Source organism: Amycolatopsis sp. NPDC088138 (genome assembly GCF_044741685.1).
Taxonomy (GTDB): Bacteria; Actinomycetota; Actinomycetes; order Mycobacteriales; family Pseudonocardiaceae; genus Amycolatopsis.
On record NZ_JBIUTB010000004.1, the window covers coordinates 1,053,580 to 1,108,613 of the forward strand.

A 55,034-nucleotide genomic window follows, 5' to 3' on the forward strand; every position below is an offset into this window, starting at 1 on the left:
CGGGCTCGACCTGGTGGATTCGGTGATGGCTCGATGATCGCGGCGAAGGTCCGTCTGACCGCGGTCGATGCGACCCGGGGGATCGCGCTGCTCGGCGTCGTGGGGCAGCATCCGGAGGCCACCCGGGGCTGGTACGCCGACCGCGGTTTCCGGCCGCTGCGCTACGGCCACGACCTAGTTGGCCCGATGATCGCGGCCAAGGTCCGCCTGGCCGCCGTTGACGCGACCTGTGGGATCGCGCTGCTCGGCGTTGGGCCGCATCCGGAGGCCACCCGGGACGGGTACGCCGACGGCGGTCTCCTGCGCTACGGCCGCGACTCGGTGGACTCGGTGATGGCCCGATGACCGCCGCCACGCCCAAGGTCCGCCTGACCGCCGTTGACGCGACCCGCGGGATCGCCCTACTCGGCATGATGGCAGTGCACTCGCTGATCGAAGAAAGCTCGCCGGGCCATCCGTCCACGTCGTTCGCGATCTTCGGTGGCCGGGCGGCGGCGACGTTCGCTGTGCTGGCCGGGCTCGGGATCGCGTTCATGACCGGACGCCGCCGGGTGGCGCGGGTGGATTTCGGGCCCACCGCGGCGATGCTGGCCGTGCGCGGGCTCGCGATCGGCGTCATCGGCCTCGCGCTCGGGTACACCGACGCCGAGCTCGCCGTCGTCATCCTGCCGTACTACGCGGTGCTGTTCCTGCTCGCGATCCCGCTGGTGCTGCTGCCGAGCTGGGCGGTCGCCGGGGTGGGTGTCGCGGTGGTGGCCGGGGTCCCGCCGCTGACCCACTTTCTGCAACCGCGCCTGCCCGAGCCGACGTTGCTGAACAACGGTTTCGCTTACGCCGCAGAGCATCCCGTGCGGCTGCTGACCGAGCTGTCGCTGACGGGGGAGTACCCGGCGCTCGCGTGGACGGCCTATCTGTGCGCGGGGATCGTGATCGGGCGGCTGACGCTCAGCCGCGTCAAGGTGGCGGTCACGCTGCTGGTCACCGGGGTCACGATGGCCGTCGGCGCCGCGGCGGTGTCGTGGGTGCTGCTGAACCGCTTCGGTGGCCTGGCGGCGATCTGGGCCGCGCAGCCGGGCAGCGTCCTGACCGCGCCGGAGACCACCGAGCTGCTCAACCTGGGCGGCGACGGCACGACCCCGACGTCGACCCCCTGGTGGCTCGCGGTCGACGGCCCGCACACCGGCACCGCGCCCGACCTCGTCGGCACCACCGGCGCGGCGATGGCCCTGCTCGGCCTGCTGCTCCTGCTCGGCCGCCTGCGGGTGGCGAAGATCGTCTTCGCGCCGCTCGCGGCGGCCGGGAGCATGACGCTCACCTTCTACACCGCCCACATCATGTTCCTGAACTCCGACTACGACGTCTACACCTCCGGCGTCGGCTACGCGCTGCAGGTCGCCGGGGTCCTGGTGGTCGGCCTGGCTTGGCGCGCGACGGCCGGCAAGGGACCGCTGGAAGCCCTGGTCACGGCGTTGGCCACACGAGCGAAACGGTGGGTGGCGCCCGAGCCCCGGCTGCAGGTCGCGACGTGACGGTCTCGCGCCGGCTGGTCCTGACGGGCGCCGTGGCGGCCGGGCTGCTGGCCGCGTGCGGCGGGCCCGGCCCCGACACCCGGCCGCTGGCGCTGGTCTACCGCGGGAAGGCGTCGACCGGCGCCTGCTCGGACGCCGTCGCGGACCTGCTGCGCAGCCGCATGCGCGTCGAGTTCTGCGGACCGGACGAAAACACCCAGCTGACCACGCAGTCCCTGGCGACGGCGGCGGTGTACGCCCAGCCGGGCGGCGGCAGCCTCGACGACGCCTGGCGCGTGATGCGCCGCTACGCGGACGTGATCACGGGCTACGTCCGCGGCGGCGGGCGTTACCTCGGGTTCTGCCTGGGTGGTTACCTGGCGGGCGCGACCCCGGGGTTCAGTCTGCTGCCGGGCGACACCGAGCAGTACATCGCCACCTCGGGCGCGGAGGTGAGCTCGACCCGGGACACCGTGATCCCGGTCGACTGGCTGGGACAGCGCCGTCAGATGTACTTCCAGGACGGCCCGGACTTCGTCCTGCGTTCCGGCGCTTCCGTGACCGTGCTGGCGCGCTACACGAACGACAAGATCGCGGCTTTGGTTACCCCGTACGGAAAAGGCCGCGTCGGCGTGGTCGGCCCGCACCCGGAGGCACCGGAGTCGTGGTACCGCGACCTGCGCGTCACGAACCCGGACGGCGTGACGCCGGACCTCGGGCTCCAGCTGGTGGACCGGACGCTCAGCCCCTAGGCGCTGGGGTCAACGGCGGTTTTTGCGCCGGGTTGCGGTCTGAGCCTTGCGCTTCGTCTTTCTTTGATCTGACGTTTTCCCGCTTCCCGACGCCGGTTCGTGCTCGCGGCCCAAACGATTCAGCGCGCTGCTCCGCCAGCTTTTCAAGGTGTCCGGAAGAGACGACCGGGTGGTCAGCCACTTCATCGCGGCACGCGTGCTGGGGTCGTCGCTGCCCATGAACTCCTGCGCGAACCCGGGCTCCGTGAGTACGCGTTGCGCGATCTGAGTGTAGAAAGCATTTTTCGCGTACCGTTCCATGCCCTGCACGTTGCGTACACCTGGGCAGAACGCTGCGCCAGCGAACCATGCCGCACCGGCCATGACACCGCCGGAATCCTCGTTTTCTTCGGCTGTCAGGTTGCATATCAGGTCGGCGAGTTCCCGCTCCTCAACATCGGGGGGCACAGGAGGGTCGTTCTGCAGGAGCTCCTCGTAGGCCTGTCTGGCTTCGGTCCCATCGTGCAAGCTGTGTGAGCGCACAAGGTCCGTGGTCTCGAAGTGCAGGACGAATTCAGAACCTTGAAGCCCGGACCGCCTGCCGAACACTCTTTTGGTCTGCTTGAACCCGGCCAACACGACGACATCCGGCCGCCGCTGCCCTTTGCGAAATTCGTCGCCCAAGCGAGCATAGGGTGAAGAAACGAAAGGGCAGACCTGGGCCGCGTAGAGTCCGCACACCTCATGAACTGGCGCTTCGTTGGACACCCACGTGCGCAGCTTCAGTCGATCTTCGTGAAAGGAGACCTGCCACCGCGGTTCGTCGCCGAAAGGCAGTGCGCACACGGCGCACAGATCGAACGTGGCCAGAACCAGTTTGCGCTTCTCCGACAGAGAACCGAAGTCGACCTCGTCAGAACCCTGGCCGACCGTGGCGATGATCGGGTAGCCGCGTGGATCAATGCGCAGGTGTGCGAGCCGGGCCGGCTTGGGGACGGCTGCCGGGCCCTTTATCGCCGGGTTGCCTGCGGCGTCGATTTCCATGCGCTGATTCTGCCAGAACGGGACGATCCCCTTTGTTCAGCGAGGTGCCCAGAGCTGATCCGCGTCCCCGGCTTCGAGGCGTCCTCGGTAGACGTCGATCTTGTGGTCGATCAGCTGCAGGTTCTCCTGCAGCTCGGCCAGCTTCGCCAGCACCTCGGCCCGGTGGGCCTCCATCAGCTCCAGCCGGTCCTTCTCGTTGCCGCGCCCGGCGGCCACCAGCTCCGCGTACTCGCGGATCGTCCTGATGGGCATGCCCGTCGCGCGCAGGCGGGTGCAGACCGTGATCCAGTCCAGGTCCAGCTTGCGGTAGCGCCGGCGGCCGCCGGAGGTGCGGTCGACGCGGGTGACGACCAGGCCGGCCCGTTCGTAGTAGCGCAGCGTGTGCGCGCTGACGCCGGTGCGGCGGGCGGCGTCGGCGATCGTCAGCCCGGCCGCCGGGATGGGCACAGCGTTGACTTCGAGCACACTCTAAATCCTACCGTCGGAAACCATGAACGCTCCGACAGCCAACCGGGGGCTGGTGCTGGCGATCTGCTGCGTCAGCATCGTCCTCGTGGTGATGGACATCTCCATCGTCAACGTCGCCCTCCCGTCGATCCGCCGTGACCTGCACGCCTCCCTGGCCGGGCAGCAGTGGACGATCGACGCCTACACGCTGGTGCTGGCCGGGTTCCTCGTGCTCGCCGGGTCGACGGCCGACCGCTTCGGCCGCAAGCGGGTCTTCACCGTCGGGCTCACCGTCTTCGGCGCCGGGTCGCTGCTGTGCGGGCTGGCGCCGGGCATCGGGTGGCTGATCGCGGCGCGGGCGCTGCAGGCCGTCGGCGGCACGATGCTCAACCCGGTCGCGATGGCCATCGTCGCCACCACCTACCCCGCGCCGGCCGAACGGGCCCGCGCCATCGGCGTGTTCGGCGCCATGTCCGGGCTCGCCCTGGTGCTCGGGCCGATCCTCGGCGGCGTGCTCGTCGACGCCTTCGGCTGGCGCGCGGTCTTCTGGGTCAACGTCCCGATCGCCGCCGCCGCGATCGTGGCCACCACGCTGGCCGTGCCCGAGTCCCGCGCGCCGCGCGCCCGCCGGTTCGACCCCGTCGGCCAGGTCCTCGTGGTGCTCGTGCTCGGCTGCGTCGTGTCCGCGATCATCGCGTCGCGGGACCTCGGCTGGTCGTCGCCGGTGGTCCTCGGCCTGCTCGCGGTGGCCGCGCTCGGCGTCGCCGGGATCCTCGTCTACGAGCCGCGACGCGCCGACCCGCTGCTCGAACTGCGGCTGTTCCGCAGCGTGCCGTTCAGCGCGGCGATCGTGATGGCGGTCTTCGCCCTCTGCGGCTTCGGCGCGTTCCTGTTCGTGACGACGCAGTACCTCCAGGACGTCCGCGGCCTGTCGGCGCTGGACGCCGGGCTGTGCCTGCTCCCGGTCGGGGCGCTGGTCCTGGTGCTGTCCCCGGTCACCGGGCGGCTCGTCGGCACCCGCGGGCCGCGGCTGCCGCTGGTCGTCGCCGGGATCGCGCTCGCGCTGGGCGGCGCCGCGTCGGCGTGGCTCGGGCCGGCCACCCCGCTGCCCGTCGTGCTCGCGGTCTCCCTGCTGTTCGGCCTGTTCCTCGGCACGGTCAACCCGCCGATCACGAACACCGCGATGGCCGGGATGCCGGCGTCGATGGCGGGGGTGGCGGCGTCACTGGCCTCGACCGGGCGCCAGACCGGCACCACCCTGGGTGTCGCGATCGCCGGCGCGGTGCCCGGCGTGGGCTGGGTGGTGGCCGGTCTCGGCGCGGGTCTCGTTGTGTTGGCCCTGGTCAGCACGGGAACCGGCGCCGTGGCGCGCGCCGGGATAATCTCCGGGAAAAATCTCCCCGGAGAAATGTCGAACGCCGCGAGCGGCCGATCGACGCGGGGGTGAAGGCCGCTCATCGCGTCCGGGAGCGAACCGGACCACGGCCGGAGAACACCAGGGAGTCAGCCATGCGTTTCCTCATGATGCACCGCCTCGACGAGAGCGTCCCCGAGGCCTGGAACCCCAGCCCGGAGTTCATCGAGAAGATGGGCGGGTTCATCCAGGAGTCGGCGGAGAACGGCCGCCTGATCACGGCGGAGGGCGTCCACCCGTCGGAGAAGGGCGCGCTCGTCCGCAAGCCGCGCGGCGCGGCGATCCGCGTCACCGACGGCCCGTTCGCCGAGGCCAAGGAGGTCATCGGCGGGTTCGCGCTGATCAACGCCGAGGACCTGGCGGACGCCGTCGCGTTCGCGACGTCGTACGCCGAGCTGTTCGACGCCGAGATCGAGGTCGAGGTGCGCCAGGTCGTCGAGTTCGACGAGATCCCGGGCTGACGCCACGTCCGGCGGCGAGCGGTTCCGCCCGCCGCCGGACGGCAGTACTCTCCCCGGGACACCTGGGGAGGGCTCGATGTTCTTGGTCACCGGCGCGACCGGAAACGTCGGCGCCGAAGTGGTTTCGGCACTCGCGGGGGCGGGTGCCCCGGTCCGCGCGCTGGTGCGGCGGCCGGAAACCCCGCTCCCGGACGGCGCCGAAGCCGCCGTCGGCGATCTGAACGACCCGGGCAGCCTGGGCGACGCGCTGAAGGGCGTCGAAGCGATCTTCCTGCTTTCGGGCTACCCGGACGAGATCCTCGACCTCGCTCGCGACGCGGGCGTGCGCCGGATCGTGCTGCTGTCCGGCGGGTCGGCGGCGCTGGAAGACCTCGGCAACGCCGTCTCGGCGTACATGACGCGGTCCGAACGCGCGGTGCGGGCTTCGGGCCTGGCCTGGACGTTGCTGCGGCCGCGCGCCTTCTCGTCCAATGCCCTGCGCTGGCTGCCGCAGCTGCACGAGGGTGACACGATCCGCGCGCAGTTCCCGAACGTCCCGGTCGCGTGCGTCGACCCGTCCGACATCGCCGCCGTCGCCGTCAAGGCCCTCGAAGGCGGCCAAGACGGCGAGATCCTCGACCTGACCGGCCCGGCCGCGCTGCGGCCCGCCGACCAGGTCGCGGTGCTGGCCGGGGTCCTCGGCCGGGACCTGCGCTGCGTGGGGCTGACGAACGACGAGACGCGCGCCGAGCTCGAGGCGAGCATGCCGCGCGAGTACGTCGAGGCGTTCTGGAACTTCTACGTCGAGGGCACGCTCGACGAAGCGACGGTCCACCCGGCGGTCCCGGAAGTGACGGGCCGCCCGGCGCGGACGTTCGCCGACTGGGCCGCGGCGCACGCCGACGCGTTCCGTTGAGCCCGGGCCGCACGCGACCGGACCTGTCCGCCGTCCTGGGCATCGTGCTTTCCGTGCCCGTCGTCGCGAGCAGCCTGCTCGTGCTCGCCCTGATCGGGAAGCTCGCCTGGCCGCCGTACTTCTGGGTCCCGCCCGCCGGGTGGGTGGTGGCCGGGGCGATCACGTTCGTGCCCGCGTTCGAGCACTTCCTGCTGCCGCTGGTGTTCGGGATGCGCTCGCCGACCGCGCGGGAGCTGGCCCGGCTGACCCCCTGCTGGCAGGCGGTCTGCGCGGCCGCCGGTGTCGACGGCGGCCGGTACCGGTTGTGGGTCGAACGGTCCCACGAGCTGAACGCCTTCGCGGCCGGCGGCCGGACCGTCGCGGTGACGCGGACCGCCCTCGACCTGCCGCCGCCGAGCCTGGAGGCGATCCTGGCGCACGAGCTCGGCCACCACCTCGCCGGGCACACGCGGATCTCGCTGCTCATCTGGTGGCTGGAGCTCCCGGCCCGGATCCTGACCCGGCTCGTCCGGCTGCTCGCCCTGGTCGTGCCGTACGTCGGCCGCGCGTTCGCGGCCTTCGGGCGGGCGGTGGCCGTGCTCGTCACCGTGCTGCTGAGCCTGGGGATCCTCACCGCGCTCGCGTTCCTCGACCCGTGGCTGCTGCTGGCGCCGCTGCTCGGCCCGGTGCTCGCCTGGTCGAAACGGCTCGGTGAGTACCGGGCCGACCGGATGGCGGCGCGGCTGGGTTACGGCCCGGAGCTGATCGCCCTGCTGAAGGAGTGGATCACGCTGCACCGCGGTGACGAGCGGCGGTTGTGGGCCCGGCTGCTGGCCGGGCACCCGGCCCACATCGACCGGATCAAGCGGCTGAAGGATTTTTGACATGCGAAAATCTTCGGCGAGGTGTCCAAGGTGCCGTGAGCCGTTCGTAGTGGTGTCGTACGGCAACCGAGCACTACCTGACGGAGGAACACCATGAAGTACCTGATGCTGATCAACGCCTCGCTCGACGCCGACGGCGCGCCCACCGGCTGCAGCACCCCCGAGGACTGGATGCTGTTCGACAAGTCCATGAAGGACGCCGGGGTGCACGTCCACGGGAACTCGCTCGCCGACTTCACCACCGCCGCCGCGGTCCGCGTCGACGAGAGCGGCGAGCGGATCGTCACCGACGGCCCGTTCGCCGAGTCGCGGGAGGTGCTCGGCGGCTACTTCGTCGTCGACGTGCCGGACTTCGACGTCGCGCTCGAGTGGGCGGCGCGCTGTCCGGGGGCCCGCGACGGCGGCTCGATCGTCGTCCGGCCGCTCGCGTCCTACGGGGACTGACGATCGTGCCGGAGAGGGCGGGCGCGTCGGTCGAGGCGGTGTTCCGGGAGGAGCGCGGGCTGCTGCTGGCCGCGCTCGTCCGCCGGTTCGGCGACCTCGACCTGGCCGAAGAGGTGACGTCGGAGGCGATCGAGGCGGCGCTGACGCACTGGCCCGTCGACGGCGTGCCGCCGAAGCCGGGCGCCTGGCTGATGACGACGGCCCGGCGCAAGGCCGTCGACCGGCTGCGCCGCGACCAGGCCTACGCGGCCCGGCTCGCGGTGCTGCAGGTCGAGGCCGACCGCGCCGCGCCCGCCCCGTCGCCGGACGGCGAACTGCCGGACGAGCGGCTCCAGCTGTTCTTCACCTGCGCGCACCCGGCGCTGCCCGCGGAGGACCGCACGGCGCTGACCCTGCGCTGCCTCGCCGGGCTGACGACGCCGGAGGTGGCGCGCGCGTTCCTGGTGCCCAGCGCGACGATGGGCAAGCGGATCGTGCGGGCGAAGAACCGGATCCGCACGGCCCGGATCCCGTTCCGGGTGCCGGACGCCGCCGAGCTGCCCAGCCGGCTGCCGGGGGTGCTGCAGGTCGTCTACTCGATCTTCACCGAGGGGTACGCGGCCAGTTCGGGTCCGGATCTGCAGCGCCTGGACCTGGCGGAGGAGGCGATCCGGCTGGCCCGGATCCTGCGCCGGCTGCTGCCCGCGGAGCGCGAGGTCGCGGGCCTGCTGGCGCTGATGCTGCTGGTCCACGCCCGCCGCGACGCCCGGACCGGCCACGACGGCGACCTCGTCCTGCTGGACGACCAGGACCGCGCCCGCTGGGACCGCACGATGATCGAGGAGGGAGCCGCTCTGGTTCTGGTCGCGCTCACGGGCGGTCCGCCCGGCCTCTACGGCGTCCAGGCGGCGATCGCGGCCCTGCACGACGAGGCGCCGGACGTGGCGGGCACGGACTGGCCGCAGATCGTCGGACTGTACGACGTCCTGCGCGGCCTGGCCCCGTCCCCGGTGGTGGAGCTGAACCGCGCGGTCGCGGTGGCCATGCGCGACGGCCCGGCCGCGGGCCTGGCTCTCCTCGACGCCCTGTCCGACGAACCCCGCCTGCAGTCCTACGCCCCGTTCCCGGCGGCGCGAGGCGAGCTGCTCAGCCGCCTGGGCCGGCTCCCGGAAGCCGCTGCGGCCTACCAAGACGCCTTGGCCCTCGCGGGTACCGAACCGGAGCGCGCCCACTTACGCCGCCGTCTCGCCGAGCGTTCAAAGCCGTGAGGGGCACCTTCATGGACTTAAGAGCCATGAAGGTGCCCCTCACGACATCAGGCCAGGGCGCGTGGGGCGGTGGCAGCCGGGGGCAAGGCCGCGTCACCTCACCGAAAGCCGTGAATGGCCCATTGAGGGACTTAGAGTCCCTCAATGGGCCATTCACGGCTTGCAAGCCGAGCGAAGCCGGACGGACTGTCGGTGGTCCCCGGTAAGCTGGATACCGGGGGCCGGAGGGCTAAGCCGGGGTGCGCAGGGCCGTGACGGCCGGGGCGAACATCGTCGCCTTGATCGCGCCCAGGGTGCCCGGGTCCTTGCCCGCCAAAGCCGCGACGCGGTCCGAAGCCACCTTCACCAGGTCGGCCTCCGGCGCGGTTTCGTCTACCAAGCCCAAAGCGAGCGCGTCCGCGCCGCCGAAGCGGCGTCCCGTGGTCATGGAAGCGATCGCCGCCGACGGCGTCAGCTTGCCCTGGATCAGCGCTGCCATCCCCGGTGTGAACGGGATGTTGATGTCGGCCTCCGGGAAGCAGAAATAGCCCCGGTCGGTGCGCATCACGCGGAAGTCGTGCGCCATGGCGAGCATCGCGCCGGCGCCGAACGCGTGGCCGTTGACCGCGGCGACCGTCGGTACCGGCAGGGTCAGGATCCGGGCGAACAGCTCCTGGACCTCCGCGACGTACTTGCCCGCCTGGTCGCCGTTGGCCATGAGCCAGTCGAGGTCGAGGCCGTTCGAGTAGAACCTGCCGCTGCCGGTGGTCACCAGCGCGCCGGTCACACCGTCCAAAAAGGAGTGCACGCGCTGCAGCCAGTCGAGCGAGAAGCGGTTTTCGTCATCGCCGAGGTCCAGCACGGAAACGGGGTCGGTCACGGGTGGTCCTTCTCTCGAGGGGGCACGGTCAGCACGGCCCGCACCGCGGCGGCGAGCCTCTCCCGTACCAGTGGATCGGTGATGTCCCGCCGGAAGAACGCGGTCGGTAGGTCGACGACGCAGGTGGTGATCACCTCGACGGCCAGGCCGTCACCGCGGTCCCACACCAGGCGCGCGAGCCGCACGAGCAGCGCGATCAGGCGTTTGTCCAGCGCGTGCAGGGCGTCCGCCAGTTCGCCGGGCAGCTCGGGCCCGAACAGCCGGTCCGCCTTGACCCGCAGCAGCATCCGGGCGCCGTCGGGACGCACCGAAACGAACACCGCGGGCGTGTCGGCCGCCGCGACGACCGCTTCCACCGGAGAGGAAGCCTGGTCCACGCGCGAAGTCTGGAGGTCGAGGAACGCGGTCGCCGCACGCAGCCAGACCTGGGCCAGCAGCGCGCTGAGCGAGCCGAACGCGTGGTAGATCGTCCCGTTCGGCACCCCCGCGGCCGCGGCGAGGCCGCGCACGGTGACATCCGACGACGACGCGACGAGCCGCTCGGCGACGTCGAGCAGCGCGTCGAGGTCGTGGACGCGGGGGCGGGGCATGCCGCGACGGTAACAGAACGCGTGCTCCAAAACCATCGCGGTAGGCTGCGCCGGTGGAGATCTGGGTCAACCCGGCGTGCGCGAAGTGCCGGTCAGCGGTGTCGATGCTCGACGAAGCCGGCGCGGAGTACACCGTCCGCCGCTACCTCGACGACCCGCCGACGGCGAAGGAGCTGAAGGCCGTGCTGAAGCGGCTCGGCCTGGAGCCGTGGGACATCACGCGCACCGCCGAGCCGATCGCGAAGGAACTCGGCCTCAAGACGTGGGGCCGCACCGGCGCCGACCGCGCGCGCTGGATCGAGGCCCTGGCCGAGCACCCGAAGCTGATCCAGCGGCCGATCATCACCGCGGACGACGGCACCACCGTCGTCGCCCGCACTCCCGAAGCGGTGCAGTCGGTCCTCTAGGGGATCGAGTCGGTCTTCGCCAGCAGCGGCACGTCGAGCGGCACCGTCTCCGGGTACTTGATCCCGGCGCCGGTGTTGAGCACGACGACGTCTTCGTCGCCTTCGAGCCAGCCGGATTCGCGAAGGTGCCGCAACGCGGCGAAACACGCTCCCCCTTCGGGACAGACGAACGTGCCTTCACGCTCGGTGAGTTCCCGTTGCGCGGCAAGGAGTTCCTCGTCGGTGACGGCGACCGCGGTGCCGCCGGTCTCGTAGACGGCGTCCAGCACGAGGAAGTCACCGAGCGCCTTGGGCACGGTGATGCCGAAGGCGACGGTCCGCGCGTCCGGGAACGGCACGCTCTCCCGGGCACCGCGTGCGAACGCTTCGACGATCGGGGCACACCCGGTGGCCTGGACGGCGACGAGCCGCGGCAGCGGGCCGGAAACCCAGCCCAGCTCCCGCATCTCCAGCAGCGCCTTGTAGATCCCGATGATCCCGACCCCGCCGCCGGTCGGGTACAGGATCACGTCGGGCAGCCGCCAGCCGAACTGCTCGGCGATCTCGTAGCCCATCGTCTTCTTGCCCTCGATGCGGTACGGCTCCTTCAGCGTCGAAACGTCCTGCACCCCCGAACGACGCTGGACCGCCGCGGCGACGAGCTTCCCCGCGTCGCCGATCAGACCGTCCACCCGGTACAGCTCGGCGCCGGCGGCGACGCACTCGCGCATGGTGATCTCCGGGGCGTCGTCCGGCATCGCGACCAGGCTCGTCATCCCCGCACGCGCCGCGTACAGCGCCCAGGCCGCGCCCGCGTTGCCGTTGGTCGGCATGGCGATCCCGCGCACCCCCAGCTCGGCCGCCCGCGAGACGCCGACCGCGGCGCCTCGGGCCTTGAACGTGCCGGTCGGCACCAGGCCCTCGTCCTTCATCCACAGGCGGGACAGCCCCAGCTCACGGCCGTAGCGCGGCAGGCGCAGCAACGGCGTCATGCCCTCGCCGAGGCTCACGACGTGCTCGGCCGAGCGCACCGGCAGCACCTCGTGGTAGCGCCACAGCGTCGGCTCGCGCCCGGCGATCTCCTTCGGCGTCACGGCTTCGCGGACGCCGTCGAGGTCGTACCGGGCGAGCAGCGGCGCCCCGGCGGGGGAGAGGCCCTGGACGGCGTCGGCGTCGGCGCGCTCGCCGGTCCGGGAGCAGTCGAGGTGGCTGAGGAACGAGTACGGCACGGTGCCTCCCGGTCAGAAGCGTCAGAAGCGTCAGAAGCGGCGGGTGAACGGCTTCGGCGCGCGCATCCGGATCAGCAGCAGGAGCGGCACCAGGACGTAGGGCAGGTTGAACGCGAGGAACTTCGCCGGGTTGCCGGTGCGCATGGCCGGGTCGCCGAAGAACTCGACGCCGAACACGACGACCCCGGTGAGCGTGACGATCATCGTCGCGTAGACCACCGACGGCAGCTGGATCCAGTTCTTGCCGCTGAGCAGCGCGAACACGAGCACGACGTAGAACGGCATGTAGACGAACGCCGAGAGCCCGGTGACGATCCGCATCCAGTCCGGCGGGTGCATGAACAGCTGGTCCGCGTCGTGGGCGTACCAGTAGTTGGAGTTGACGAAGAAGTTGTCCGAGGGCTGCGAGAAGTCCACGCCCACGGTCGGCAGCAGGTCACTGATCAGCGAGGTGATCGTGAAGGCCGAGAACAGCACCGCGAAGAAGACGTCGATCTTCCGTTCCCGGAGGGGTAGCGACGGGTCTGACCTGCTCGTTCGCGGTGACCGCGGACCCTCACCGGGGGCGCTGTTCCGTCCATGCTCCGTCTGAGCGCGCTCAGGCATGGCGAGCGACCGGACGGGGCTTGAAGAACCGCTGATCGACTGCCTTCCTCGCCCGCTCGTGCGAGTCCTGCTGCAGATGGCCGTACACCCGCAGCGTGAACGCGGGGTCGTGGTGGCCCAGGTACACCGCGAGTTCGTTGATCGAGGTCCCGCCGGACAGCTGCAGGTTCGCGTAGAAGTGCCGCATGGCGTGCCGGCCGTCGCGTCTGGTCCGCGTGGTCACGCCCGCATCGGCCAGGGCGTGATCCCAGAACCGGTCGTAGAGGCTGGGCTTGAAGTGTCTGCCGGTCTCGGGGTGGGGGAACACGAGCCTGTGAGTGCGCAGCTCGCCTCCCTCGCGCTCCCAGGGCAGCGTGACCGGCTGGGGCTTGAACATGGCCATGTGGTTCTTCAGCACGCGCAGCGTTGAGGCCGCTGCTGGCACCACGCGCTCCGTGTCGTTCTTCGGCCGGGCGTAGACCCAGGTCGCCCCCAGCCGCTTGAGCTGTCGGCGGACGTGGATGACTTCGCGTTCTTCGTCGATGTCCTCCACCGCGATGGCGAACAGTTCGCCCTCGCGGTGCCCGCACGTTGCCCCGACGATCGGCATCGCCCGGATGGTCTCCGGGTGGGCGTCGATCACGCCCCACATCCGCGAGTCCGACCACACGACGACCTTCTCGCTCGGTGTCTTGCCGGTCGACACGATCCGGGACCGCACGGGGTTCTTGCGGAGGTCGCCGTCGACGACCGCGAGCTCGAGCATCCCGCCGAGGACCAGCCGGCACAGCATCACCGTGGAGTCGCCGTACTTCTCGCTCTTCTCGGTTAACCAGGCTTGGACCTCGGACGGCTTCCGCAGCGACTTCACGGCTCGGTTGCCGAACTCGGGCTCTACGTGCAAACGGAGGATCTGCTCATACTTGATCTTGGTGGACGGGTCGACCTTCACTGACCCAAGCCAGCGCTTGCCGAGCACCGAGACGAGGTCCTTTCCGGCCTTCGGGTCGACGTACTCGCCGCGGTCGCGATCGCCTTCCATCTTCTGCCAGTACTTCGTCGCGGGCGTCTTCGTTGAGAACGCCTTCGTGCGCTCCTGCTCGTCCGGGTCAAGCCAGCACGCCAACCAGCGCTTGCCCTTGCCCCACCGGGCGTTGGGAACGCGCTTGGTCTCGCCGTCCGGCTGCTTTTCCGGGCGGGTCCACAGGTCCTTGGTGTACCCCATGTCAGCTCACGACTCCCTGCTTGCCCGGTGGCATGATCCCTCGGCGGCGTGCGGTGTACACCCACTTGCGGACGGTGTGCTTGCTGACCCCGGCTTGCGCGGCGAGGGCTAGTGCGGGCCACTCGTTGCGGTCGATAGCGGCGTTGTAGGCGCGATGAACTTCGCGCAGGAAGGCGTCCGTGAGCTTGCTGCCTTCCGGTGCCCGCAACGGTGGTACGTCGGGGATTGGAACCACCTTGCGCGGCTTGGCTTCAGCTACGGCCGGGACGCCAGAGTTCGGGAACTGTGACCGGTAGGCGTCCGCCACCCAATGCTTCGCGGCAGACCCGAAGGTCGCTCCGTAGTGCGAAGCCAGGACGCGAAGAGGTACCGGGGCGAGGGCGGCGTGCTTCTCGATCTCTGCTGTCACGTCAGGGTCGTTGGCTAACGCTTCGATCTTCGAGAACGGCAGTGACCGCATGTCTGCCCCGGTCAACGGGCGATCGCCGGCCAGATACAGGTCGATGACTCGCCACCGCCCCGTGTCGTCAGTTGAGAGACGTACGAAGAGGGGGCCGGCTTGCTCGGGGTCGTCAACGCGGATCCATCCGCCGTTTCCGATGCTCAGCTTCACGATACGAAGCTTGCATCAAACGATACGAAGTGTCAACGCTTCCCACCGGGTTTGGCCGGGGATAGCGTTGGTAGCAAGCTTGGAAGGTTGCTACCGAAGGGAGCGGGCGATGCCCGAATACCTGACCACGAAAGAAGTCGCTGACCTCTGCAGGACCAGCCCGGAAACGGTGCGCTACTGGCGTCACATCGGCACCGGCCCGGTGTCGATCAAGCCAGGAAGGTTGGTGCTGTACGCCGCCGAGGATGTTCGGGCGTGGCTCGAGGAACTGCACGCCGAAGCCACGGAGGCTCGGACGGCATGAGCCTCGGAAACGACGAACGGGGCCCCGAGGGGACCCCGCCCGACCACCACGTCCACCACGACGTTGAGACAAGCGTAAACGATGACGCCGCGATCCCTGAACAGCTGAAGCGTGACGCCGACTCAGTGCGGGTCCGGAGCCTGCGATACCAACAGTGGCTGACCGCCCGGCGGCTACCGCCGACAGAGAGCGGCAGCCGCAGCCCCTTTCGCCGGTTCATGGACGTAGAAATCTCTACTCCCAAGAACCCGTGTGGGCCGTCGGAGAGCGTCGACAGTCGCGACGGTGTGCGCCTCACCTGCGCGCGCAGATGCCGCGGAGCCTGCCCCTACGCCGAGTTCATGCAGGGGGCGGCGTGAGTGTCCCCGAGGACTTCTACAACCGCGACCACGAGGAGCCCCCCGACCTCCTCGCCGATGTCCGGGATGGTGCATGGCTCGACGCGCAGGTGTTCCCGCCCCTGAAGTGGGCTGTAGACGGCGTGTTCCCTGAAGGGGGCACCCTGCTGGTCGGCCCACCCAAGACAGGCAAGAGCTACCTCTTGGGCGGACTACTGCTCGCCATCGCCTCCGGCGGCTACGCACTGGGACACATCCCCTGTGGACGCCCGCGGCGAGTGCTGTACCTCGCACTCGAGGACGGCGACCGGCGCATGCAGTCCCGGTGCCGGGAACTGCTGAACGGCGAACCGATCCCCGAGCTATTCCACTACCTCACCACCGTGGTTCCCGGGATGGTGCTCCACACGATCAACGCGTTCCTTCACGTGTACCCGGACACGGCGTTGGTGGTGCTCGACACCCTCGGCAAGGCCATGCCTGAAGCACGTCCGGGCGAATCGGCGTACCAGCGTGACTATCGCGTGGCTGGTGCGCTCAAGGGGATCGCCGACCACCACCCCGGGCTCGCCGTCGTCGTGGTGCACCACGACCGGAAGGCAGCGAGCGACGACTTCGTCGACTCCGTGTCCGGCACCAACGGCCTCGCCGGCGCGATGGACACCATCGCCGTACTTGTCCGTGCGCGACAGTCCACAGAGGGCCTACTGAAGGTCACAGGTCGGGACGTGCCGGAGAACTCCTACGCCCTCACCGTCGACAACGGCGCCTGGTCCCTCGACGGCGAAGACCTCGACGTCGCATCGAAGCGCGCGATGCTGCGGCAGCAGACCGAAGCCCTTGGTGACCGGTCTGCGGAGATCCTCGACTTCGTGGCCAGGCATCCGCAGGGGGTGCGCGCTAACGAGGTAGAGGAAGCGTTCGGGCCCGACGCCCGCCGGTACCTGGCCCGGATGCACTCGTCGGGGCGGCTCGAGCGCCCCAAACGCGGCCTCTACACCACTGTCCCAAGTGTCCCAACGTCCCAAGACAACGTCATCCCCTTGGGACAACGGGACGGTTGGGACAGCCCCTACGAGGACGAGGGGGAACCGTGACCGAAAACCCCGATCCCGAGCCTGTCGGCCGTCGGGCTCGCAACCGCGCGGCACGCGCCACGTTCAAGGCAGCCCGCGACCGCGGCCTCATCGCCCGGCACCGGATGAAGCTCCGGCACCTCGCAGAACGAGGTTGTCAGTCCGAACAGACAGAAAACCCCGCCACCACACGAGGAGACGACCATGAATGACCTTCCCCCCTACGACGAGTGCACTCGCGAGATCGTCGCCGACTGGTACCACGAGCAATTCCCACTGCTCGCCGCGGCCGACAAGATCATCGCCCAGTACAACGGCACCGACAGCATCCACGAACCGAGCGAACGCGGCCTCAGCACGAAGGAAGTCGCCCGCGCCGCCCTCGTGTTCACCGAACTTCCCCCGCGGTGCCAGGCCGACATCGACCACGCCGAGGCGTACATCGCGCGACTCCACGAGGAGATGCGCGACCAGTATCCGCCGGCCCCGCCGAACCTCGCCGACGCTGTCATCTCTGCGGAGTTCCCCCTCGGCGGGTGCGTGATGTCCGCAGAGCAGTTCGCTGAGCTCTCCCCGGAGGCCCAGGACGAACACGTGGCATCGGTCGCTGAAGACATCTTCGACGGCTCCTGCGATGACCACATGCGGGTCCTCTTCACGCAGGCCCTGAAGATCGCGCTCCCCGCCGTGTACGCGGAGATCACTGGCCTCGACGAGGCTCGCCGACGCCGCGAGGGCTTCGGCCTCGTCCCCCCGGCGGCGTGACCATGAGCCTCATCGACAACGACGGCAAGATCACTCGCGCGAAGCGTTGGCCCTGCCGGACCGAGAACGGCCTCACTGGCTGCGGCGAGATCATCCGCATCGACGAGTACCTCCGCCACCTCCTCGACCACCACCCTGAGGCCACGCCCCTCAACCTCATCCTCGCCGCGGTCGCGTCACTTCCGGTAGAGAACGCGATGCGGTACTGGGATTGGTGTGCCCGCGCCGCCCGCATGGACGACGGGGCACCAGCCACAAGGGACTTCTTCCGCGCGTTGACGACCCTCGACGGCCCGGACCAAACCCCGGATGCACTCGCCGCGTGCAACCCCTCCGACCGCGCCTTCCTGCTCCTGTGTGTCGACGTGGCCGCCACACGCGCAACGGCCTCCGGACGCGAGATGACGACCTTGTGGGCCGTACTCCGAAGCATCATCGATCCCGAAGGGCACCCGCTGGGGAACAGGAGGCGGCCATGACCGAAGTCCTCGACACGCCAGGTCTCGCCGACGAACTGGCGATCGTCACTGCCCTCACGCGGCTCACGCCCGACCGTCAACGGCTGTTTCGTCAGTCCTGCCATAAGGAAAGCATGCGCAGCACGGACTGCGCTGCAGAGGCCTTGGTGTGGGAGGCGTTCTCCGTCGTCGGACAGGAGGAAGGCAAGGTCATGCGGAGCCTGGCCAGGCGGTACAGCCTGAAACCAGAAGATCTCCACCGCATCCGCGCGATGCTCGACGGTGCCGCGATGTCCTGGTTCGACATGTCGTCCGACATGTGGTTGGTGTGGCTTGCCTGCCGGGCCGTCGTCAATTCCGAGCTCAAGCACAGGCAGACGCTCGAGCTCGCGCAGCCTCCGTTGCCTCCTGCACCGCCGGTGGTCAAGAAGTCGAAGCCACGGGCACGTAGGAAGTCAGCAGCACGCAGAGACCAGCCCGCACCGGTGAAGCCCGTCACCCGTCAGGAGGCGGTCATGGCCATGCTCCGGCAGTACCCGGAAGGCGTGGCCACCCGGACCGTCACGGAAGAGCTCGGCGGCAGGCCGGCGCGGGAAGTCCTCCGCCGTCTTCGGCAGGCTGGCCAGGTAGAAACCCGCGACGGTCTCAACTTTGCCGTTGCGGCGTCTGGGATCCCGACTGTCGATGTGAGACAATCAGCCTGAGTTCGTCAACGACGCAAGGCGGATTCTGGCAGGCACCCCCTCTTCCTCTTTCCGGGGGCGGTAGCCGGATCCAAGTCGCCGGCCGGGGCCGTGGAAAGCCCCAGCTGGTGAACAACTTCATACCTCGGACGCGCTCCGCGGGCTACGGACCAATCAGAGTCAAAGCCCGCGAGCGCGTCTAGGTGCCAGGCAGTCGAAGACCGGTCAGAGTCCTCCTGTCGCACTGCTCCGGGATGCCGATCAGCGCATCAACCGTCGAGCAAAGCAGGCGCGAACCCCTCTGAATTCGTCCTTCGCCAGGGCGTCTCTTCGCCCTGCCCGCCTGGAATGGCTCTCACATGACTTTCCCCGCCAACTCGGCGGCGGACCTCGCGACCCTTCGCGACGCTTCCGCCCACGTCGCCAGCCAGATGCGCGCCATGGCCCTCACGCTTGGCCGTTCCGGCCGCACCGACTTCACCACCGAGGAAAACGAGCAGTACAACGCGCTCGAAGCCCGCCACGCGGCCCTCAAGGCTCAGATCAACGCCAGCGGTCGCCCGCTCGAAGCCCGCTCGACTTCGCCCGCCTACGACCAAGTCGCCCGCGTCAGCCAGGAACCGCGGACCTACTCGCGCAGCACCGACCCGGAAGGCGCGCTGTTCCTCCGCGACGTCGCCAGTCAGTTCCTGCTCCGCGACAACGAGTCGACCGAGCGGATCACCCGACACCGTCGCGAGGAACAGGTCGAGCGCGGCCAGCAGCTCACCCGCGCGGCCGGCACCGGCGCGTTCTCTGGCCTGGTGGTGCCGCAGTACCTGACGGACATGTACGCGCCCAAGGCCGCGGCTATGCGGCCGTTCGCGGACATCTGCAACAAGCACCGGCTTCCGCCCGAGGGCATGACGGTCAACATCTCCCGCATCACCACCGGCACGTCGGTGGCGCTGCAGGCGTCGGAGAACACCAACGTGTCCGCCACGGACATCGACGACACGCTCCTCACGGAGAACGTCCAGACCGCGGCCGGGCAGCAGACGATGAGCCGCCAGGCCGTCGAACGCGGCGTCGGCACCGAAGAGGTCACCCTTCAGGACCTGTTCGCCGCATACGCCACGACCCTCGACAGCACCCTGATCAACCAGGCCACCACGGGTCTCGCCGCGGTGGCTCAGGCCACCTCGTACACCGACGCCTCTCCGACCGCCGCCGAGCTCTACCCGAAGTACCTCGCGGCTGCGGCCAACATCGAAGCCACGCTGCTCGGCAGGGCCCGGCCGTCCCACGTGATCATGCACTCGCGGCGCTGGTACTGGCAGCAGAGCCAGCTGAGCAACGCGTGGCCGATGTTCACCCAGCCCGGGATCCCGACCCAGGCCGGCGGCGTCAACTACGGCGCGGGCTACAACGACGCTGTTCGCGGTCTGCTGCCGAACGGCATGCAGGCAGTCGTCGACAACAACCTGTCCACCAACAACGGCGCCGGCACCAACGAGGACCTCATCTACGTGGTCCCGGCCGACGAGTGCCACCTGTGGGAGGACCCGAACGCCCCGGTGTTCATCCGGGCGGAACAGCCGGCGGCGGCTTCCCTCGGCGTGCTGCTCGTGGTCTACGGCTACTTCGCGTACAGCTTCCGCCGCTACACCAACGCAATGCAGTCCATCACGGGCACCGGGCTGGTCGCCCCGACCTTCTAGTCAGAGGCTAGGTGGTACGGCCTGTACCACCTACAATCAGAGGTAGGTGGTACGTGGTGTACCACCTACCTCTCGCCACGAAGGACGCCACCATGAGCGACGCCGAGACGGCCACGCAGCAGGCCTCACCGTTCCGCCCTGAATGGGGCACGCCGCCCCGAGACGAACAGCAGCGCGCAGCCTGGTTGCTCACCAACGTCCGCGCTCACATCGCCCGCAGGAACCGCGAGCGGATCAACCGTGTGCACGCCATGTCCGAGTACGCCTCCCGCATGCAAGAGCTCGGCCCGAAGAGTGGCCCGGCCTAACCGCGGGGGACTGGCCCCTGAACTCCGGTCGCGTCCGGCGGTCCCTTCGTGGCGGGGGCGCCGCCGGGCGCGGCTGGACAAGTTGATCGGAAGTGGATCACTGAAGATCAACGACCAAGGCGGCCAAGACCTTTTTGAGATCGACTTAGGTGACCCGCTCCCACGGCTCCGCACATATCTCCCCCCGAGGTCCCCTGGGGGGTGCGTGACGGGGGGTACCCCCTGCCGTGACGTTCGCGTTTCTGCTGTTCACAGCGTTGCGCCGTCACGCGCGTCACGGCTGACCGTGACGCTAGCGTCACGGTACCCGTCACGGTCTGGGGTAACGGCCGGGCTGGTGGTGGCCCGTGTCTGACCTCAGCTTCAACGTCATCGCCCTGGACCGAGCAAGCAAGACGTTCCTGTCTGCGGCGGAGTCGATCGACCGGATGGTCGCGAAGCTCGACAAGTTGGACGGCAAGCAGGCCACCGCCACGGTCAACATCAAGACCGACGAGTCGCAGAAGGCCCTCGACTCGTTCACCAACCGGTTCACGTTGATGACGGCCGGCATTGCTGCGGCCTCACCGATCGCTGGAGCCGCGATCATCGGCGGGCTCGGGGCGGCGTTCATCGGCGTGGCCGCAACGGCTCAGTCGTCCAACGAGAAGGTCCAGCAGACCTACAAGACGCTGTGGTCGAACGTCGTCCAGGACACCAAGGCTGCCACCAACGTTCTGGTGCCTCAGCTTGTGGCGTCCGGGAACCAGATCGGGCACACGTTCGAGGCCCTGCAGCCGCAGATGCAGCGCGCGTTCGCCGCCGCTGGCCCGGACCTGCGGGCCCTGACCAACGGCGTCACGCTGTTCGCGACGAACGCCATGCCTGGTGTCACCTCGGCGATGGAGCACAGCCTCCCCGTGTTCCACTCGGTGGAGCAGCTCGCTTCCCAGATGGGCACGACGGTGGGCACGTCGTTGGCCAGCCTGGGCCAGAACTCGGCTGCGATCGGGGCCTCGGTCCAGTCGTTCGGTCAGATCCTCGGCTCGGTGCTGACGCTGGGGATCTCGCTGGCCAACGACCTCGCGCGAGTATGGGCCGCCAGCGGGCAGGACATCTCCGCGGCGATCTCCGGAGTGACCCAGGTGGCGGCGGGGTTGGCGTCCGGGGCGATCCCGGTTCTGAGCGCGGGCCTGACCGCCGTCGCGGAGATCCTCACCGTGGTCGCGCAGGTCATCGAACCCCTCGCGCCACTGCTGGGAGGAGTCGGCACGGCTGCGCTCGCGACCTGGGGCGCGTTCAAGCTCGCCAGCGTCGTCACGGCCGGCATCGAGGCCCTGTCCGCGCGGATCCTCACCATGGGTGTGGCGATGGAGTCGGGGGCCGCCAAGGCGACCGCCGCCGGCATCGCGATGCAGGGCTTCGGCACGCGCGCCGCCACCGCCTCCGTGGGAACCGCGGCCGTGGCGGAATCCCTCGCCGGGCCGGTAGGGATCGCTGTCGCAGCGGCGACAGCGGGATTCGTGCTGCTGTCAGGGACCATGGGCAGCTCGTCGGACTCGGCGCAGGAACTCGCCGGCGCCATGGACGGCGTGGCGGGTGCGCTGCAGGCCTCGAACGGCGCGGTCAACGCCGCGGTGATCGGCGCGATCCAGTCCAACCAGGAATTCAAGAATGCCGCCGACTCGGCGCGACAGTTCGGGATCTCGCAGAAGGATCTCACCGGCGCGATCACCGCGGGCGGGAGTTCGTACGACTCGCTCGCCGCGAAGATCCAGAAGGTGATCGACGCGAACCACCGGTACACCACGGTCGCCGGCGGCTCTCAAGTGGACTCCGGGCTGAACGACACCGGTCAGGCCGCGCAGGACCTCCTCAACCGCTTGCAGGACCTGATCGGCAAGTTCAAGGACCAGAAGACGATCGCGGACCAGAGCTCCGGTTCGCTCAAGGATCATGCGGTCGCGCTGACCCATGACAAGGCCGGGTTGGACGCGGCAGCCGACGCGGGCCTCATGTTCGGAATGTCCCAGCAGGCAGCCATCTCCGGGCTGGAGGGTGTCGCCGCCGCATCCGGTGACGCCTCGACTGGTCTGCAAGACGTGCGGCTCAAGTTCGTTCAGGCAACCCTTGGAGCGGCTAACGCTGGTGCCGCGATCGACTCGACGTTCAGCCAGGCGGACAAGCAGGTCACGCAGGCGCGGAACTCGGTGGCGACGGCGTCTCACGGATTGGAGAACGCGAGTCGCGCGATCGCTGATGCTCAGCACGGCGAGGAAACCGCGGCGAGGTCCCTCACACAGGCGCAGCAGGGCGTCGCTGATGCTCAGCACGGCGTGGTTACCGCGCAGCGGTCCTATGCGGACGCTCAGCGGTCCGTTGTGGAGGCTCAGCGACAGGAGCGGGACGCGCAGGTTTCGTTGAACGAAGCCCGTCAGCAGGCTGTCCGTGACCTCAAGGCCATGCACCAGCAGCTGGACGACCAGTTCACGTCCGAGGCTTCGGCTCGGGTGCGGTTGTTCGACGCGCAGACTTCCGGCCTGAACCTGGGGATCAACTCCTCGAACGCCCGCCAGATCGCTTCTGGTCCGGTGACGGCGGAGAACGAAGATCAGGTCAAGGCTGCGATCGACCTTCTGTCGGCGCAGAACTCGCTCAACTCGGCGTTGCAGAACGGCGCGAACCTGAAACAGGACGTCGCCGCCGCGGATGCCCGCGGGGTGGAGGGGTCCAAGGGTGTCGTGGCCGCGCAGCAGCAAGTCGTGTCTGCGCAGCAGCAGGTGGTCTCATCGCAGCAGCAGGTGAAGGATGCCGCCTACGGGGTGGAGCAGGCGCAGCGTGCTGTCATCCGGGCCCAGCAGGGGGTGTCGGATGCGTCGTACGCGCAGCAGCGCGCCCACCAGGCCGTGAGGGACGCCCAGTACCAGCAGAAGCAGGCTTCTGACCAGCTCACCACCGCCAACCAGGCGTTGAACGACGCGGTGGCGAACACCTCGAGGTCCCTGGACATCACCACCGAGGCCGGCCGAAGGAACCTGGGACAGCTGTTCTCCCTCGCCGACGCGATCAACAAGCAGTACGGGCCCACGGCGGCCGGGTACAACCAGCTGATCCAGCAGACGGCGGACAAGTTCGGGCTCACCACGGACCAGGCCTCCAACCTGCTCAAGAAACTGGGGGAGATCCCACCCGACTGGAAGTTCTCCATGACGGCGGTGGCGTCGGCGAACTTCGACGAGCTCAACCGGGTGTACGACGATAAGTTCGGTGGCCACATCGGACCGATCTCCCCGAACGTCGCGCACGCATTCGCTGCTGGTGGCCAGATTTACGGGCCGGGTGGCCCGCGGGACGACAGGATCCCCGCGATGCTGTCCAACCGGGAGTGGGTCATGCCGGTCGATGCTGTGGATCACTACGGCCCCGAGACGATGGCAGCAATCCAGAAGCGGCGCTTCCCCAAGTTCGCTCAGGGTGGCCAGGTCGACGCAGCGCGGATCAACTTCCTGTTCTCCGGTGCCGGCGTCGGCTACCAGTCGTCGGTCAACGCACTGACCGCTATGGGCTTCCCAGCCCCGCCGTCCCTGCCGAAGTACACCCCGCCCGCGTACGGCGAGTACACCGGCGGTGGGATCCCCAACTACAAGCCTGGATCAGGCGTCGCACGGTGGTCCGGCGAGGCCATGGCAGCCATGGGCGAGCTCAGCATCCCCGCGAGCTTCCTGCCGGCGGTGCTTCGCCGGATGGCGCAGGAGTCCGGCGGCAACCCGACCATCGTCAACGACTGGGACTCCAACTGGCAGAAGGGCACGCCCAGCGTCGGCCTGATGCAGGTGATCGGCCCGACGTTCCGCGCCAACGCAGGCCCACACGTCGGGACCTCACCGTTCATCTACGGCGTCTCCGTGGATCCGGTGTCGAACATCTACGCCGGCCTGAACTACGCCGGCCGCCGGTACTCCGCAGGGCATGGCGGCTACCTCGGTGGCGTCCTGTACGCCATGAACAAGCCAGGCGGGTACGCCACCGGCGGCCAGGTCCGCCTCCCGCGGCCTCGCGCGTACGACAACGGCGGCCCGCTCCCGCCGGGCCTCTCGACGGTCTACAACGGCACCGGGAAGCCGGAGAACGTCCGCACCTCCAGCCAAGAGGACCAACTCCTGCAGGCGATGAGGGACCTTCGCTCCGCGGTAGATCGAGCGTTCACCCGACCACTGGAGGGAACGCTCCGGACTGAGCGGGGCGCGCTGTTCGGTGAGTTCCGGGCGATGTGGCGGGATATGGAGCACCGGGGCGGCGCGGGCCGGCTCTAGCCCTCGGGCGTCGCAGGCGCGTCGTCGGTCGGAACCGCAACGCCTTCCGGCCGGCGATGTGACGCCACCGCGACGCCGGCGCTGAGTAGGAGACCGATGATGCCGATCGCGTAGCCCCACACGCGACGCGTGCTGATCGCGCTGTCGCAGCTTCCGAGGTAGCCGTCGTATGCGTTGCTCGCGTAGGGCCGCCCCTGGAAGGCGTTGCCCACCGCCGCACCGAATTCGTCAAGGCCCGCCTGATAGGTGTCAGGGGCCCACGCGGTCCCGCAGCTCACGGTCATGTCACCGCTGGTCACCGCGGACACCGGCGTGGACAGCAGGACGATGCCACCGATCAACGCCAACGCCGCGACGATGTACAGGAAGATCCGCACGTTCGTGGTCACGATCGCTCACTCCTCGGGGCGGGGCTGTCTCGCAGCTAGGGTCGCTTGGATCATGCGGTGCGTTGCCTACGAGATAGGTCCGTGACCTTCTTGTCCACTTTCTGTCAATTCGCTCGGTCCGCCCGCCGCGTGAGGCAGACCCTGGTTGCCACAGGGATCACGCGGCGGACGGAGCCAAGGGGGGAGCGACGCACCCCGATCGGGGTGGATTGGTTGGTGCGCCGCTCCCAGTTCCGCCCATGGGGGCGGTCGACACCTGGCCGCCGTGCCGGTCGGGGGGCCACGGCACGGCGACCAGGCCGACTAGGTGAACCGGTGAGGGCTCAGTTCGCACGCGTAGGCAGCGCCGGCGTGGAGAAACACGCGCTTGCAGACCTGGCACGTGCGGATCGACCGGGTGCTCTCGTCCCACGCCTTGCTGACGTCCAGCGATGCGAGCTGCGACAGCGGATAGGCCACCCCGCGCTCGGCGTGGCGGTACACCGCGACTTCGGCACTCATGACTGGCTCCGCGTGTACCAGTCCATGAGCATCTGTCGGATGGCGGCAAGGAGTTCGCCGCCGACCTGGTGCAGGGGGAGTAGCACGGTGGGGCCGCCGTTGACGCGCATGGCGGGCTCAGGCTGACCGTCGACCAGGACGAGGCCCACGGTGATCTCGACCGTGCGCCCTGCTGTGTCGCGGGTGCGGATCGTCCGCACCATCCGCCAGTCCTCTTCGGCCATGACCTGAGCATCGACGTGGCATAACCGCAGGTGAAGGGGTTGCCCTTTGCGCAATGGTCGGCGCAAAGGTCCGCTGTAGAAGATCGATCCTGACCGGAGGATGCTGGGGGAGAAACGCGAGGAGGCGTGTCACGTCACGTGACGTTCCCCCTGGTCAGGAGGTGTTTCCGTGGCGCTACGGCCGTTCGGGGAGCTCGGCTCCGTCCTCACGGGTCCACCACGCGGCGAGTTCGTTGATCACCTTGGAGCGGTCGGACCCGGCTTCCTTGGCCATGTCGCCAAGGGTGTTCCAGCGCTGGTCGGGCATCTTCACGCTGCGGACCGGTGTCTCGCCGGTGGCGGGCCGGCCGGGTCTGCGCTTCTCCTCGCTCATGGCGAGACCATACCGTAATTAACGTCTATACGGAAACGCTTGTCCCGTGTAGACAGTCCTGCTAGTTTTCGTCCATACGGAAAATCTAGTAGCAAGTAGGGGGCGGCCCCCGGCGGTGCGGGAACACCAACCGGGGACCTTGATCGGAATGAGGTCCGACCCGTGGATAAGGATGCACGAGAGCCGCAGGGGTTGCCCACGGTCCTCCGCCGATGGAAGCAAGCGGTGGACGAGGAACGCGGAGAGCCGCAGGCGCCGCCTGACGTCTTGATCAGGTGGCAGGCCATGCGCGAGGAGGAGAACACGGCGTGGCAGGTGTACCGCGAGGGGCACGCAGCCGCCATCTCGAAGGCGGCTGACTTGATCCGCCGTGTCGAAGAGGACGGCGTCCCCTGGGACGACGTGAAGGCGGAGTTCTGGGAGGCCATGAACGGCATCCCTCCGCGGCCGATCCCCGTCACCACGGAAGAGGAGGCGGAGGCCTACCGGGCCATCCATGAACTCCTCGCAACGCGCATCGGGGGCGACAAGTGAGCGACGCGACCGACTTCCTGTTCGAGCAGCTCGGCGACGCTCGCGCTGAGACGACATCCGCACAAGACAAGATCACGAGCGTGGCCTACCTGGTCGGCTACTACGACCTCCTGGCGGACACGACCAACAACGACGGCCTCGGCGACATGGTGCGCGACCTGAAGGCCGCCCTCAGGGGCACGCTCGACGCAGACGCAATCGGCAAGGCGGGGCGCTAGGCTGGTCCCACCTCTTCGCGGAGGTGCACGCCCCCGGGTAGCTCCCGGGGGCATCCGCGGAGAGCACTCCGCGAACCGAGGTAACCGCATGCCCGAGACGTTCGGCGACGCACTCCGCCGCTTCCGCAAGGCGGCCGGCCTGTCGCAACCCAAGCTTGCCGCACGCGTGCCCATCTCCGTGTCCAGCATCAGCCGCTACGAGTCCGGCCTACAGGCCATCGACGAACACACCGCCGCACGCCTCGACGACGAACTCGGCGCACACGGCCGGCTGCTCGAGTACCTGCCACCGAAGACGCTCGACGTCGGCCCACTCAACGCCGACCAGCGCGACCGCATCACCTACTCCGTGCGCTTCCCCGGCCGCATCGACGAAGCCGCCATCGCCGCACTCGCCGACAGCCTCGCTGCGCAACGCCGCCTCGACGACGTCCTCGGACCCGTCCCGCTCATCCCCGCATCCCTCGCGCAGACGGGGATGGTCACCGACCTGCTGAAGGAAGTGAACGGGCCCCTCAGGCAGCAGCTGGCGAGCGTGGCCAGTGAGCACGTCCAGTTCGCCGGTTGGCTCCACGCCGAGGCGCGACGGGACGCTGAGGCCGTGCGCCTGCTCGGACAGGCTGAGGACCTCGCCGACGAGGCAGAAGACGGCACCCTCGCAGCACAGGCCCTCAACTTCCGCGGCTACCTCGCACGGCAGCAGGGCCGACCACGGGCCATGATCCGTGGCTTCCTCACCGCGTACCACACGCCGGGCGCACACGTGGCCCAGCGCATCGGTGACGCCATCCAGGCAGCGCAGGGGTACGCACGTATCGAGGAGGCGGACGCAGCGCGCCGGCTGCTCGACACCGCAGACGGGATGCTCGACGAGGCAGCGCGAGACGAGCCACCACCCACCGCGTACTGGCTGACACCCACCTTCCACCGCCTCAACAGTGGCCTCGCACACCTAGCCCTCGGCGAGCACAGCGAAGCCGTCGACCACATCAGCACTGGCCTCAGCAACCTGCCTGAGGACCAGCAGGGCGCCGAGTGGACCCAGGAGTACAGGGCCGGACTGGATCAAGCCAAGGCCGCTAGTTGATCTCCACATGATCAACGATCATGCCTGAAGTGGATCACTGAAGATCTTTTTAGGCGTGGTCTAGGTGACCCGCTCCCACGGCTCCGCACATTTCTCTCTAGAAGAAATGTTTAAGCCAAAAAGTCGCACACAGAGTGACGATCATGGTCCTGAACTGCAGGTTTCGACTTTCTGGACTTTTTTAGTCGTGGTTTAGTCGTGGTTTAGTCGGTGGCTGTGCCGCGTCGCACTGCGGGGGGTCGCGCCGAACACGCTCACGTCCGACAGCGGGTTGTCCTGACGCGGTTTCGCTCGGGTCTCGAGCTCGGCGGCGATGGCCTTCACGTGGTCGTCGGTGAAGCGGCGCGGCCGGACTTTGAGGTAGGGGAACTTGCCGGTGCGGCAGCCGTCGCGGAGCCACCAGCCGGATCCGCCGCCGAACATCTCAACGACCTGTTCGGTCGAGTAGGTGATCATCACTAGATCAACGATGTTGCTGGCATCGCGGTTCAGGGTGCCGTGGGATCGCAACGGTCCGGGGACTCACGACCTGAGTGCCCTTGTCCGCCGCGGCGAGACCGAAGGGGCAGTAGCGCCCGGGCTCGCTCCGTCTGTTCCGCGCCTGTTCCGTCTGACGCCCACTGACAGCCACCGTCAGCCAACTTCACCAACGTTGGCTATGCAGGTCAGGGGCAGTCTAGTTCGGATCCGCGCTGGCCCCGTGACCGACCAGGAAGAAGACGTCGATCTTCCGGTCCCGCAGCGGCAGGTTCATGTGATCGATCCTAGGTCCTATTGTGTGGACATGGACGCGCTGCGGGTCTGCCTGTACGTCTTCGCCGGGGTGACGCTCGGCACTTGGCTGCTTTCGGTGCTGACCAGGGAGTACTCCTGGGTCGACCGGATCTGGTCGATCGTCCCGGTGGCCTACCTGGGGATCTTCGCCGGCGCCGCCGGGTTCGCCGACGCCCGGCTGGACGTGATGTTCGCGCTGGTCGCGGCCTGGGGCGTCCGGCTGACGTTCAACTTCGCCCGGAAGGGTGGTTACGCCCGCGGCGGCGAGGACTACCGCTGGGCGGTGCTGCGCGAGAAGCTCGCGCCCTGGCAGTTCCAGGTGTTCAACTTCTTCTTCATCTCGCTCTACCAGAACGCGATCCTGCTGCTGATCACGCTGCCCGCGATGACGGCGCTGGACAACCAGGGCTCGTTCGGCGTCTGGGACGTCGTCGTGGCGGTGATCTTCGCCGCGTTCCTGGTCGGCGAGACGGTCGCCGACCAGCAGCAGTGGACGTTCCACCGGGAGAAGCACGCGGGCCGCGCGTCGACGCGGTTCCGCCAGGACGGCCTGTTCCGCTACTCGCGGCACCCGAACTTCTTCTTCGAGCAGGCCCAGTGGTGGGTGATCGCGGCGTTCGGCGTGGTCGCGGCGGGTCTGACGTGGACGGTCATCGGCGCGATCCTGCTGACGCTGCTGTTCGTCGGCTCGACACGCTTCACCGAGAGCATCACGCTGGGCCGCTACCCGGAGTACGCGGACTACCAGCGCCGGACGTCCGCGGTGGTCCCGTGGTGGCCGAAGCGAGAGCGGGTTCACGGGTGACAACGTCGATCGTCGCCGCGCTGCAGACCGGCGCGGTGGGTCTTGAGGGGCTGCTCGGCTGGGAGGACGAGATCCGCGCGTCCGGAGCGGCGCTGGTGGTGCTCCCGGAGGCCGTCGTCGGCGGGTATCCGCGCGGGGAGCCGTTCGCGGACTACTTCCGCGCGTCGGTGACCGTGCCCGGGCCGGAGGTGCAGGCGCTGGCCGGGCTGTCGGCGCGGACCGGCGCGAGCCTGGTGGTCGGCGTGATCGAGCGGGACGGGTCGACGCTCTACAGCACGGTCGTGTTCCTCGACCCGTCGCTCGGGCTGGTGGGCAAGCACCGCAAGCTGGTCCCGACCACGCGTGAGCGCCTGGTCTGGGGCCGCGGTGACGGCTCGACCCTCCCGGCGGTCCCGACGGCGGCGGGCCTCGCGGGCGCGGCGATCTGCTGGGAGAACCACATGCCGCTGCTGCGCGCGGCGATGTACGCGAAGGGCGTGGAGCTCTGGTGCGCCCCGACGGCCGACGACCGCGACGTCTGGCAGGCCTCGATGCGCCACATCGCCGACGAGAGCCGCTGTTTCGTGATCTCGGCCTGCCTGTACGAGGACTCCGGCGACAACCCGTTCCGCGGCGGCAGCGTGATCGTCGGCCCGCTGGGCGACGTCCTGGCGGGTCCACTGAGGACCGCCGAAGGCCTGATCACGGCGGAGATCGATCTCGAGGACGTCGTGACGGCCCGCCACAGCCTGGATGTCTCAGGGCACTATGCGCGGCCGGACGTCTTCGCGTTGTCGGTGGACGAGCGGCCGCGGGAGGGTGTCACTTTCCTGCGGTGACCCAGCGGATCGGCAGCGACTTCAGCCCGTTCTGGAAGGTCGACCGCAGCCGCACCGGTTCGCCCGCCAGGGAAACCTCGCCCAGCAGGTCGAGCACCGCGGTGAACATCGCGCGCAGCTGGACCCGGGCCAGCTGCGCGCCCAGGCAGAAGTGCGGGCCGTGGCCGAAGGTCAGGTGGTCGTTGGGCGTTCGCGTGATGTCGAACGTGTCCGGCTCCTCGAACACCGAAGGATCACGGTTGGCCGAGGAGAACCAGACCACGACCTTGTCTCCGGCCCGGATGTCCACACCGGACAAGGAGACGCCGGAAGTCGCCGTGCGGCGGAAGTTCATCACCGGACACCACCAGCGCAGCATCTCCTCCACCGCCGACGGCAGCAGCGACCGGTCGGCCAGCAGCCGCCGGTACTGCTCGGGGTGCGACAGCAGCGCCAGCATCCCGCCCGGCAGGCCGTTGCGCAGGGTTTCGTTGCCCGCCACGGAAAACAGCCAGAAGAGGTTCTCGAACTCGGCGAGGGAGACGCGGCCGCCGTCGTCGCCGACGTGGCCCATCAGGGTGCTCATCACGTCGTCGCCCGGGTGCTCGCGCTTGTACTCGCCGAGGGCGTTCGCGTACGCGTAGAGGTCCGGCATCCCGGCGCGGGTGCGCGGGTCCGGCATGCGGCCGTCCGGGCCGGGTGACGGGCGGACGGCGAGTGCGGCCCGCGCCAGGTCGGTCACCTCGTCCGGGGACACGGTCGCGCTCACCGCGTACTCGGCGTCCTGGTAGCCGATCACGCGGTTGCTCCAGTCGTACATCAGCCGCCGGTCCTGCTCCGGCACACCGAACACCGCGGCCAGCGTCCGCAGCGGCAGGTCGGCCGCGACCTTCGCGAAGTCGCATTCACCCTGGTCCGCGACGGCGGAGACGAGCTCCCGGGCCGACGTCTCGATCTGCTCGGTCAGCTTCGCGATCGCCCGCGCGGTGAACGCCTTGGTCAGCAGCCCGCGCAGCCGGCCGTGCTCGGGCGGGTCCATGTTGAGCATCATCCGGCGCACGTACGCGAGGTCGGCCGCGGTCGCCGGGTCCCGGATCTGCGTCCCGCCGAGCTGCGAGGAGAACAGCGCCGGGTCACGCAGCACCGTGCGGACGTCGGCGTGCCGCAGCACGGCCCAGAAGTCGTCGACGCGCACCACCGGCGTCTCGCGCCGCAGCCGCGCCAGCTCGTCGTACGGGACACCCCGCACGTAGGTGTCCGGATCGGTGATCCCCACGAAGCCGACCCTAGCCGCGTGCCCCGGCGTGGGGGAGGCTGCTGCGATGGACACGCTGAACATGCGCACCGGCGGCGAGGGCGAACCGGCCATCCTCTTCCTGCACGGGCTCGGCGCGACCGGCGCCGTGTGGGCCCACCTGACCGAGGCCGTCCCGCGCCGCGTGCTGGTGCCCGACCTGCCCGGCCACGGCCTCTCGGCGCCGCTGCCGCACTACAGCTTCGAGACGCTCACGACGGCCGTCGCGCGGGCGCTGCCCGACAGGAAGCCGCTGGTCGTCGTCGGCCACTCGCTCGGCGGGGTGCTCGCGCTCGAGCTCGCCTCCGGCCGGTACGACGTCGAGGTCACCGGGGTGCTGGCCGTGGGCGTGAAGGTGGCGTGGAGCCAGGACGAGCTGGGGCGCGCGGCGTCGTTCGCGGTGCGGCCGCCCCGGATCTTCGAGACCCAGGCGGACGCCGACCAGGCGTACCTGAAGGTCTCGGGGCTGCTCGGGATCGCGCCCACCGACCCGGCCGGGCTCCGCGAGACGGAGGGAGGTTGGCGTCTCGCGATGGACCCGGCCGCGTTCGGTGTGGGCGCTCCGGACATGACTGCCCTGCTCGCCGCGGCGCGGTGCCCGGTCGTGCTGGCGGCGGGCGAGCACGACCCGATGAGCCGCCCGGAGCAGCTGTGCGCACTGGACCCGGACGCGGTCACGCTCGCCGGCCTCGGGCACAACGCCCATGTCGAGGACCCAGCCGCCATCCGCGCCCTGCTCGAGCGCCTCGGCGTCTGATTGTTCGCGGGTGCAGCCGTCGTACCCCACGCGACGGCTGAACCGCGAACCCCTCGTCACCACCGGACCCGCACAGCCTAGAAAGGTCCGGTGGACGAACGGCTGTACTCGGCATCCACCGGAACGTCACCCCCTGTCACCTGCGTAAACAGAGATCTTCGCCGTTCGGTGGTACAGCCTGGGCGGCACGTTGACGATGCTGGGGCGGTACGTTCGGCGCGAGGGGGCACGCGGGGAAGGACGCTTGTGGACGATGGCCTGCCCTTCGCCGGATGGCTGCGCGACGAGCGGGTGCGCGCCGGGCTGACCCAGGCGGAGCTCGCCGAGCGCGCCGGGCTGAGCCTGCGCGCGATCCGCAACGCCGAGCGCGGCAGCGTCCGGCGCCCCCGGCCGGAGACCGAGCGGCGGCTCCGGGAAGCGCTTGCCGAAGCACCGCCGGAGCCGGTCCGGATCGACGTGCTCGGGCCGCTGACCGTCCGGTTCGGTGACCGTCCGGTCGAGATCGGCGCGGAGAAGCAGCGCCTGCTGCTCGCGCTGCTGGCCCTGCAGCCGAACCGGACCGTGCGGCGTGAGGACCTCGTCGACGTCATCTGGGACGAGCCGCCGCCGTCGTGCCTGGAGCTGGTCCACACCTACGTCGCGCGGCTGCGGCGGGCGCTGCGCCCGGCCGACCTGATCACCACCGACAAGGGTGGCTACCGGCTGTCCGCCGGCGAGGACGACCTCGACCTGCTGAGGTTCGACGCGCTGGTGGAGCGCGCCGAACGGGAGCCGGAGGCGGCCGAAGAGGCCTATCGCGAGGCGCTGGGGCTGTGGCGCGGCCCGGCGCTCGCCGACGTCGGACGGCTCCGGCAGCACCCGGTCCGGCTGGCGCTGGCGATGCGGCGGGCGCAGACCGTGCTGGCCTACGCCGGGGCCGCCGCGGCCCACCCCGAGGACGCGGCCGTGCAGCTGCGGGCGCTGACCGCCGAGGAGCCGCTCAACGAGTCGGCCCACGCGCGGCTGATGCTGGCGCTCGCCGCGTCCGGGCGGCAGGCCGCCGCCCTGGGTGTCTTCGACGAGGTCCGGCGGCGGCTGGCCGACGAGCTGGGCATCGAACCCGGCCCGGAGCTGCGCGAGGCCCAGCGCCAGGTGCTGGCGCAGGACTTCGGCGTCCCGGAGCAGCCGGCCTCGGTGCCCGCCCAGCTGCCCGCCGACGTCCACGGGTTCCACGGCCGCGCGGCCCAGCTCGGCGAGCTGGACGAGCTGCTGCACCGGGGCGAGGCCGACACCGGCGCGCGCATCGCCGTGCTGTCCGGGACAGCGGGGGTCGGCAAGACCGCGCTGGCCGTGCGCTGGGCGCAGCGGGCGCGGGCCGAGTTCCCCGACGGCCAGCTGTACGTCGACCTGCGCGGGTACGGCACGGTCCGGCCCATCGAGCCGGGGGACGCGCTGTCCGGGTTCCTGCGCGCGCTCGGTGTCGACGGCGCGGACATCCCCGCCGAGCCCGACGAGCGGGCCGCGAAGTTCCGCACGGTGCTCGACGGCCGCCGGATGGTGCTGCTGCTGGACAACGCCGGGTCGGTCGGGCAGGTCCGCCCGCTGCTGCCCGGTTCGCCGTCCTGCCTGGTGCTGGTGACCAGCCGGGACGCGCTGCCCGGGCTGGTCGCCCGCGACGGCGCCCGCCGCGTGCTCGTCGACCTGCTCACCACGGCCGAGGCCCGTGACCTGCTGCGGACCCTGGTCGGCCGGCGCGTCGACGACGAGCCGGCGGCGACCTCGGCGCTGATCGGGTACTCGGCCCGGCTGCCGCTGGCGCTGCGGCTGGTCGCGGAGCTGGCGCTGAGCCGCCCGGGGGAGCGGCTGGCGGCGCTGGAGGCCGAGCTGGCCGACGAGCGGCGGCGCCTGGACCTGCTCGACGGCGGTGGCGACCCGCTGACGGCGGTCCGCGCGGTGTTCTCGTGGTCCTACCGGCACCTGGCGGCCGACGCCGCGCGCGTGTTCCGGCTCTGCGGCCTGCACCCGGGCCGCGACCTGACGCCCGCCGCGATCGCCGCGCTCGCGCAGCTCCCGCTGCCGGAGGCCGAACGGCTGACCGGCACGCTCGTGCGGGCTCACCTCGCCGAGGAGACCGGCCACGACCGCGTCCAGCTGCACGACCTGCTGCGCGTCTACGCCGCCGAGCTGGCGGCCGGGGACGAGGGCGAGAGCCACGACGCGCAGGAGCGGCTGTTCGACTTCTACGTCCGGTCGGCCGCGCAGGCCATGGACGTCGTCCTGCCGCTGGAACGCCACCTGCGCCCGCAGGTGCCGGACCCGGACGTCAAGGTGCTCGACGCCCCGGCGTGGCTGGAGGCCGAGCGCCGCAACCTGCTGGCCGTCGCCGCGCACGCGACCCGGCACGGCCGGCCGGAGCACCTGCGGCTGCTGTCCGGGATCCTGTGGCACTACCTCGACGTCGGCGGGTACCACGAGGAGTCGCTGGTGCTGCACACGCACGCGTCCGTGCTGGCCCAGGACGCCGGTGACCGGGCGGCCGAAGCCGACCCGCTGACGCTGATCGCACTGGGGCACTGGCGGGTCGGCCGGTCGCGGGAAGCCGTGCGATACCTGGAAGAGGCGCTCGTCATCGTCCGCGAGTCCGGCAACCGCGTCACCGAGATCCACGTGCTCAACACCCTCGGCCTGGCCTGCCGCGCGCTGGGACGGTTCGCCGAAGCCATCGAATACTCGGCCGAAGCCCTGTCGCTGGCCCGGAAATCGGGCGACCGCACCAGCGAGGGCCTGGTGCTGGTGGTGCTCGGCTGCACCAGCCGCGGCATCGGCCGCTACGGCGACGCGATCGGTTACCTGAGCGAAGCTCTGGACCTGGCCAGGGAGATCGCCGACCGCACGAGCGAGGGCTACGCGCTGGTGAACATCGGCGACTCGCTGGCGGCGCTGGGCCGTTACGACGAGGCCGTCGCGTCGATTTCGGCGGGACTGGAGCACTTCCGCGCGATGGGCGTGCGCGTCAGCGAGGGGTACGCGCTGGGCATCCTCGGCGACATCGAGCACGCTCGCGGCCGGTATGCCGAAGCCGAGGCGCACCTGGAGCGGGCGCTGGAACTCGCGCAGGAGACCGGAAGCCCGACCAACCGCAGTGTCGCGCTGAAGCACCTGGGCGACGTCCGGCTCGCGCAGGGCCGTCATGACGAAGCGGCCCAGCACCTCGAAGAGGCACTGGGCATCGCTCGTGAATGCGGGGACCGCGGGGTGGAGTCCCGCGTGCTGAACAGCCTCGGTTTCGTCGCGCTCGCCCGCGGCGCGCACGACCAGGCGTTGACCTACCACCGTGAAGCCCTTGCCGCGGCGAAGGAAACGGCGTGCCTGCCGGAGCAGGGCCGAGCCCACCGCGGGCTCGGCGACGTCCACTGTGGACTGAGTGACCCGGATGCCGCGCGAGAGCACTGGGAACGCGCGTCAGCGTGTTACACCGCGGAACGCGTTCCCGGCGCGATCCTGGTTCAGGAGCGGCTGGCCCGCATCGCGGAGTAATGGCGCTCTTCGGCGACCAGGTCGCCTTCGAGGCGCTGCGCGTCGCGGTCGTAGACGTCCACGCTGCCGGCCAGCCGGTTCCGCGGGTACGGGCGGCGGCGGTACGCGTGGTCCAAAGCCCAGGCGAGGAGTCCTACGGCGACGAGAACGGCGATGATCATGGCGCTCCTCCCGGAGTTCGGTGTGCTGTCCCTTTGTAGAACGCGTAATGGAACGTCCCGTATTCCCTTGTGGTGCGGTAAAGATCGGCTACGCCGCGGTTCCACCCGGTTGCCGTCGTGAGCCCCCGCGCGACGGCGTTTTCTTCGACGCCTTCGACCATCGCGATGAAGGTGTCGCGGGTGAACCCGGCGACCAGATCGGGGCGCGACGCGTCGGCGTAGACGGTCCGCGGTTCGACCCGGACGCCGTCGAACCCGGCGCCGGTGAGCAGCGGGTAGAGACGGCGGCCGATGAGGGAGTCACCGCCGGCGTCGGCCTGCAGCCGGATCAGGCAGTCGATGGCGGCCTGGGCGGATTCACTGCGGGGGTGGAAGAACGCCGACCCGTGGTCACCCTCGATCACCGTGATCGTGCCGCCCGGCCGCAGCAGGGTTTTCAGGTGTGCCAACGCTTTCTCGGGTTCGGGTAGGTGCTCGAGCACGAAGCAGACGAAGACGTGGTCGAACGTGTCGTCGAGGTCGAACAGGTCGGCCTGGCGCCACTGCACGCTTGAGCCGACCTTCGCTTGGGCTTGAGCCAGGGATTCGGCCGAGACGTCGACCGCGGTCAGGTGGGCGCCGGGGCTGCGGGCCACGAGGTGGGCGGTCTGGGCGCCGACGCCGCAGCCGACCTCGAGGACGCGGCTGCCCGCGGGGTAGGCCGTCCCGGCGTGCAGCAGCTCGGCCAGGGTGTCGGCCTGGTCGCCGAGGCGGCGGGCCTCGGGTTCGGCGTATCCGTGCACGTAACTGGTGTCCATGAAGCCAGCGTGCTGCGACAATGGCCCGATGGACAGGGCCAAACCGGACCCGCCGGAGGGGGCCATAACCGCCGGGTCGGACTTCCTGCAGCTCGACGTCCGGGACGCGCCGCCCGGCGGGCTCGCGGACTGGCTCGCCGGGCAGCTGCGGGCCGCCGTCGCCGACGGCCGGCTCCCGGTGGGCGGGCGCCTCCCCGCGTCCCGGGTGCTGGCGGCCGAGCTGCGCGTGTCGCGGGGTGTGGTCACCGAGGCCTACCAGCGGCTGATCGACGACGGCCACGCGGCGGGCCGCGGCCGGGCCGGCACGGTCGTCGTCGCGGCGCCGGTCGTCGCGCCTTCGCCGGTACGCCGTCCGCTGCCCGCGAAGGTGATCACGGCGCTGCCCGGCGCCGACGTCTTCGACGAGGTCCGCGCGACCCCGGCCCGCATCGACCTCACACCGGGCGTGCCGGACCTGACGGCGTTCCCGCGCGCGGCGTGGCTGCGGGCGGAGCGCGCGGTGCTGGACGAGCTGGAGCCGTCCCACTTCGGCTACGGCGACCCGCGCGGGGCGCCGGCGATGCGGCTCGCGGTGTCGCGCTGGCTGGCGCGCAGCCGCGGCATCCGCGCGGACCCGGGCGAGATCATCGTGGTGTCGGGGGTGGCGCAGGGCCTGACGCTGCTCGGCGAGGTGCTGCGGCAGCGGGGCGTCGACGAGATCGCCGTCGAGGACCCCGGTTCGCTCGGCGCGCGGCAGCACCTGCACCACAACGGCCTGGCGACCCCGCCGATCCCGGTCGACGACGACGGCCTGCGCGTCGACGAGCTGCGGGCGAGCGGCGCGCGGGCGGTGCTGCTGACGCCGGCCCACCAGTTCCCGACGGGCGTGGTCCTGGGGGGCGAGCGCCGCCGCGACCTGATGCGCTGGGCGGCCGAGGGTGGCCTGGTGGTCGAGGACGACTACGACGCCGAGCACCGCTACGACCGCGCGCCGGTGCCCGCGGTCCGGTCGATGCTGCCGGAGGTCTGCTACACCGGCAGCGTCTCGAAGCTGCTGGCCCCGGCCCTACGGGTCGGCTGGCTGCTGCCGCCGCCGCGGCTCCACGACGACCTCGTCGCGGCCAAGCGGTTCGCCGACCTGGGCAACGCGGTGCTGGCCCAGCTGGTGCTGGCGCGGCTGATGGAGACGGGTGAGCTGGAGCGCCAGCTGCGCTCGGTGCGGGCCCGTCATCGGCGTCGCCGCGACGCGATGATCCGCGCGGTGACGGAGTCGCTCCCGGCCGCACGAGTCCACGGCGCGGCAGCGGGCCTGCACCTGACGATCACGTTCGGCGCAGCCCTCGACGACGTCGCGCTGGCGGCGGCCGCGCTGGCGGAGGGGGTGAAGGTCCAGCCGCTGTCGTGGCACCGGCAGCGGCCTGGACGTCCTGGCTTGGTGATGGGGTACGCGGCCCGGACGGCGGGGGAGATCGCTGACGGTGTGGCCGTGCTGGGGCGTCTTCTCCGTTAGCGCCGAGTTACGGCGAAGTCACTTCGCGGCGACACCTTAAAGAGTCCACAAAGGATATTCATGCTGATGTGATCATGCTCTCGCAGGCAAATCCGGGGGATGGTTGCCATACGCAACCAAGTTGCTTAGCCTAGCTAAGGGACTTGCGAGCGGAAGGTTTACACACAGTGGCGAAAAGCCGGACGTATTCGATCGAGGAACTGGGGCCTCGGTACAAGTGGATCGCGCTGTCCAACACGACGCTGGGCATGCTGATCGCCACGATCAACTCGTCGATCGTGCTCATCGCGCTGCCCGACATCTTCAAGGGCATCGGGATCAACCCCCTGGAACCCGCCAACACCAGCTACCTGCTGTGGATGATCATGGGCTTCCTCGTGGTCACCGCCGTGCTGGTGGTGAGCTTCGGGCGGCTCGGCGACATGTACGGCCGCGCCCGGATGTACAACCTGGGCTTCGCCGTCTTCACCGTTTCTTCCATCATGCTGGCCATCACCTGGTTCGACGGTGACGCGGCCGCGCTGTGGCTGATCGGCTGGCGGATCGTGCAGGGCGTCGGCGGTGCCTTCCTGATGGCGAACTCCTCGGCGATCCTCACCGACGCATTCCCGGCCAACCAGCGCGGCCTCGCGCTCGGCATGAACGGCGTTGCCGCCATCGCGGGCTCGTTCCTCGGCCTGGTCGTCGGCGGCGTGCTGGCCCCGATCGACTGGAACCTGATCTTCCTGGTCTCGGTGCCCTTCGGCGTGATCGGCACGATCTGGGCGTACCTCAAGCTGCACGACACCGGCATCCGCAAGCACGCGCGGATGGACTGGTGGGGCAACATCAGCTTCGCCGTCGGCCTGATCGCGGTGCTGGTCGGCATCACCTACGGCATCCAGCCCTACGGGTCCTCGGCGACCGGCTGGGGCAGCCCGATGGTGCTCTCGTGCCTGATCGGCGGTGTCGCGGTGCTGATCGGCTTCGTGATCATCGAAACCAAGGTCGACAACCCGCTGTTCCGGCTCTCGCTGTTCAAGATCCGGTCGTTCACCTGGGGCAACATCGCGAACCTGACGGCGTCCCTCGGCCGCGGCGGGCTCCAGTTCATCCTGATCATCTGGCTGCAGGGCATCTGGCTCCCGCAGCACGGCTACACGTTCGAGCAGACGCCGTTGTGGGCGGGCATCTACATGTTGCCGATGACGGTCGGGTTCCTGCTGGCCGCGCCGACGTCGGGCATCCTCGCCGACCGGATCGGCAGCCGCCTGCTGGCCTCCACCGGCCTGGCGATCACGGCGGTGACGTTCCTGCTGCTGATCATCCTGCCGGTGAACTTCGACTACTGGGCGTTCGCGGCGATCCTGCTGATCAACGGCATCGGGATGGGCATGTTCTCCTCGCCCAACCGCGCCGAGGTGATGAACAGCCTGCCGGCCGACTCCCGTGGTTCGGGCGCGGGCATGATGACGACCTTCCAGAACGCGGCGATGGTCCTGTCGATCGGCTTCTTCTTCAGCCTGATCATCTCGGGCCTGTCGAGCAGCCTCCCGTCGACGATGCACGACGGCCTGATCGCCCACGGCGTCCCCGAAGCGGCGGCCACGCAGGTGGCGCACCTGCCGGCGGTGGCAGTGCTGTTCGCGGCGTTCCTGGGGTACAACCCGATCCAGCAGCTGCTGGGCGGCCAGCTGACGTCGCTGCCGCCGGACCAGGCCCAGTTCCTGACCGGCCGCAGCTTCTTCCCCAACCTGATCTCCGGCCCGTTCCAGTCGGGCCTGGCGGTGGCGTTCGGGTTCGCGATCGTCGTCTGCCTGATCGGCGCGGTGGCGTCGCTGCTGACGAAGACCCCGAAGCCGGGCGACCGCGAGTCGGTGGGCGAAGAACTGGCGGCCGTGGCCGGCGAGTCGAGCGGCGGCCCGAGCGAACTGGTGTCACCCGCCGTCGAGCGCTGACGGTCGTTTCGGAAGCCGGGTGCCGCGGTCGCGGCACCCGGCTTCCGTCGTCTGGATACGAGTGCCGCCTTGGGGCGCTTTGCCGGACCGCGGTAACCGAACCTCAGGCGCGAGCGTCTCCGTTGGGGGAGCGCGCCACGGCAGGGTTCTCGACACCTCGCGGCCATGTCTGTGCCGGACGGTTCCCGTGCGGGCCGTCTTGGGGCGCACTGCCGGACCGCGGTAACCGAACCTCAGGCGTGAAACTAGACGCTCGCCATGGCGGGCTCGACGACCTCGGGAACAGGAGCGGCTTCGGCCTTCTTCGCCCGTCGGCGGGTGATGATCCGGCGCCCGACGTCGATCATCGGGGTCTCGACCCAGCGGTAGAGCAGGTCCGCGGCCAGCAGGCCGACGATCGTCACGGCGACCGCGGTCAGCGTCCGGTGCGGCGCGAACTGCGGGATCGCGCCGGCGAGCGCCACCGCGACCACGCCCTGCATGAGGTACAGCGAGTACGAGCGCTCGCCGATGAACCGCAGCGGCGCCAGCGACAGCACCCACGCGAGCGGGCCGCCGGCGACCAGCGACGGCACCAGCAGCGCCGCGAGCAGGATGTAGCACGTCCCGGTGATGGAGCCGCCGTCGTCGTGCAGGAAGGCGGCGATCTCGGTGAACATGGTCTGGACCGCGATCAGCGCGACGGCGACCACGATGCCGACGGCCGGGTGGGTGAAGAACCGCAGCGCGGCGAAACCCTTGCGGTGGTGCAGCACGATCGCCAGCGTGCAGCCGATGAGGATCGGCGAGTACGCGCCCGCGTAGGGCATGAACGGGATCAGGGCCAGCATGATGGCCACAAGGGTCAGCGAGAGGCTCAGCCGCTTGACGAAGCCGAGCGCGCCGACGCCGAAGGCGAGCAGCGGCCACACGAGGTAGAACTTCTGCTCGACGCCGAGCGTCCAGGCCTGGCCGAACAGGGTCATCTGGTGGTACTCGCCGACGAACGCGAGGTTCCACGGCAGCGCCGCCACGATCCCGCTGTGCCGCAGGCCCAGGCCGCGGAAGTAGGCGAAGACGACGACAATGCCGATCACGACGTAGTAGACGGGGAGGATGCGGAACGCCCGGCGGATGTAGAACTCCGCCAGGGACACACGGCCGTTGCGGGCCTCCTCGCGCAGCGCCAGCGTGGTGATCAGGAAGCCCGACAGCACGAAGAACAGGTGCACGCCGATCCAGCCGTTGGCCCGCTCCCAGACGGGGCCGCCGTAGTGGAAGACGACCACGAGCACCGCGGCGATCGCGCGGACGCCGTCGAGGGCCCCGAATCGCCGGGTGGCCAGGTACTCGTCGTGCGTCATCATCACGTGAACCCCCCACGCTGCACAGCCGACTGAACTCGCACAATGTAATCGGGCGAAGCTGGCATTCACTCGTTGGGGTGACGTTTGGGGTGATAACCGGTCGAGCCGGTGGCCAGTAGCCCGATAACGTGCGGGATCGTGACTGGGAAGCCCTCGGTGTTCACCATTTCGGTGCCGGACGGTGGTGGTCGTGAAGCGTTCTTCGCGGCCATCCGCGCGGTGCTCCCGCTCGATCCGCTGGTGCCGGGCTCGCACAGCTGGGACGCGCTGTCGAGGTCGCTCTTCGCCGGGCTACGCGGGTTTGGCGTCCCCCGGGTCGAGATCCGCTGGCCGGACGCGGCCCGCTTCGCCGCGCAGTACCCGGAGGACTCGGTGCCGGCGAGGGCGGTGCTGGAGTTCGTCGCGGCGAACCTCGCCGCGGACGGCCGCCCGGTCCGGGTGCGCACGGTTTTCGACGCCGGATCCCCCGTGCCGCCGAGGTTCGCCGGACGGGTCGAGCGTGACCTGCGCGCCGCGGGCTGGTTCCCGGGCCGGAAGGTCGACACGTCGGCCTGGCGGGAGCAGCTGGAAGCGAGCGGGGAGGTCCGCATGCACGAGGCGGCCGAGCGGTTCCTCGGCGAGTTCGGTGGCTTGGAGGTCGCCGTCTTCGGGCCGGGGATCTCCGTCGCGCGGAAGCCGTTCGGGTTCAACCCCGGCGACCTCGACGGCGAAGAGGGCCGATTCGCCGACTGGGGCGCGGCCATGGGCATTTCTCTGTTCCCGCTCGGCGAGCTGGACCAGGGCCGGTGCTTCCTCGGCATCTCCGAGATCGGCGAGGTCCTCCTGGTGGAGACGTGGGTGGCGAGCTTCGGCGTCGGTGACACGGCACTGGAGAACCTGGTACTGGGCGTCCGCCCGGTGCTGCGGACCGTCGCGGAGGTAGCGGACCGCGACCCGGTCCAGATCCAGGCCCCGCGGCCGATGCCGCCCAATTTCGGCGTCCGCGACGGCGAACCGCGCCGGCCCTACGGCTTCGCACCCCACCCGTGGTGATTCCGGCGGCCGGCAACCGAGTGGCGTGCTTTCCGCACGGAAGACGACAAGCTTCGCCTGCCGGGCACTCTGGTCGAAGGCTTCTGAACTACCGGCCGAGCGAAGCCCGCTGGATCTTCACGGGGTGCGCAGGCGCGCCGTCCAGCGGTCCGTTCGGATCGGTCGGGATGATGCCGTCCGCCACCATGTGGTCGATCGCCGACATGCCGCTCACGACGCGGCCCAGCACCGAGTAGTTCGCCGGGATGTTCGCGAACGAATGGACGATGAAGAACTCGGACCCGTTCGTCCCCGGCCCCTGGTTGCCCATGGCGATCGTCCCGCGCGGGTACGTCTCCGCGCCGGAGACCTCGTCCGGGAACTTGTACCCCGGGCCGCCCTTTTCGACTTCGTAGATGTCGCCGCACTGCAGGACGCCGAGCCGCTCGGAGTTCGAGAGCCGCCAGCACTGGGAATGGTCGTAGAACCGCTGCAGGACCAGGGAAACCATGTTGTGCACCGCGCACGGGGCCGCACCCGCGCGGTCCAGCCGGACCGTCACCGGGCCGTAGTTGAAGCGGAACGTGACGTCCACGGTTCCGCGCGTCAGGGCGAACGGCAGCGGGCGCACGACCGGCCGGGCGGCGGGATTCGCGGGTGTCGGCGTGAACTGGCACGGCACGACGACAGAAGACGCCGAAGCCGGAACGGCGGGAGCCACCAGCAGGGCACCCAGGACACCGACGAGAGCCAAACCCGAGCGCAGCTTCATGGGCCGGGAGGTTAGCGGGTCACCAACTACTTGCGCCAGGCCGTGCGGCGCTTGCGGATGTCGAGGACCAGCAGCAGGACGAGGAGCGCGGCCAGGCCGACGAGCCAGACGTTCTCGGTGTTGTTCTCGTGGTTGCCCTTGATCATCACGAGCAGGATGACCGCGCTGACCCAGCCGGCGATCCGGGTGCCCTTCGGGAAGGAACCGTGCCAGCCCCAGGCCGCGGACGGCTCGTCGCGGGGGTGGACCTCGGGCCGCTTCTCGACCGCCTTGCCTGCCACGATGAACTCCCTCAAGACCATGAACCACGTACCCGCCGATGATCCCACACCTGCGCGTGCGCCGCGGACACGGCCCGCGTGGCTTGTGTCTCCCGCTCGCGAGCGGGAGACGATGGGCTTCCAGGCGGCCGCGGCTCCATCCGTTGAGGGGAACCTCCGCGGGCACGGCTCGCGCGATCGCCGGAGTTCCGCGGTCCGCACGGCCGGGGAACCTCCGCGTGCGCCGCGGAGACGGCCCGCGCGACAATGGCCCGCGATGACTACCTCGCGAAGCGTCCTCGTGCTCGGCTCGACCGGGTCCATCGGAGTGCAGGCCCTCGACGTCGCGGCGCGCAACCCGCACCTGTTCCGGGTGGCCGGGATCGCCGCGGGCGGCTCCGATCCGGCGGCGCTGGCCGCGCAGGCGCTCGCGCACGGCGTCGAAGCCGTCGCCGTGACGAAGGCCACGGCCGCCGAAGACCTGCAGCTCGCGCTGTACGCCGAGGCGCAGAAGCGCGGCTACTCCCGGGGCGAGTTCAAGCTCCCGCGCCTCTTCGCGGGTTCGGACGCGGTCACCGAGCTGATCGACGCCGTGAAGGTCGACACCGTCCTCAACGCGCTGCCCGGCTCGCGCGGCCTCGAACCGACGCTGCGGGCGCTGGCCACCGGCGCCACCCTCGCGCTGGCCAACAAGGAGTCGCTGATCGCCGGCGGCCCGCTGGTGCTCGCCGCGGCCAAGCCCGGGCAGCTGGTGCCGGTCGACTCGGAGCACTCGGCGATCGCGCAGGCCCTGCGCTCCGGCCGCGAAAGCGAGGTGGCCCGGCTCGTGCTCACCGCGTCCGGCGGCCCGTTCCGCGGCCGCAAGCGGGCCGAGCTGGCCGACGTCACCGTCGAGCAGGCGATGGCGCACCCGACCTGGTCGATGGGCCCGCTGATCACCATCAACTCGGCCACCCTGGTCAACAAGGGGCTCGAGCTGATCGAAGCCGCCCTGCTGTTCGGCATCCCGCCGGAGCGGATCGACGTCACCGTGCACCCGCAGTCGATCGTGCACTCGATGGTGACCTTCACCGACGGCTCGACGATCGCCCAGGCGAGCCCGCCGGACATGCGGCTGCCGATCGCGCTCGCCCTGCACTGGCCCGACCGGGTGCCCGGCGCGGCCGCCGCGTGCACCTGGGACAAGGCCGCGACCTGGACTTTCGAGCCGCTAAACGACGAGGCCTTCCCGGCCGTCGAGCTCGCCCGGCACTGCGGCACGGTCGGGGGTTGCCTGCCCGCCGTCTACAACGCCGCGAACGAAGAGCTCGTCGCCGCGTTCCTGGCGCAGAACACCCGCTTCACGTCGATAGTGGACACTGTTTCCGAGGTGGTGGGAGCCGCCGACGAATGGCGTCGCGAACCACGCGACGTCGAGGACGTTCTCGCGGCCGAGCGCTGGGCTCGCGCCCGGGCCGGTTCGATCATCGAGGGGAAGTAGCGGGTGCTCGCCTACATCATCGGTGTGGTGCTCTTCGCGCTGGGGATCTGTATCTCCGTCGCCTTGCACGAGGCCGGTCACATGGTGACCGCGAAGGCCTTCGGCATGAAGGTCCGGCGGTACTTCGTGGGCTTCGGGCCCACGGTGTTCTCCTGGCGCCGCGGGGAGACCGAATACGGCCTGAAGTGGATCCCGCTCGGCGGGTTCTGCGACATCGCCGGCATGACCGCGCTCGACGAGGTGACGCCCGACGAGGCGCCCCGTGCGATGTGGCGGTTCAAGACCTGGAAGCGCACCGTCGTGATGAGCGCCGGGTCGATCACGCACTTCATCCTCGGCTTCGTGGTGCTCTACCTGATGGCCGTCACGATGGGGCTGCCGATTCTGACTCCGGTCGACAGCTCGCCGGTGCTGGCCGCGACGTCCTGCGCGCGGGCGGCGACGACCGAGGAGCAGGCCCAGGACACCAGCTGCCCGCCGGGCTCTCCGCGCCCGGCGCAGGAAGCCGGGCTGCGGGCCGGGGACAAGGTCCTCGCGGTCGGCGGCAAGGCGGTCGCGAGCTGGACCGAGATGCTCGCCGCCGTGCAGGCCACCAGCGGGCCGACCGAGTTCGACGTCGTCCGCAACGGGCAGAACCTGGCGCTCGTCGTCGACGTGCCGAAGGTGAAGCGGTGGAGCAGCACGGGCGTCCGCGAGGTCGGCATGATCGGCGCGTCGCCCGTGCAGCCGGCGGTCACCACGCAGTACGGCCCGGTCGCCGCGATCGGCGCCACGTTCAGCTTCACCGGCACGATGTTCTCCGAGACGGCCCAGCGGCTCGTCGAGTTCCCCGAGCGCATCCCCGCCGTCGTCACCGCGATCTTCGGCGGTGAACGTGACAAGAACACCCCGGTCAGCGTCGTCGGCGCGAGCCGGATCGGCGGCGAGGCCGTCGAACGGGGCGTCTGGGTGCTGTTCTTCTTCCTGCTGGCCAGCCTGAACTTCTTCATCGGCGTGTTCAACCTGCTGCCGCTGCTGCCGCTCGACGGCGGGCACATCGCGGTGGTCTGGTACGAGCGCGTCCGCGACTGGATCCGCGCCCGGCGCGGGAAGGTGGCCGGCGGGCCCGTCGACTACACGAAGCTGTCCGGCATCACGATGGTCCTCGTCCTCATCGGCGGCGCGGTGACCCTACTCACGGTGACGGCGGACATCGTCAACCCGATTCGCTTGCAGTAGCGCCTCACCACGGAGGGGTTCCGGCCCCTCCGTGGCGTTCGCCACACGCCGTAATACTGCTCACCGTGACGGTTGACTTGGTGTAGGTCCGCCACTCGGGGTAGGTACGCTGAAACCGTGACCGTCGCACTCGGTATGCCCGCCCTGCCCCCGCCCGTCCTCTCCGAGCGCCGCAAGACCCGCCAGCTCCAGGTGGGCCCGGTCGGTGTCGGCAGCGACTTCCCGATCTCCGTCCAGTCGATGACGACGACGCTCACCTCCGACGTCAACGCGACCCTGCAGCAGATCGCCGAGCTGACCGCCGCGGGCTGCGACATCGTCCGCGTCGCGTGCCCGTCGGCCGACGACGCCGAGGCGCTGCCCGCGATCGCGCGCAAGTCGCAGATCCCGGTGATCGCCGACATCCACTTCCAGCCGAAGTACGTCTTCGCCGCGATCGAGGCCGGCTGCGCCGCGGTGCGGGTGAACCCGGGCAACATCCGGAAGTTCGACGACCAGGTCAAGGAGATCGCGCAGGCCGCGAAGGATCACGGGACGCCGATCCGGATCGGGGTCAACGCGGGTTCGCTGGACAAGCGGATCATGGACAAGTACGGCAAGGCGACGCCGGAGGCGCTGGCGGAGTCGGCGCTGTGGGAGGCGTCGCTGTTCGCCGAGCACGACTTCCACGACATCAAGATCTCGGTCAAGCACAACGACCCGGTGGTCATGGTGCGCGCCTACGAGCTGCTCGCCGAGCAGTGCGACTACCCGCTGCACCTCGGCGTGACCGAGGCCGGCCCGGCGTTCCAGGGCACGATCAAGTCGGCCGTCGCGTTCGGTGCGCTGCTGCGGCAGGGCATCGGTGACACGATCCGCGTCTCGCTGTCCGCGCCGCCGGTCGAAGAGGTCAAGGTCGGCATCCAGATCCTGCAGTCGCTGAACCTCAAGCAGCGCAAGTTGGAGATCGTCTCGTGCCCGTCGTGCGGGCGCGCGCAGGTCGACGTCTACACCCTCGCCGAGCAGGTCACCGCCGGTCTCGAGGGCATGGAGATCCCGTTGCGCGTGGCCGTCATGGGCTGCGTCGTCAACGGCCCGGGCGAGGCCCGCGAGGCCGACCTGGGTGTGGCCTCGGGCAACGGCAAGGGCCAGATCTTCGTCAAGGGCGAGGTCATCAAGACCGTGCCGGAGCACGCGATCGTCGAGACGCTGATCGAGGAGGCCATGCGCATCGCCGAGGAGGCGGGCGAAGGCCTCGGCGAAGGCGCCCCGGTCGTCACCGCCGGCTGAGGTGGAACTGCTCGCGGACGACGTCCTGGAGGCGTCGCCGGTCGTGGCCAACCGCGCGATGAACCGCGAGCGACGGCTGGCCGGCCGCGACGGCTACGCGCGCGTCCTCGGGTTCGACGTCCTCGCCTTCCTGCGCCCGGGCGCGCGCTGGCTGGATCTCTGCTGCGGCAGCGGGCGCGCCTTGCTGGACGCGGCGGCGGCCCGCCCGGACCTGGACGTCACCGGCGTGGACCTGGTCGGGTTCTTCGCGGCGTCCGGGCCCGTGCGGTTCGAGACCGCGTCGATCACGACGTGGGCGCCCGCGGGGGAGTTCGACCTCGTCACCTGTGTGCACGGCCTGCACTACGTCGGCGACAAGCTCGGCGCGCTGCTGCGGGCCGCGTCCTGGCTGGCCCGGGACGGGGTGTTCGCCGCGAACTTCGACGTCGCGGGCGTCCGCCTGCCGGACGGCGCCCCCGCGGCGCGGCGGGTGCTCCCGGCGTTGCGGGAGGCGGGGTTCACCTACGACGGGCGGGCGCGGCGGATCCGGCGCGAGGGCCCGTTCGACGGCGCGCTGCCGTTCCGCTACCTCGGCGCCGACGACCGGGCCGGCCCGAACTACACCGGCCAGCCCGCCGTCCACTCCTGCTACGAGCCCTCACCCCTGTAGGTGGTGCTGGGCGGCGTCGCGGATCTGCAGGCGGACGTTCTCCAGCGCGGCCGCGACCTCGTCGATCTGCTGCGAAGCCAGCTGGATGGAGCCCTGGATCGCGGTCGCGCTCGACGTCTCCCCGAGCAGGCCCATGACCTGGGCCTGCAGGTCTTCGAGGTCGCTCTTCGTCGCGAGCGCGATGCCGGTGGGCACCTGGTCGGCGAGCAGCTCCAGCTGCTGCGCCTGCTCCTGGATCGTCATCGGGGTTCCTTCCGCGGTGGGGGACGCCCTTCCGTGTTAGCAGAAACCCGGACCGCCGGTGGTGACGTTTACGCTGGTATTCGTGAGCGCGGGCTGGGCCGTCGGCGAGCCGCACCCGGTGGTGCGGCCGCTGGTCACGCGCTACATCGGGTACGCGCAGGACGACGTGACCCTCGCCGTGCACCGCGGGCTGCCGTCCCGGTACGTGACGCTCGTCATCAGCCTGGCCGGGCCCGTCCGGATGGCCGGTCACCGGCTGCAGGCCCTGGTCGGCGGGCTGCACACCAGCGCGGTGCTGATCGAGCAGGACCGGACGCAGGAGGGCCTTCAGCTCGAGCTCGACCCGCTGGGCGTGCGGACGCTGCTCGGCGTCACGGCGGCCGAGCTGAGCGGGGACGTCGTGGACCTGGCCGAGTTCGGCCTCGGCGACCTCCCGGAGCGGCTGCGGGAGCTGCCCACCTGGCCCGAGCGGTTCGCGCTGCTCGACGACGTCCTGGCGGCGCGGGCGGTGGACCCGCGGCAGCCGCCGCCGGAGCTGGGGGAGGCGTGGCGCCGGCTGCGCGGGGCCGACGGGCAGGTGCGCGTCGCGGACCTCGCCGGTGCGGTCGGCTGGAGCCGGCGGCACCTCGGCGAGCGCTTCCGGACGGAGCTGGGGCTGGCGCCGAAGCAGGCCGCGCGGGTGCTGCGGTTCGAGCGCGCCGGGCGGTTGCTGCGCCGGGGGCACTCCGACCTGGCCGCCCTCGCCGTCGAATGCGGGTTCTACGACCAGGCGCACCTGAGCAACGAGTGGCGGGCGCTGGCCGGCTGCACGCCGGGCACGTGGATCGCCGAGGAGCTCCCGTTCCTCCAAGACGGGCAGCCGGCCGCCGGGCAAGACTCACCGGCATGACTCCTGCACCGAACGTCTGGCCCGCCCTCCGTTACGACGACGCCCCGGCCGCGGTCCGCTTCCTCGTCGACGTCCTGGGCTTCACCGAGGCACTGGTCGTGCGCGAGGGCGACCTGATCGCCCACGGCGAGCTGCGCTGGCCCGAAGGCGGCGCCGTGATGCTCGGCAGCGTCCGCCCGCCCGACGGCGTCCACGACGCCATGAAGCCCGGCACCGGCGCGGTCTACGTCGTGACCGACCACGTCGACGACGTCCACGCCAGGGCGAAGGCCGCCGGCGCCGAGATCACCGCCGAGCTGACCGACACCGACTACGGCTCGCACACGTTCAGCCTGCGCGACCCCGAAGGCAACGCCTGGACGTTCGGCACCTACCGCGGCGCGCCCTGACCTACTGGACCGGGCGTTCGAAGGTGACGAGCAGACCCTCGACGCCGCCCGGGCCGACCCGGCCCTTGACCTCCGCCGACGTGATGGCCTTCAGCTGCCATCCGTCGGCGGCGTGGTCGTTGAGCAGTTTCTCGAGCTTGTCCCCGGACATCTTGCCGCCCAGGAGCTTCTCGCGGACCTCGACGACCTTGTACGTGTAGCGCTGCATGAGCCCGATTCTGCCCCGAACGCCGGACCCCGGCTGTTCATCTGAGCGTGTCTAGAGGCTCGCGTTCCGTTTCGGCTGTTCATCTGGCACCCTGGAGCCCGTGTTGCGGCTTGCAGGTGCACGGCTGCTCGATGATCGGGACTATCCGGCGGTCCGTGCCGCGCTCGCCGCCGACCCGGTGGGCAGCTGCATGGTCAGTGCCAGGGTGGAGGCCGCGGGCCTCGATCCCTGGCGGCTCGGTGGTGAGCTCTGGGCCGCCGACAACCGCCCGGTGCGCGCCGGGCGGCTCCAGGGGCTGTGCTTCTCCGGTCCCAACCTGATCCCCCTGCGCGGCAACGCGCCCGCGTTGCGCTCCTTCGCCGACCGCGCGCTGCGCCGGCAGCGGACGTGCTCGTCGCTGGTCGGCCCGGCCGAGCAGGTCCTCGGGCTGTGGGAGGAGCTCTCCGACGAGTGGGGCCCGGCCCGCGAAGTGCGCGACGACCAGCCGCTGATGGCGCTGGACACACTGCCGGTCGTCAAGGCCGACCCGGCCGTGCGCGCGGTCCGCCCGGACGAGCTCGAGCGCTACCTGCCGGCCGCGGTCAAGATGTTCATCGAAGAGGTCGGCGTCGACCCGCGCAGCGGCGACGGCGGCGCCAGCTACCGCGCCCGCGTCACCGAGCTGATCGCCGCCGGGCGCGCGTTCGCCCGGTTCGAGCACGGCGAGGTCGTGTTCAAGGCCGAGATCGGCGCGATGTCGGCGACCGTCGGGCAGATCCAGGGCGTCTGGGTGCACCCCGAGCGCCGCGGCGACGGACTCGGCACCGCGGGCACGGCCGCCGTGGTGAACCGGCTCGTGCGCGGCCTCGGCCGCACCGCGAGCCTGTACGTCAACGGCTACAACAAACCCGCGCTCGCGGCCTACCGCAAGATCGGCTTCCAGCAGGTCGGCCAGTACGCGACGGTGCTGTTCTAGCACTCTTCCGTGGCGGCGTTTCGGCCCCGTCGCAAGGCTCTGACCAGGGCAATATCCCCGCATGAGTGCACGTCGAAGGGGTGCCGTGCTCGCGGTGCTGCTGCTCGCCGCCTCGACCGCGACCGGCTGTTCGGGCGACGGTCCCGAGGACGCCCTCTCCGCGTTCCTGGACGCCGTCGCCTCGGGTGACGTCGCCGCCGCAGCGGCGGACACCGACTCGCCGGACGCGGCGAAGACCGTGCTGACGCAGGTCCGCGGCGCCCTCGACCCGGAGTCCCTGGACGTCGAGGACGAAGAGGTGAAGGAGCCGGCCGACGGGGACACCGTCACGGCCGGCTACCAGCTCACCTGGCACCTCCCGCACGGGCGCACCTGGACCTACCGCGCCGACGCCCAGCTGCGCGCGGCCGAGAGCGGCTGGCAGGTGCACTGGCAGCCGACGGTCGTGCACCCGCAGCTCGCGGTCGGCCAGACCCTCGGCGTGCTGCCGCAGCTCCCGGAGACCGCGCCGGTCCTCGACCGCGACGGCGTGCCTCTGATGCGCCCGCAGACCGTGATCGGCGTGGTCGTCGACCCGCAGAAGACCGGCGACGCGGGCGCGGTGGCCAAGTCGCTCGCCGCCGCGCTGCACCGGTACGAGCCGTCGGTGACCGGCCGTGCGCTGCTGGACGGCATGGGCAAGACCAAGCCGGGCAGCACCTTCCCGGTGATCACCCTGCGCGCCGGCGACTACCAGCGGGTCAAGCCGGTGATCTACGACCTGCCCGGCGTCCGGTTCGCCGCCCAGGAACGGCTGCTGCCGGTGACGCGCGGGTCCGGCGCGCAGGTGCTGCCGGCCATCCGCGCGCTGGTCGAGCAGGAGCTGGCCGGCGCGGCGGGCTGGCGGATCGTCACCCAGGACGTCACCGGCGGCGAGGTGTCCGAGCTGCGGGCCGAGCCGCCGAAGCCCGGGCCCGCGATCACCAGCACGCTCAGCGCGCGGGTCCAGGTCGCCGCCGAGAAGGCCCTGGAAACCGCCGGGTTCCCGGCCGCGCTGGTGGCGATCCAGCCCTCGAGCGGGGACATCCTGGCCGTGGCGCAGAACGAGGAGGCCGACGCCGAAGGCTCGCTGGCGCTGGCCGGGCGCTTCCCGCCGGGGTCGACGTTCAAGATCATCACCGCGGCCGCCGCGCTGGCGGACGGCGACGTCGAGGCCGGCAGCCCGGTCGACTGCCCCGGCACCACGACGATCGAGAACCGCGTCGTGCCGAACGAAGGCCGGTTCGACCTGGGCCGGGTCCCGTTGAAGACGGCGTTCGCGAAGTCCTGCAACACCACGTTCGCCCGGCTCGCGGCCGGGCTCTCGGGATCAGACCTGACCGACACGGCCCGGTCGTTCGGGATCGGCGCGGACTTCGTCGTCCCGGGCCTGACCACGGTCACCGGCGCGGTCCCGGCCACCGACTCGGCCGTCCAGCGCGCGGAGAACGGCTTCGGCCAGGGCACGGTGGTGACGAGCCCGTTCGGCATGGCGCTGGTCGCCGCCACCGTCCAGGCCGGGAAGGTGCCGACGCCGTCGCTGGTGAAGGGGCGGCCCGCGACGGCGCAGAACGTCGGCGACCCGCCGTCCCAGGACGTGCTCGACGCGCTGCGCGGGATGATGCGCGAGGTCGTCACGTCGGGCACCGCGACCGGCCTGCGCGACATCCCGGACGTCGCGGGCAAGACCGGCACCGCCCAGTTCGGCGACGGCTCCCACTCCCACGGCTGGTTCGTCGGCTACCGCGGCGACCTGGCGTTCGCGGTGCTGCTGACCGGCGCGGGATCCTCCAAACCGGCGGTTCAGGCCGCGCACCGGTTCCTGGCGGGGATCGGCTGACGCGGCCGTCGTAAGGTGGAGGCATGTCCGTTCGTGCCCCCCTGGTGCCCGGCGTCCAGACGCCGCGCCGTGACGTCCCCAGTTCCATCGCCCGTCCCGAGTACGTGGACAAGCCGGCGCCGAAGAGGGACACCGGCAACGGCGTGCGCACGCCCGAGGTGATCGAGGCGATGCGGGTCGCGAGCCGGATCGCGGCGCAGGCGCTGGAGGAGGGCGGCAAGGCCGTCAAGCCGGGCGCGACGACCGACGACATCGACAAGGTGGTCCACGAGTTCCTGCTCGACCACCACGCCTACCCCTCGACGCTGGGCTACCGCGGTTTCCCGAAGTCGTGCTGCACCTCGCTCAACGAGGTCATCTGCCACGGCATCCCGGACTCGACGGTGCTCGAGGACGGCGACATCTGCAACATCGACGTCACGGCGTTCATCGGCGGCGTCCACGGCGACACGAACGCGACGTTCCTGGCGGGTGACGTCTCCGAGGAGGTCCGCCTGCTGGTGGAGCGCACCCGCGAGGCGACGCTGCGCTCGATCAAGGCGGTCCGCCCCGGGCGCCGGCTGAACGTGATCGGCCGCGTCATCGAGGCGTACGCCAAGCGCTTCGGCTACGGCGTGGTCCGCGACTTCACCGGCCACGGCGTCGGCCCGTCGTTCCACACCGCCCCGACGGTGCTGCACTACGAGGAGCCCTCGGTGGAGACGGTGATCGAGGAGGGCATGACCTTCACGATCGAGCCGATGATCACCCTCGGCACCATCGACTACGACATCTGGCCCGACGACTGGACCGTCACCACGAAGGACAAGAAGTGGACGGCCCAGTTCGAGCACACCCTGGTGGTGACGGCGGACGGCGCCGAGATCCTGACCCTGCCCTGACGCGCTGACGTCGTGTCGGCTCCGCAATCACGCGTGTCGACCCGCTGATCACGCGTGTCGGCTTCCGGATCACCAGTGCTGATCGGCCGGCCGGGCGAGGTCTTGTGACGGAAGAGCCGACACGCGTGACGGGAGGGTCGACACGCGTGAGCAGCGCGACGACACGCCGAAACGGCCCTTCCCCGGTCGAGGAAGGGCCGTTCACCCGGCTCAGCTGCTGGTCGCCTTCTGGTAGCAGCGCACCGAAAGCGGCACGAACACCGCCATCAGCACCACGATCCACAGCACCGACGCCAGCACCGCGTGCTGCATCGGCCAGACGTCGTGGGCCGGCATCGCCGGGCTCGTGTTGCCGAACAGCTCCCGCGCCGCCTGGGTGATCGCCGAGATCGGGTTCCAGTCGGCGATCGCGCGCAGCGGGCCCGGCAGGCGGCCGCTGTCGACGAAGGTGTTGGCCAGGAACGTCAGCGGGAAGATCGCGATGCTCGACACGTTGTTGAACACCTCGGGCTTGCGCACGGCCAGCCCGATCGTCCCCATCACCCAGGACAGCGCGTAGGCGAACGCGAGCAGCAGGAGCACGCCGCCCACCGCCTCGAAGACGCCGGTGTGGATGCGCCAGCCGACCAGCAGGCCGACCAGGCCCATGATGAGCAGGCTCGCCACGTTGAGGATCAGGTCGGCGGTGGTCCGCCCGATCAGCACCGCGGCCGGTGACATGGGCAGCGAGCGGAACCGGTCGATGATGCCCTTCTGCAGGTCGTCGGTCAGCCCGTAGCCGGTGACGATGCTGCCCATCGCCACCGCGAGGGTGAAGATCCCCGGCAGCATGAACTCGCGGTACGACATGCCCGGGATGTCGATCACGCTGCCGAACACGTACCCGAAGAGCAGCACGAACATCACCGGGATGAACACGATGGACCCGAGCAGGTCCAGCGACCGGAAGATCTTGATCGAGTTGCGCTTGGCGATCGTCACGCCGTCGGTGACGGCCATCTGCACCGCGTTCATCACACGGCCTCCTTCGCGGTCTCGGCCACCTCGTGGCCGGTGAGAGTGAGGAAAACGTCGTCGAGAGTGGGACGGCGGACGCCGACTTCGCGGACTTCGACCCCTTCCGCGGCCAACAGGGCGAGGGCCTCGGTAAGCGCTTTCGCGCCGTGGGTCACGGGCACGGTGAGCTGGAACGCCTCGGCCTGCGGCTCGCCGCTGGCCAGCCGGGCCAGCGTCCGCCTCGCGGTCGCGACGTCGGCGTGCGTGCCCACGGTCAGCTCGATCCGCTCGCCGCCGACGAGGTCCTTGAGCTCGTCGGCGGTGCCGCGGGCGATCACGCGCCCGTGGTCGATGACGGCGATGCTGTCGGCGAGCCGGTCGGCCTCCTCCAGGTACTGCGTGGTCAGCAGCAGCGTCGTGCCGCCCGCGACCAGCTCGGTGATGACGTCCCACAGCTCGGTGCGGGCGCGCGGGTCGAGCCCGGTGGTGGGC

General features: G+C 70.3%; 60 protein-coding genes (1 of these 60 running past the window's edge). 37 read left to right on the forward strand and 23 right to left on the reverse strand.

Annotated features, from left to right (window positions below; translation table 11 throughout):
- The 3 genes from ACIOD2_RS25660 to ACIOD2_RS25670 form a co-directional block, all read left to right on the forward strand.
- The coding region (locus ACIOD2_RS25660; RefSeq protein ID WP_400542761.1) for a hypothetical protein at positions 1-345 on the forward strand (345 nt) is incomplete at its 5' end.
- Positions 342-1,529, forward strand: a complete 1,188-nt coding sequence (locus ACIOD2_RS25665) for a heparan-alpha-glucosaminide N-acetyltransferase domain-containing protein (RefSeq protein WP_400542764.1) — start codon at positions 342-344, stop codon at positions 1,527-1,529. The genes ACIOD2_RS25660 and ACIOD2_RS25665, both read left to right, overlap by 4 nt.
- The gene (locus ACIOD2_RS25670) at positions 1,526-2,260 is read left to right on the forward strand and encodes a BPL-N domain-containing protein (protein WP_400542767.1); all 735 of its coding nucleotides are present in this window, start codon (positions 1,526-1,528) and stop codon (positions 2,258-2,260) included. The genes ACIOD2_RS25665 and ACIOD2_RS25670 overlap by 4 nt, the downstream gene beginning before the upstream one ends.
- Before the next feature lie 9 nt (positions 2,261-2,269).
- On the opposite strand, the gene ACIOD2_RS25675 is transcribed toward ACIOD2_RS25670, so the two are convergent.
- On the reverse strand, positions 2,270-3,283 hold the full coding sequence (locus ACIOD2_RS25675) for a hypothetical protein (RefSeq protein WP_400542770.1): 1,014 nt from the start codon (positions 3,281-3,283) through the stop codon (positions 2,270-2,272).
- Between the two features lie 36 nt (positions 3,284-3,319).
- Positions 3,320-3,748, reverse strand: coding sequence for a MerR family transcriptional regulator (locus tag ACIOD2_RS25680; protein WP_400542773.1), 429 nt, complete (start codon positions 3,746-3,748; stop codon positions 3,320-3,322).
- A 25-nt stretch (positions 3,749-3,773) separates the two neighbouring features.
- Between ACIOD2_RS25680 and ACIOD2_RS25685 the strand changes: the two genes are divergently transcribed.
- The 6 genes from ACIOD2_RS25685 (at position 3,774) to ACIOD2_RS25710 (ending at position 9,054) form a co-directional block, all read left to right on the forward strand.
- Positions 3,774-5,177 carry an MFS transporter gene (locus tag ACIOD2_RS25685; RefSeq protein WP_400542776.1) on the forward strand — a complete coding sequence of 468 codons (1,404 nt, stop codon included), beginning with the start codon at positions 3,774-3,776 and terminating at the stop codon, positions 5,175-5,177.
- Positions 5,178-5,239: 62 nt separating this feature from the next.
- On the forward strand, positions 5,240-5,605 hold the full coding sequence (locus ACIOD2_RS25690; RefSeq protein WP_400542780.1) for a YciI family protein: 366 nt from the start codon (positions 5,240-5,242) through the stop codon (positions 5,603-5,605).
- A gap of 76 nt (positions 5,606-5,681) precedes the next feature.
- Positions 5,682-6,500, forward strand: a complete 819-nt coding sequence (locus ACIOD2_RS25695; RefSeq protein WP_400542783.1) for an NAD(P)H-binding protein — start codon at positions 5,682-5,684, stop codon at positions 6,498-6,500.
- Positions 6,501-6,553: 53 nt separating this feature from the next.
- Positions 6,554-7,363 (forward strand): M48 family metalloprotease, encoded by an 810-nt coding sequence (locus ACIOD2_RS25700; protein ID WP_400542786.1) that lies wholly within the window; start codon positions 6,554-6,556, stop codon positions 7,361-7,363.
- Between the two features lie 93 nt (positions 7,364-7,456).
- Entirely contained in the window at positions 7,457-7,807 is a 351-nt protein-coding gene (locus ACIOD2_RS25705; RefSeq protein WP_400542789.1) for a YciI family protein, read from the forward strand.
- A 2-nt stretch (positions 7,808-7,809) separates the two neighbouring features.
- The gene (locus ACIOD2_RS25710) at positions 7,810-9,054 is read left to right on the forward strand and encodes an RNA polymerase sigma factor (RefSeq protein WP_400543263.1); all 1,245 of its coding nucleotides are present in this window, start codon (positions 7,810-7,812) and stop codon (positions 9,052-9,054) included.
- A 229-nt stretch (positions 9,055-9,283) separates the two neighbouring features.
- On the opposite strand, the gene ACIOD2_RS25715 is transcribed toward ACIOD2_RS25710, so the two are convergent.
- Together ACIOD2_RS25715 and ACIOD2_RS25720 are read right to left on the reverse strand one after the other, a co-directional pair.
- Positions 9,284-9,913: an enoyl-CoA hydratase/isomerase family protein gene (locus ACIOD2_RS25715; protein ID WP_400542792.1), complete on the reverse strand. Its 630-nt coding sequence runs from the start codon at positions 9,911-9,913 to the stop codon at positions 9,284-9,286.
- The gene (locus tag ACIOD2_RS25720; RefSeq protein WP_400542794.1) at positions 9,910-10,503 is read right to left on the reverse strand and encodes a TetR/AcrR family transcriptional regulator; all 594 of its coding nucleotides are present in this window, start codon (positions 10,501-10,503) and stop codon (positions 9,910-9,912) included. Before ACIOD2_RS25720 ends, ACIOD2_RS25715 begins: the two co-directional genes overlap by 4 nt.
- Positions 10,504-10,556: 53 nt before the next feature.
- Here ACIOD2_RS25720 and ACIOD2_RS25725 point away from each other — a divergent pair, with 53 nt between their 5' ends.
- The gene (locus ACIOD2_RS25725) at positions 10,557-10,910 is read left to right on the forward strand and encodes an arsenate reductase family protein (RefSeq protein WP_400542797.1); all 354 of its coding nucleotides are present in this window, start codon (positions 10,557-10,559) and stop codon (positions 10,908-10,910) included.
- Here ACIOD2_RS25725 and ACIOD2_RS25730 read toward each other — a convergent pair.
- From ACIOD2_RS25730 to ACIOD2_RS25745, 4 genes are all read right to left on the reverse strand, one after another.
- On the reverse strand, positions 10,907-12,118 hold the full coding sequence (locus ACIOD2_RS25730) for a threonine synthase (protein WP_400542800.1): 1,212 nt from the start codon (positions 12,116-12,118) through the stop codon (positions 10,907-10,909). The two genes, ACIOD2_RS25725 and ACIOD2_RS25730, sit on opposite strands and share 4 nt — an antisense overlap.
- Before the next feature lie 30 nt (positions 12,119-12,148).
- Positions 12,149-12,595 carry an EXPERA domain-containing protein gene (locus ACIOD2_RS25735; protein WP_400542803.1) on the reverse strand — a complete coding sequence of 149 codons (447 nt, stop codon included), beginning with the start codon at positions 12,593-12,595 and terminating at the stop codon, positions 12,149-12,151.
- Between the two features lie 121 nt (positions 12,596-12,716).
- Positions 12,717-13,928, reverse strand: a complete 1,212-nt coding sequence (locus ACIOD2_RS25740) for a tyrosine-type recombinase/integrase (protein WP_400542806.1) — start codon at positions 13,926-13,928, stop codon at positions 12,717-12,719.
- Position 13,929: 1 nt separating this feature from the next.
- Positions 13,930-14,541 (reverse strand): hypothetical protein, encoded by a 612-nt coding sequence (locus ACIOD2_RS25745; RefSeq protein WP_400542809.1) that lies wholly within the window; start codon positions 14,539-14,541, stop codon positions 13,930-13,932.
- 109 nt (positions 14,542-14,650) lie between these two features.
- On the opposite strand from ACIOD2_RS25745, the gene ACIOD2_RS25750 reads away from it, so the two are divergent.
- The 8 genes from ACIOD2_RS25750 (at position 14,651) to ACIOD2_RS25785 (ending at position 24,465) form a co-directional block, all read left to right on the forward strand.
- Positions 14,651-14,845, forward strand: a complete 195-nt coding sequence (locus ACIOD2_RS25750; RefSeq protein WP_400542812.1) for a helix-turn-helix transcriptional regulator — start codon at positions 14,651-14,653, stop codon at positions 14,843-14,845.
- 355 nt (positions 14,846-15,200) lie between these two features.
- Entirely contained in the window at positions 15,201-16,280 is a 1,080-nt protein-coding gene (locus tag ACIOD2_RS25755) for an AAA family ATPase (RefSeq protein WP_400542815.1), read from the forward strand.
- Positions 16,281-16,463: 183 nt separating this feature from the next.
- A complete protein-coding gene (locus tag ACIOD2_RS25760) occupies positions 16,464-17,024 on the forward strand; it encodes a hypothetical protein (RefSeq protein ID WP_400542818.1) in 561 nt (186 codons plus the stop codon).
- A 2-nt stretch (positions 17,025-17,026) separates the two neighbouring features.
- Positions 17,027-17,503, forward strand: a complete 477-nt coding sequence (locus ACIOD2_RS25765) for a hypothetical protein (protein ID WP_400542821.1) — start codon at positions 17,027-17,029, stop codon at positions 17,501-17,503.
- Entirely contained in the window at positions 17,500-18,186 is a 687-nt protein-coding gene (locus ACIOD2_RS25770) for a hypothetical protein (protein ID WP_400542824.1), read from the forward strand. Before ACIOD2_RS25765 ends, ACIOD2_RS25770 begins: the two co-directional genes overlap by 4 nt.
- Positions 18,187-18,524: 338 nt before the next feature.
- Positions 18,525-19,865 carry a hypothetical protein gene (locus tag ACIOD2_RS25775; protein WP_400542827.1) on the forward strand — a complete coding sequence of 447 codons (1,341 nt, stop codon included), beginning with the start codon at positions 18,525-18,527 and terminating at the stop codon, positions 19,863-19,865.
- A gap of 92 nt (positions 19,866-19,957) precedes the next feature.
- Positions 19,958-20,173 carry a hypothetical protein gene (locus ACIOD2_RS25780; RefSeq protein WP_400542830.1) on the forward strand — a complete coding sequence of 72 codons (216 nt, stop codon included), beginning with the start codon at positions 19,958-19,960 and terminating at the stop codon, positions 20,171-20,173.
- Positions 20,174-20,520: 347 nt separating this feature from the next.
- Positions 20,521-24,465, forward strand: coding sequence for a transglycosylase SLT domain-containing protein (locus tag ACIOD2_RS25785; protein WP_400542833.1), 3,945 nt, complete (start codon positions 20,521-20,523; stop codon positions 24,463-24,465).
- Here the strand turns inward: ACIOD2_RS25785 and ACIOD2_RS25790 are convergent.
- The 4 genes from ACIOD2_RS25790 to ACIOD2_RS25805 all read right to left on the reverse strand — a co-directional run bounded on the left by ACIOD2_RS25790 (position 24,462) and on the right by ACIOD2_RS25805 (position 25,952).
- Positions 24,462-24,854, reverse strand: coding sequence for a hypothetical protein (locus tag ACIOD2_RS25790; protein WP_400542836.1), 393 nt, complete (start codon positions 24,852-24,854; stop codon positions 24,462-24,464). The genes ACIOD2_RS25785 and ACIOD2_RS25790 overlap by 4 nt on opposite strands.
- A 303-nt stretch (positions 24,855-25,157) precedes the next feature.
- Entirely contained in the window at positions 25,158-25,355 is a 198-nt protein-coding gene (locus ACIOD2_RS25795) for a hypothetical protein (protein ID WP_400542839.1), read from the reverse strand.
- Positions 25,352-25,579, reverse strand: coding sequence for a hypothetical protein (locus ACIOD2_RS25800; protein ID WP_400542842.1), 228 nt, complete (start codon positions 25,577-25,579; stop codon positions 25,352-25,354). Before ACIOD2_RS25800 ends, ACIOD2_RS25795 begins: the two co-directional genes overlap by 4 nt.
- 175 nt (positions 25,580-25,754) lie before the next feature.
- Entirely contained in the window at positions 25,755-25,952 is a 198-nt protein-coding gene (locus ACIOD2_RS25805) for a hypothetical protein (RefSeq protein WP_400542845.1), read from the reverse strand.
- A 225-nt stretch (positions 25,953-26,177) separates the two neighbouring features.
- Between ACIOD2_RS25805 and ACIOD2_RS25810 the strand changes: the two genes are divergently transcribed.
- The 3 genes from ACIOD2_RS25810 (at position 26,178) to ACIOD2_RS25820 (ending at position 27,791) form a co-directional block, all read left to right on the forward strand.
- The gene (locus ACIOD2_RS25810; protein WP_400542847.1) at positions 26,178-26,486 is read left to right on the forward strand and encodes a hypothetical protein; all 309 of its coding nucleotides are present in this window, start codon (positions 26,178-26,180) and stop codon (positions 26,484-26,486) included.
- Positions 26,483-26,704 carry a hypothetical protein gene (locus ACIOD2_RS25815; RefSeq protein WP_400542850.1) on the forward strand — a complete coding sequence of 74 codons (222 nt, stop codon included), beginning with the start codon at positions 26,483-26,485 and terminating at the stop codon, positions 26,702-26,704. Before ACIOD2_RS25810 ends, ACIOD2_RS25815 begins: the two co-directional genes overlap by 4 nt.
- A gap of 88 nt (positions 26,705-26,792) precedes the next feature.
- On the forward strand, positions 26,793-27,791 hold the full coding sequence (locus tag ACIOD2_RS25820) for a multiprotein-bridging factor 1 family protein (RefSeq protein ID WP_400542853.1): 999 nt from the start codon (positions 26,793-26,795) through the stop codon (positions 27,789-27,791).
- Positions 27,792-27,983: 192 nt separating this feature from the next.
- Here the strand turns inward: ACIOD2_RS25820 and ACIOD2_RS25825 are convergent, their stop codons facing one another.
- Complete coding sequence (locus tag ACIOD2_RS25825; RefSeq protein ID WP_400542856.1) at positions 27,984-28,250, reverse strand: hypothetical protein; 267 nt, start codon at positions 28,248-28,250, stop codon at positions 27,984-27,986.
- Between the two features lie 325 nt (positions 28,251-28,575).
- Between ACIOD2_RS25825 and ACIOD2_RS25830 the strand changes: the two genes are divergently transcribed.
- Together ACIOD2_RS25830 and ACIOD2_RS25835 are read left to right on the forward strand one after the other, a co-directional pair.
- Positions 28,576-29,370: a DUF1295 domain-containing protein gene (locus ACIOD2_RS25830; RefSeq protein ID WP_400542859.1), complete on the forward strand. Its 795-nt coding sequence runs from the start codon at positions 28,576-28,578 to the stop codon at positions 29,368-29,370.
- Entirely contained in the window at positions 29,367-30,188 is an 822-nt protein-coding gene (locus tag ACIOD2_RS25835; RefSeq protein ID WP_400542862.1) for a carbon-nitrogen hydrolase family protein, read from the forward strand. The genes ACIOD2_RS25830 and ACIOD2_RS25835 overlap by 4 nt, the downstream gene beginning before the upstream one ends.
- On the opposite strand, the gene ACIOD2_RS25840 is transcribed toward ACIOD2_RS25835, so the two are convergent.
- On the reverse strand, positions 30,172-31,443 hold the full coding sequence (locus ACIOD2_RS25840) for a cytochrome P450 (protein WP_400542865.1): 1,272 nt from the start codon (positions 31,441-31,443) through the stop codon (positions 30,172-30,174). The genes ACIOD2_RS25835 and ACIOD2_RS25840 overlap by 17 nt on opposite strands.
- Before the next feature lie 46 nt (positions 31,444-31,489).
- On the opposite strand from ACIOD2_RS25840, the gene ACIOD2_RS25845 reads away from it, so the two are divergent.
- Both ACIOD2_RS25845 and ACIOD2_RS25850 read left to right on the forward strand, forming a co-directional pair.
- Complete coding sequence (locus ACIOD2_RS25845) at positions 31,490-32,218, forward strand: alpha/beta fold hydrolase (RefSeq protein ID WP_400542868.1); 729 nt, start codon at positions 31,490-31,492, stop codon at positions 32,216-32,218.
- 246 nt (positions 32,219-32,464) lie between these two features.
- Positions 32,465-35,734 (forward strand): tetratricopeptide repeat protein, encoded by a 3,270-nt coding sequence (locus ACIOD2_RS25850; protein ID WP_400542871.1) that lies wholly within the window; start codon positions 32,465-32,467, stop codon positions 35,732-35,734.
- Here ACIOD2_RS25850 and ACIOD2_RS25855 read toward each other — a convergent pair.
- Positions 35,704-35,895, reverse strand: a complete 192-nt coding sequence (locus tag ACIOD2_RS25855) for a hypothetical protein (protein WP_400542874.1) — start codon at positions 35,893-35,895, stop codon at positions 35,704-35,706. The two genes, ACIOD2_RS25850 and ACIOD2_RS25855, sit on opposite strands and share 31 nt — an antisense overlap.
- Entirely contained in the window at positions 35,892-36,692 is an 801-nt protein-coding gene (locus ACIOD2_RS25860; protein WP_400542877.1) for an L-histidine N(alpha)-methyltransferase, read from the reverse strand. The genes ACIOD2_RS25855 and ACIOD2_RS25860 overlap by 4 nt, the downstream gene beginning before the upstream one ends.
- Positions 36,693-36,720: 28 nt before the next feature.
- On the opposite strand from ACIOD2_RS25860, the gene ACIOD2_RS25865 reads away from it, so the two are divergent.
- Positions 36,721-38,181, forward strand: coding sequence for a PLP-dependent aminotransferase family protein (locus ACIOD2_RS25865; protein WP_400542880.1), 1,461 nt, complete (start codon positions 36,721-36,723; stop codon positions 38,179-38,181).
- Between the two features lie 167 nt (positions 38,182-38,348).
- Positions 38,349-40,118: an MFS transporter gene (locus ACIOD2_RS25870; protein WP_400542883.1), complete on the forward strand. Its 1,770-nt coding sequence runs from the start codon at positions 38,349-38,351 to the stop codon at positions 40,116-40,118.
- 245 nt (positions 40,119-40,363) lie between these two features.
- On the opposite strand, the gene ACIOD2_RS25875 is transcribed toward ACIOD2_RS25870, so the two are convergent.
- Positions 40,364-41,464, reverse strand: coding sequence for an acyltransferase family protein (locus tag ACIOD2_RS25875; protein ID WP_400542886.1), 1,101 nt, complete (start codon positions 41,462-41,464; stop codon positions 40,364-40,366).
- A 138-nt stretch (positions 41,465-41,602) separates the two neighbouring features.
- On the opposite strand from ACIOD2_RS25875, the gene ACIOD2_RS25880 reads away from it, so the two are divergent.
- Positions 41,603-42,496, forward strand: coding sequence for an SUKH-3 domain-containing protein (locus tag ACIOD2_RS25880; protein WP_400542889.1), 894 nt, complete (start codon positions 41,603-41,605; stop codon positions 42,494-42,496).
- Between the two features lie 88 nt (positions 42,497-42,584).
- Here ACIOD2_RS25880 and ACIOD2_RS25885 read toward each other — a convergent pair whose 3' ends face one another.
- Entirely contained in the window at positions 42,585-43,247 is a 663-nt protein-coding gene (locus ACIOD2_RS25885; protein WP_400542892.1) for a peptidylprolyl isomerase, read from the reverse strand.
- A 26-nt stretch (positions 43,248-43,273) separates the two neighbouring features.
- The gene (locus tag ACIOD2_RS25890) at positions 43,274-43,528 is read right to left on the reverse strand and encodes a DUF2631 domain-containing protein (RefSeq protein WP_400542895.1); all 255 of its coding nucleotides are present in this window, start codon (positions 43,526-43,528) and stop codon (positions 43,274-43,276) included.
- Positions 43,529-43,784: 256 nt separating this feature from the next.
- Between ACIOD2_RS25890 and dxr the strand changes: the two genes are divergently transcribed.
- The 4 genes from dxr (at position 43,785) to ACIOD2_RS25910 (ending at position 48,123) form a co-directional block, all read left to right on the forward strand.
- Positions 43,785-44,987 (forward strand): 1-deoxy-D-xylulose-5-phosphate reductoisomerase, encoded by a 1,203-nt coding sequence (gene dxr / locus ACIOD2_RS25895; RefSeq protein ID WP_400542898.1) that lies wholly within the window; start codon positions 43,785-43,787, stop codon positions 44,985-44,987.
- Positions 44,988-44,990: 3 nt separating this feature from the next.
- Complete coding sequence (locus tag ACIOD2_RS25900; RefSeq protein WP_400542901.1) at positions 44,991-46,205, forward strand: M50 family metallopeptidase; 1,215 nt, start codon at positions 44,991-44,993, stop codon at positions 46,203-46,205.
- 135 nt (positions 46,206-46,340) lie between these two features.
- Positions 46,341-47,474 (forward strand): flavodoxin-dependent (E)-4-hydroxy-3-methylbut-2-enyl-diphosphate synthase, encoded by a 1,134-nt coding sequence (ispG, locus tag ACIOD2_RS25905; protein WP_400543266.1) that lies wholly within the window; start codon positions 46,341-46,343, stop codon positions 47,472-47,474.
- 1 nt (position 47,475) lies between these two features.
- On the forward strand, positions 47,476-48,123 hold the full coding sequence (locus ACIOD2_RS25910; protein WP_400542904.1) for a class I SAM-dependent methyltransferase: 648 nt from the start codon (positions 47,476-47,478) through the stop codon (positions 48,121-48,123).
- Here ACIOD2_RS25910 and ACIOD2_RS25915 read toward each other — a convergent pair.
- On the reverse strand, positions 48,112-48,366 hold the full coding sequence (locus ACIOD2_RS25915; RefSeq protein WP_328443182.1) for a hypothetical protein: 255 nt from the start codon (positions 48,364-48,366) through the stop codon (positions 48,112-48,114). The two genes, ACIOD2_RS25910 and ACIOD2_RS25915, sit on opposite strands and share 12 nt — an antisense overlap.
- A gap of 82 nt (positions 48,367-48,448) precedes the next feature.
- On the opposite strand from ACIOD2_RS25915, the gene ACIOD2_RS25920 reads away from it, so the two are divergent.
- Both ACIOD2_RS25920 and ACIOD2_RS25925 read left to right on the forward strand, forming a co-directional pair.
- Entirely contained in the window at positions 48,449-49,255 is an 807-nt protein-coding gene (locus tag ACIOD2_RS25920) for a helix-turn-helix domain-containing protein (protein WP_400542908.1), read from the forward strand.
- Positions 49,252-49,644: a VOC family protein gene (locus ACIOD2_RS25925; protein WP_400542911.1), complete on the forward strand. Its 393-nt coding sequence runs from the start codon at positions 49,252-49,254 to the stop codon at positions 49,642-49,644. The genes ACIOD2_RS25920 and ACIOD2_RS25925 overlap by 4 nt, the downstream gene beginning before the upstream one ends.
- A gap of 1 nt (position 49,645) precedes the next feature.
- On the opposite strand, the gene ACIOD2_RS25930 is transcribed toward ACIOD2_RS25925, so the two are convergent.
- Positions 49,646-49,852: a DUF4177 domain-containing protein gene (locus tag ACIOD2_RS25930; protein ID WP_400542914.1), complete on the reverse strand. Its 207-nt coding sequence runs from the start codon at positions 49,850-49,852 to the stop codon at positions 49,646-49,648.
- A 100-nt stretch (positions 49,853-49,952) separates the two neighbouring features.
- Between ACIOD2_RS25930 and ACIOD2_RS25935 the strand changes: the two genes are divergently transcribed.
- The 3 genes from ACIOD2_RS25935 to map all read left to right on the forward strand — a co-directional run bounded on the left by ACIOD2_RS25935 (position 49,953) and on the right by map (position 53,546).
- Complete coding sequence (locus tag ACIOD2_RS25935) at positions 49,953-50,807, forward strand: GNAT family N-acetyltransferase (RefSeq protein ID WP_392775953.1); 855 nt, start codon at positions 49,953-49,955, stop codon at positions 50,805-50,807.
- Between the two features lie 61 nt (positions 50,808-50,868).
- Complete coding sequence (locus ACIOD2_RS25940; RefSeq protein WP_400542918.1) at positions 50,869-52,665, forward strand: penicillin-binding transpeptidase domain-containing protein; 1,797 nt, start codon at positions 50,869-50,871, stop codon at positions 52,663-52,665.
- Between the two features lie 23 nt (positions 52,666-52,688).
- Positions 52,689-53,546 (forward strand): type I methionyl aminopeptidase, encoded by an 858-nt coding sequence (map, locus tag ACIOD2_RS25945; RefSeq protein WP_323335578.1) that lies wholly within the window; start codon positions 52,689-52,691, stop codon positions 53,544-53,546.
- 210 nt (positions 53,547-53,756) lie between these two features.
- Here the strand turns inward: map and ACIOD2_RS25950 are convergent, their stop codons facing one another.
- Together ACIOD2_RS25950 and ACIOD2_RS25955 are read right to left on the reverse strand one after the other, a co-directional pair.
- Complete coding sequence (locus ACIOD2_RS25950) at positions 53,757-54,560, reverse strand: ABC transporter permease (protein WP_400542923.1); 804 nt, start codon at positions 54,558-54,560, stop codon at positions 53,757-53,759.
- A protein-coding gene (locus ACIOD2_RS25955) for an ATP-binding cassette domain-containing protein (RefSeq protein WP_400542926.1) crosses the window boundary here: on the reverse strand, positions 54,560-55,034 show its 3' portion. 482 nt of this gene lie beyond the right edge of the window; only the last 475 of its 957 coding nucleotides appear in the window; its start codon lies beyond the right edge, outside the window — the gene reads right to left on this strand; its stop codon occupies positions 54,560-54,562. Before ACIOD2_RS25955 ends, ACIOD2_RS25950 begins: the two co-directional genes overlap by 1 nt.

What these genes read in the sequence shown, in the direction of transcription:
- ACIOD2_RS25665 (WP_400542764.1), top strand. Translation starts at nt 342, where the DNA reads ATGACCGCCGCCACGCCCAAGGTCCGCCTGACCGCCGTTGACGCGACC.
- ACIOD2_RS25675 (WP_400542770.1), bottom strand. Translation starts at nt 3,283, where the DNA reads ATGGAAATCGACGCCGCAGGCAACCCGGCGATAAAGGGCCCGGCAGCC.
- ACIOD2_RS25685 (WP_400542776.1), top strand. Translation starts at nt 3,774, where the DNA reads ATGAACGCTCCGACAGCCAACCGGGGGCTGGTGCTGGCGATCTGCTGC.
- ACIOD2_RS25690 (WP_400542780.1), top strand. Translation starts at nt 5,240, where the DNA reads ATGCGTTTCCTCATGATGCACCGCCTCGACGAGAGCGTCCCCGAGGCC.
- ACIOD2_RS25695 (WP_400542783.1), top strand. Translation starts at nt 5,682, where the DNA reads ATGTTCTTGGTCACCGGCGCGACCGGAAACGTCGGCGCCGAAGTGGTT.
- ACIOD2_RS25705 (WP_400542789.1), top strand. Translation starts at nt 7,457, where the DNA reads ATGAAGTACCTGATGCTGATCAACGCCTCGCTCGACGCCGACGGCGCG.
- ACIOD2_RS25720 (WP_400542794.1), bottom strand. Translation starts at nt 10,503, where the DNA reads ATGCCCCGCCCCCGCGTCCACGACCTCGACGCGCTGCTCGACGTCGCC.
- ACIOD2_RS25740 (WP_400542806.1), bottom strand. Translation starts at nt 13,928, where the DNA reads ATGGGGTACACCAAGGACCTGTGGACCCGCCCGGAAAAGCAGCCGGAC.
- ACIOD2_RS25750 (WP_400542812.1), top strand. Translation starts at nt 14,651, where the DNA reads ATGCCCGAATACCTGACCACGAAAGAAGTCGCTGACCTCTGCAGGACC.
- ACIOD2_RS25760 (WP_400542818.1), top strand. Translation starts at nt 16,464, where the DNA reads ATGAATGACCTTCCCCCCTACGACGAGTGCACTCGCGAGATCGTCGCC.
- ACIOD2_RS25765 (WP_400542821.1), top strand. Translation starts at nt 17,027, where the DNA reads ATGAGCCTCATCGACAACGACGGCAAGATCACTCGCGCGAAGCGTTGG.
- ACIOD2_RS25770 (WP_400542824.1), top strand. Translation starts at nt 17,500, where the DNA reads ATGACCGAAGTCCTCGACACGCCAGGTCTCGCCGACGAACTGGCGATC.
- ACIOD2_RS25775 (WP_400542827.1), top strand. Translation starts at nt 18,525, where the DNA reads ATGACTTTCCCCGCCAACTCGGCGGCGGACCTCGCGACCCTTCGCGAC.
- ACIOD2_RS25780 (WP_400542830.1), top strand. Translation starts at nt 19,958, where the DNA reads ATGAGCGACGCCGAGACGGCCACGCAGCAGGCCTCACCGTTCCGCCCT.
- ACIOD2_RS25795 (WP_400542839.1), bottom strand. Translation starts at nt 25,355, where the DNA reads ATGAGTGCCGAAGTCGCGGTGTACCGCCACGCCGAGCGCGGGGTGGCC.
- ACIOD2_RS25800 (WP_400542842.1), bottom strand. Translation starts at nt 25,579, where the DNA reads ATGGCCGAAGAGGACTGGCGGATGGTGCGGACGATCCGCACCCGCGAC.
- ACIOD2_RS25805 (WP_400542845.1), bottom strand. Translation starts at nt 25,952, where the DNA reads ATGAGCGAGGAGAAGCGCAGACCCGGCCGGCCCGCCACCGGCGAGACA.
- ACIOD2_RS25820 (WP_400542853.1), top strand. Translation starts at nt 26,793, where the DNA reads ATGCCCGAGACGTTCGGCGACGCACTCCGCCGCTTCCGCAAGGCGGCC.
- ACIOD2_RS25830 (WP_400542859.1), top strand. Translation starts at nt 28,576, where the DNA reads ATGGACGCGCTGCGGGTCTGCCTGTACGTCTTCGCCGGGGTGACGCTC.
- ACIOD2_RS25845 (WP_400542868.1), top strand. Translation starts at nt 31,490, where the DNA reads ATGGACACGCTGAACATGCGCACCGGCGGCGAGGGCGAACCGGCCATC.
- ACIOD2_RS25855 (WP_400542874.1), bottom strand. Translation starts at nt 35,895, where the DNA reads ATGATCATCGCCGTTCTCGTCGCCGTAGGACTCCTCGCCTGGGCTTTG.
- ACIOD2_RS25860 (WP_400542877.1), bottom strand. Translation starts at nt 36,692, where the DNA reads ATGGACACCAGTTACGTGCACGGATACGCCGAACCCGAGGCCCGCCGC.
- ACIOD2_RS25865 (WP_400542880.1), top strand. Translation starts at nt 36,721, where the DNA reads ATGGACAGGGCCAAACCGGACCCGCCGGAGGGGGCCATAACCGCCGGG.
- ACIOD2_RS25875 (WP_400542886.1), bottom strand. Translation starts at nt 41,464, where the DNA reads ATGATGACGCACGACGAGTACCTGGCCACCCGGCGATTCGGGGCCCTC.
- ACIOD2_RS25885 (WP_400542892.1), bottom strand. Translation starts at nt 43,247, where the DNA reads ATGAAGCTGCGCTCGGGTTTGGCTCTCGTCGGTGTCCTGGGTGCCCTG.
- dxr (WP_400542898.1), top strand. Translation starts at nt 43,785, where the DNA reads ATGACTACCTCGCGAAGCGTCCTCGTGCTCGGCTCGACCGGGTCCATC.
- ispG (WP_400543266.1), top strand. Translation starts at nt 46,341, where the DNA reads ATGCCCGCCCTGCCCCCGCCCGTCCTCTCCGAGCGCCGCAAGACCCGC.
- ACIOD2_RS25915 (WP_328443182.1), bottom strand. Translation starts at nt 48,366, where the DNA reads ATGACGATCCAGGAGCAGGCGCAGCAGCTGGAGCTGCTCGCCGACCAG.
- ACIOD2_RS25925 (WP_400542911.1), top strand. Translation starts at nt 49,252, where the DNA reads ATGACTCCTGCACCGAACGTCTGGCCCGCCCTCCGTTACGACGACGCC.
- ACIOD2_RS25930 (WP_400542914.1), bottom strand. Translation starts at nt 49,852, where the DNA reads ATGCAGCGCTACACGTACAAGGTCGTCGAGGTCCGCGAGAAGCTCCTG.
- ACIOD2_RS25940 (WP_400542918.1), top strand. Translation starts at nt 50,869, where the DNA reads ATGAGTGCACGTCGAAGGGGTGCCGTGCTCGCGGTGCTGCTGCTCGCC.
- map (WP_323335578.1), top strand. Translation starts at nt 52,689, where the DNA reads ATGTCCGTTCGTGCCCCCCTGGTGCCCGGCGTCCAGACGCCGCGCCGT.
- ACIOD2_RS25950 (WP_400542923.1), bottom strand. Translation starts at nt 54,560, where the DNA reads ATGAACGCGGTGCAGATGGCCGTCACCGACGGCGTGACGATCGCCAAG.